Raw genomic sequence first — 44,030 nt, forward strand, 5'->3', positions numbered from 1 at the left:
AAGACCTTGGCGACGCCGGAGAGCTTGGCGGTGGCGTCGGCTGCTGCTTGCGCACCTGCGCCAGCTACCAGCACATGCACATCACCGCCAATCTGGGTTGCGGCGGTCAGGGTCTTTGCGGTCTGCTCAGATACGCTTGTGTTGTCGTGTTCTGCCAGAAGAAGAATGGCCATAATTTTATCTCCCGATTCGCTGTTAAAGCACGCCAGCTTCGTTTTTGAGCTTGTCAACCAGCTCAGCAACGGAGGCGACCTTGATGCCAGCCTTGCGGCCACTTGGCTCTTCGGTTTTCAAAACCGTCAAGCGTGGTGCGGTATCAACGCCAAAATCGGCAGGCGTTTTCTTGTCCAGCGGCTTTTTCTTGGCCTTCATGATGTTGGGCAGCGATGCATAGCGCGGCTCATTGAGACGAAGATCGGTGGTGACAATGGCCGGAAGCTTGACCGAAATGGTCTGCAAACCGCCATCCACTTCGCGGGTGACATTGGCCGAGCCATCGCCAATTTCCAGCTTGGATGCAAAGGTTGCCTGGCTCCAGCCGAGCAGGGCAGACAACATCTGGCCGGTCTGGTTGCTGTCATCATCAATGGCCTGTTTGCCAACAATCACCAAGCCGGGGGCTTCAGCGTCGACCACGCCCTTGAGGATTTTGGCAACGGCCAGCGGCTCGACAGTTGCGTCGGTTTCCACCAGAATGGCGCGATCCGCACCCATGGCCAGCGCTGTGCGCAGGGTTTCTTCGGCCTTGGCTGGTCCAATGGACACCACCACCACTTCCGATGCCTTGCCAGCCTCCTTGAGGCGCAGTGCTTCTTCAACGGAGATTTCGTCGAACGGGTTCATCGACATCTTCACATTGGCAAGCTCGACGCCAGAACCATCGGGCTTCACGCGAATTTTGACGTTGTAGTCAACAACGCGCTTTACGGGCACAAGAATCTTCATGGGGTCCTTCCTTGCTTCGGTCGGCTGTAATTAGCGCCATTTTGCGCATCTTCGATTGTCGGTTGGCGACATCGATACGCATTTTTTCCGCAATTACAACGGTGCGTTACAATCCTTTGGGTATTCTTTCCGGTATGCCATCCGGATGCTCCTCCCGGTGTCGAGGAAGATTTATCTAACTTTTACGTTCACGTCAATTATTTGCGTGTCGCTCCGTGAATTTTGCCTATCGATGTTTTCCGGGCACCCACAAAATATCGGCCTTGCCAATGTCATTGGCATAGCGCGCGGCGACAAACAGAAAATCAGAGAGGCGATTGACGTATTTTAACGCAGGAGACGCCAGAACCTCACCCGGGATCTGCATCAGATCGACCATAATGCGCTCTGCTCGCCGCGTGATGGTGCGGGCCAGATGCAGATTTGCGGCAGCCGGCGTGCCGCCGGGCAGCACGAAGGATTTTAGCGGCTCAAGATGCGCGTTCAAAGCATCAATTTCGCTTTCCAGACGGTCCACTTGCGACTGCACGATGCGCAAAGGCTCCCATTCCAGCGCCTCACCGGTATCGGGGGTGGCAAGGTCTGAGCCGAGGTCAAACAGATCATTTTGAATGCGCAGCAGCATGGCATCGAGCGGCTGTTGATCCTGCGTGTAAAGGCGGGCCATGCCAATGGCGCTGTTGGCCTCATCGATCGTGCCATAGGCCTCGACGCGAAGATCATGCTTCAGGCGGCGCGGGCCACAGACCAGTGCTGTTGTGCCATCGTCGCCTGTGCGGGTGTAGATTTTATTGAGCTTTACCATTGCACCATGCAGTTAATTGGAGATTGAAAGTGAGAAGGGGTATGCTTTAGCGGCCGCCGCCAGTGATCCAGAGCGTCAACATGATCAGCACCACGGCAATGGCTTGCAAAAGCACACGCAACTGCATCAGCTTGTTGGAGCGGTTGCCGTCGCCGCCTTTGAGCATATTGTAAAGCCCGCGCATCAAAACAAGCGCGACAAGCCCCATGACGATCACGGCGAGAATGGTGGTGAATGTTGACATGGATGTCCCCCCGACGTCCGCTGAAATACGGTTGATCTTTGTTTTTAATCCAGTGACCGCATGAGCCGATAGAAAAGATCGGATGGCATCAGTCGTTTCAAGAGCGCACCCTGCTTCGCGGGTTTTGTCACGAGATAATGTGGTCGCGGGCGCTTGGCGGTCAAGGCGTGTTGCAGCACTTTATATACAGCATCCGGTCCCAGCTTGTTGCGGTTGATCGCGCCTGTTTCCGTTAGCCTTGCCATTTGCCGCTGATAATCCTGAGCATGAACCGAATTCTCAACATCGATATTGCGCTGAACAGCCGCTAGCGAATTGGCTAGAAAACGGCTGGCAATCGGCCCCGGCTCAATCAGGCTGACAAAAATGCCGCTGCCATCCAGCTCCATGCGCAATGTGAGAGACAAGCCCTCAAGCGCATATTTTGACGCCGTGTAAGCGCCGCGCCAACGATAGGGCAAAAGCCCGAGAATGGATGAGCATTGCACGATACGGCCATGCCCTTGCGCGCGCATCACCGGCACAATTCGTCGCGTCAGATCATGCCAGCCGATCACATTGGTCTCGAATTGCTCGCGCAAGGCCGCCGTTGGCAGATCTTCCACAGCCCCTGCCTGGCCATAAGCACCATTGTTGAACAGCGCATCCAGCGTGCCGCCGGTGCGGGCCAGCACGTCCTTCACCAAGGCTTCGATGCTGGCTTCATCGCAATAATCCATGACCAGTGCTTCCAGCCCGTCATCCTCAAGCGCTTTGAGGTCTTGCGGATTGCGCACCGTTGCAAAAACCCGCCAGCCGTCTTTTTTCAAGGCGCGGGCTGCATAGGCACCAATGCCAGAGGAGCAGCCGGTGACGATAATGGTTCTTTGCTGTGTCATAAGGCAGTTTTCCTCTTCAAAACAGGATACCATGTCCCATATTCAGAAGTCACAGGCAATGTTTACACGCAATGACAGCATAAACGGGAGACGGAATGGGGATTTCTCTGGGGAGACTTTATCGCGTGATCGCCGATACGGTCTGGCATTTTTCCGAGGATGATGGTTGGGCCATGGCCAGCCATGTGGCACTTTCCATTCTTCTGGCTGTTTTTCCGTTTTTGATTTTTGGCACGGCGTTGGCGGGCCTTTTAGGTGCTGATACCTTTGCGCCCACCGCCATTCACTTTATTTTTGATACCTGGCCAGAGGAAATTGCCAAGCCGATTTCTGAGCAGATTGTGCAGGTGCTGACCATGCCGCGCGGCGGTCTTTTGACCATATCGGTGCTGGCTGCCGCCTATTTTGCGTCCAACGGCGTGGAAGCGCTGCGCACGGCGCTCAACCGTGCTTATCGTGTGAACGAGACACGCCCCTGGTATCTGACCCGTCTGCTCAGTCTTGGCTTTGTGATGATGGGGGTCATGGCTTTTGCCGTGATCAGCGTTGTGCTGATCGCGGTGCCGATTGCGCTGCGCTTTGCGGAACAAAAATTTCCACTGCTGAAAGATGTTTTGGCGTTGATTTCAAATTGGAGCGTGCTTGGCACCCTGATTTTGTTGACCATTGGTCTGACGATTTCTCATCTGTGGTTGCCCGCGGGCAAACGACGGCTCAGAGAAGTGTTGCCGGGCATTTGTCTTACACTGGTGCTTTGGCTGGGTGGTGCTTTTGCTTTTGCCACCTATCTGGCTACCTTTGCCAACTATGCCGCCACCTATGCCGGTCTTGCTTCTATCATGGTGGTACTGATTTTTCTTTATATGCTGGGCGTGTTGTTTTTGATCGGGGCAGAGTTCAACGCATCCTTGATGAAATTTAAAGGACCGCGCTTGCTGCGAAAACGTCATTTAGAGGCCCAGGAGCACGCGAATATCGGCGGGTGATGTGCCAAGTGCTCGCAGATAACCCAGCCCGGAAGCCCCCTCGCTTTTGGAAAGCTTGCGTCCATCGCTACCCAAAATCAGCCGATGGTGGGTGTAATGGGGGGCGGGCAGACCCAGCAGGCTTTGCAACAGCCGATGCACCGATGTTGCGTGATAGAGATCGCGCCCGCGCACCACATGGGTAACGCCTTGCAACGCATCATCCACCACCACGGAAAGATGATAACTGGAGGGCGCATCAGAGCGCCACAGAATCACATCACCCCAGGCGGCGGGATCAGCGGTGATGGTGGCGTTGTCCGCCCCTTCCGTCCAGTTCAGCGGGGCGTTTAGCAAAGACAGAGCCTTGCCCATATTGAGCCGCAGGCTGTGGCGCTCGCCTTGGGCAATGCGCCGCTGTGCGTCCAAAGGATCGAGACATCGCTCATCCATGGGGTAGTGCGGAGCGCCATCCGGGTCGTGCGGCCATGATTGGCCGTTGCTGCTGGCACGTTTCACTTGCGCCTTGATCTCCCCCCGGCTGAGAAAGGCGGGGTAGATCAGGCCAAGCGCTGCCAATCGATCAAGCGCTGCGCGATAGGCGTCAATATGCTCGGACTGGCGGCGAACCGGCTCTTCCCATGTCAGTCCAAGCCAGGTCAGGTCGTCAACAATGCTGCGCTCAAAGGCTGGTGTGCAGCGGCCAATATCAATATCTTCCATGCGCAACAGCAGGCGGCCGCCTGTTGCTTTTGCGCACTTGGCATTCAACAATGCAGACAGCGCATGCCCCAGATGCAAAACCCCATTGGGGCTGGGCGCAAAGCGAAAAATGGGTGTGTGATGGTCAAGATCCGGCATGGCTTCTTCTGCCATGATTTGCGGCAGGAGTAAAAGATGAAGCCTCACAGTCGCATCCAATCGGATGCGGATATTATGGATGGGTTGACGCATCTCTTGATACAAGACCCAAGGCTTGTGCCGATTGCCAAAATCGCCGGTCCTTTGCCGCTTCGCCTGTCTGAACCGGGTTTTGCCGGGCTTGCCTCCATTATCGTGTCACAAATGGTGTCGCGGGCCAGCGCCCAGGCCATCTGGGGACGCTTGACGGCGGCAATGGTCGAGCCTTCGCCGCAAGCCTATCTGGCGCTGAGCGATCGCGCTTTGGCCTTGGGCTTGTCGCGGGCCAAGCATGCCTGCCTGACGGCTTTGTCGCACGCCATCCTAGTCGGGGAGATTGATCTTTTGGCGGTGCTGGATCAGCCGGCGGACGTTGCCATTGCCGAGCTTTCCCATCTTCGCGGCATCGGGCTTTGGACATCCGAGGTTTATTTGATGTTTTGCGGCGGTCACGCAGATGTGTTTCCGGCAGGCGACGTGGCCTTGCGAACAGCGGTGGGGCAGGGGCTTGGTTTGAAGGATCGGCCCGATATTGCGACGACCCAAATGATTTCACGGGATTGGCAGCCTTATCGCTCTATAGCGGCACGGTTGTTTTGGGCCTTTTATGCCATAAATTTTTCCCGCGAGGCCTTGCCTTTGTAATCATTGTGGAGAATCATTTGCTTACTTCTATGTTGGGCTTCATAATCCTGTAACAGGCTGCCGAATATAGATTGAAGAAGATGCCTAATCGATCAGGAGAACGCCTTGACGATTGCAGTTTCACCACAGTCCTTGCCAGCGTTGGTTTTAAACGCTGACTATAGGCCACTGAGTTATTATCCCTTGTCGCTCTGGTCCTGGCAGGACGCGATCAAGGCGGTTTTTCTTGACCGTGTCAACATCATTGCTGAATATGATCATTCGGTGTGCTCGCCCAGCTTTTCCATGCGGCTGCCCAGCGTTGTCAGCCTGAAAACCTATGTGCAGCCGACGCGAAACCCAGCCTTTACCCGCTTCAATGTCTTTCTGCGCGACAAGTTTCAATGCCAATATTGTGGATCCCACGACGATCTGACCTTTGATCACGTCGTTCCACGCGCCCATGGGGGGGAAACCACGTGGATGAACGTGGTTGCCGCCTGTTCGCCGTGCAATTTGCGAAAAGGTTCCAAGCTGCCGAAACAGGCCGGGATGTTTCCAGCCCAAAAGCCCTATCAGCCGAGCGTGCAGGATCTGCATAACAATGGCAGGCTTTTTCCACCCAACTATCTGCATGAAAGCTGGGTGGATTATCTCTATTGGGACTCTGAGCTTCAGCCTTAACATTCAGGCGTTGATTCGCTTTGCACCGAAAAAGGCAATACTCGCGAGAATAAGGCTGGTGACAACATTCCAGCCAGCCAGCGAGATGCCAAAAATCCGAAGCGCTGCTTCGGTGCAGGATGGGCCTTTGAAGCTGTTGAGCTGGCCCAAAATGTCGCCTGTGCCGGTAAAGCCAGCGCCCGCAGTGGCCGAGCAAGCACTTGGGCCTTCCCAGAAATGCCACTCAACGCCTGCGTGGTAGACGCCAAGTCCTGCGCTGACAATCATGATGACGCCTAGCAGCAAAATCAGGCTTTTGGTGACGCGGGCTGGCAGATGCATGGCTGCGCAGACAAGCGTGATCACGCCAATCACCAGACCAATATAATAGGGCTTGCGTTGCAGCAAGCAAAGCTCGCAGGGAATATAGCCGCCGATATATTCAAAGGCGAGTGCCGAGCCGATCACGGCTGCCATGCCAAAAACAAGAAGGGAAGCGGTGGTGAGGCCCGTTCGAGGGGAAAGCGCTGTCGTCATCAAGATCTCCTGTCCTCAAACTGCGAGGACGTGAAAAGCGGCATACAACAGAATAAGCACAACTGCACCACCGGCGGCAATTAAACCCAGCCTCTTCTCGATAAAGTGACGGATTGGCTCGCCATAACGCTGCAACAGCCACGCCAGAAAGAAGAACCTTGCGCCGCGTGCCACAATGGCCGAGATGATAAACAGCCAGATATCGACATGCACAACACCAGACAGGATCGTGACAATCTTGATAGGCGGAAGATGGGCGAGGCCCGATGTGACGAGCAACAAGACAATCGTCTCATAGCTCACCGACTGGCGAAGCTGATCAAAGGCGTCAGCCTTGCCATAAAATTCCAATATTGGTCGCGCCACGCTCTCATAGGCGTAATAGCCCAAAACCCAACCGGCAATGCCGCCCAGAACGGATGTGATGGTGGCAATGATGGCATAACGCCAGACTTTTTCTGGCTTTGCCAAAGCCATGGGCAAAAACAGCACGTCGGCCGGAACCAGAAACACGGAGCTTTCGACAAAAGAGATAATGCCGAGCCAGACTTCTGCCGATTTGCGCGAAGCCAGCGACATGGTCCAGTCATAGAGGCGTCGCAGCATTTTTATTCCCTATGGTTTTCAACAGAAACACACCTTGTAAGCAGGCACGAAATCATGTGCCCTGTTGCAGATGCTAAGTCTTTATGGGCAAAGCCTTGTTATGTGTAAATGCGGCTGAATTAGCGTTGCGGTGTTTGTGGCAGGTTTTTCGGCAAAATTGAAAAAAAAGCAAAATTTGGGTTGACCGATACCCCGTTCTGCATGTATTCGCTCCCCATCCTTAAGGCCCCTTTGGCGGAATTGGTAGACGCGCCTGACTCAAAATCAGGTTCCGAGAGGAGTGCTGGTTCGATTCCGGCAAGGGGCACCATAGACTTTCAACCGCAGCAAAATCTTGCTCTGTTCTTACGCGGTTATTTCCCGATTTTTGCATTTCATTTGGCCATTTTAGCGGTATTTTTGCGCTTTTCACTCAAGCACGGATTTTCTGGATTCGTGGCAAAAATCATGCGGGACCTCAGTGTAAAACGGCCTCTTATGCTCCATATAGGATGTGAGAGTGGCCGAATTGACAGGGTGGAGATTGCAATGAAAAATTTCGAGAAATTTTATATTGATGGCGCATGGGTTGATCCCCTCAGCACCGCTCGTCTGTCCGTGATCAATCCTGCCACGGAAATGCCGTTTGCCACCATCGCCATGGGCTCCAAGGCCGATGCCGAGCGGGCGATTATGGCAGCAAGAGCGGCTTTCACCAGCTTTAGCGAAACCTCTTTTGCCGAGCGGCTGGACTTGATGGAGCGTATCTTGAGCATTCTCAAGCGCCGCAACGACGAGATTGGCGATATGATTTCCCGCGAAATGGGGGCACCTGTTCCCATGGCGCGCAGCCAGCAGGCCGGAATTGGCATTGCCCATTTCAGCGCCACAATCGAGGCCATGAAGAGCTTCGAGTTTGAGTATATGCAAGGCACCACCCGCATTGTTCATGAACCGATCGGCGTTGTCGGCATGATCACCCCATGGAACTGGCCGATGAACCAGATTGCTTGCAAGGTTGCGCCAGCACTGGCGACCGGCTGCACCATGGTGCTGAAACCGTCGGAAATTGCGCCGCTCAATGCCATTCTGTTTGCCGAAGTGCTGGATGAAGCGGGCGTTCCCAAGGGCGTTTTCAATCTGGTCAATGGTGATGGCCCAACGGTTGGCGCTGTGCTCGCTTCTCATCCCGAGATCGATATGGTGTCATTCACCGGCTCCACCCGTGCCGGTATTTCGGTGGCGCAAGCGGCGGCTCCCACGGTGAAGCGTGTGCATCAGGAACTGGGCGGTAAATCTCCCAATATCGTGCTGCGCAGCGCTAATCTGGAAGAGGCTGTTGCGGCCGGTGTTCGCAAATGCTGTGACAATTCCGGCCAATCGTGCAATGCGCCCACCCGCATGCTGGTGCCGATGGAAAGCATGGATGCTGCCATTGAAATCGCCGTGAAGACAGCCAACAGCATTACCGTTGGCGCACCTGATAATGAAGCAACCGTGATTGGTCCGGTGGTCAGCGAAGCCCAGTTTGATAAGATTCAAGGGTTGATCAAGGTGGGCATTGATGATGGCGCGGACTTGATTGTCGGCGGTCCCGGACGTCCTGCCCATCTCAATTCCGGCTATTACGTGCGCCCGACCGTGTTTGCCCGCGTGACCAATGACATGACCATTGCGCGCGAAGAAATCTTCGGCCCGGTGTTGTCGATTTTGGGCTATGATACTGTCGAGGATGCTGTGGCGATTGCCAATGATACGCCTTATGGTCTGGCCGCCTATATTCAGGGCGATCTGACTGACGCGCAGGCTTTGTCGCGCAAGCTGCGCGCTGGTGTTGTGCGCGTCAACGCATCAGCCTGGGATGGCTTTGCGCCGTTTGGTGGCTATAAGCAATCCGGCAATGGCCGTGAATATGGTAAGTTCGGCCTGCACGAATTTACCGAGATCAAAGGCGTTGTCGGCTATCTTGACGCCTGAAATATCTGCGTTTTTGCACCGCCACATCAGGGCATGATGTGGCGGCGCAGCATAGTCACAGGTGTATTGTGCGACTGCGAAGGCAATGCTAGTCTTATCCATCAATATGGATAGGCCCGATGTTTTTGCCCGCTGGCTCCTCCTATGAGGCGCTTTTTCAAGATTTCTGCTGGAACATACCTGATCGCTTCAACATGGGTCGGGTTGTGTCGGATGCGTGGGCGGTGCGCGCGCCTGATCGTATCTGCCTGGAGCATTTTTCCACCGATGGCCATCACCAATCCATGACCTATGGTGCCTTGGCGGCGCAGTCTTCTGCTTTTGCCCATGCCTTGTCCAAGCTTGGCATTGGTGTTGGCGATAGGGTCGCGTTGCTGTTGCCACAGGGCTTTGCCACCGTGGTCGCCCATGTGGCGATTTATAAATTGGGGGCGATTGCCGTGCCTCTGGCGCTGCTGTTTGGCGCGGATGCCTTGCAGTATCGGTTGAAAACGGCGGGTGCCGTGGCGGTTGTGACCAATGATTTCGGCCTGCTTCGCCTCAATGATCTGCGCGCCACCTTGCCGCAATTGCAGCATGTGATTTCGACGGAGACAGACGGCAGCGGTGTTTTATCCTTCACCAGCCTGTGCCAGCAGGGATCCTCTGATTTTCAAGGGGCGGAAACCGGCCCGGATGATCCGGCGCTGATGATTTTCACCTCTGGCACCACGGGTGCCGCCAAGGGTGCCTTGCATGGCCATCGCGTCTTGGCGGGTCACATTCCCGGCTTCCAACTGGCCCATGAGGGCTTGCCGCTGGCGGGCGACAAGATCTGGACGCCATCGGACTGGGCCTGGGCGGGTGGGCTTTTGAATGTGCTGATGCCCGCCCTGATGCTGGGTGTGCCGGTTGTGTCATCGCCTGCGCAAAAATTTGATCCGCATATGGCGTTTCGCATCATGGCCGAGATGAAGGTGCGCAACGCCTTTATCCCACCAACCGCCTTACGTTTGCTAAAGACAGTCGAGAACCCCCGTGCACACTATGATCTGGTGTTGCGCAGCATTGGCTCTGCGGGCGAATCGCTGGGGCGTGAGACCTATGAATGGGTCAAATCAGCGCTTGGCATCACGCCCAACGAGTTCTATGGCCAGACCGAATGCAATTTCGTGCTGTCGTCGGCCGCCAATCTCGGTGTCAGTAAAGCCGGAGCCATTGGCAAGCCGGTACCGGGGCATCGGGTGGCCATTGTGGATGCGCAAGGCCGTGAGGTGCCGGTGGGGCAGTTGGGGCAGGTGGCCATAGCGCGGCCCGATCCGGTGATGTTTTTGCACTATTGGCAAGACCCGGAGGCAAGCGCGCAAAAATTTGTTGGCGACTGGATGTTGACCGGCGATCTTGGGCACCAAGATGCTGAGGGCTATATTGCATTTTTCGGACGCGATGATGACGTCATCACCTCGTCCGGCTATCGCATTGGACCAGCCGAGATTGAGGATTGCCTGATTGCGCATCCTGCGGTGCGCCTGGCTGCGGCGATTGGCAAGCCGGATGCATTGCGCACAGAAATCGTCAAAGCCTATGTTGTGTTGGCGGATGGCTTTACCCCAAGCGACGCCTTGGCGGCGGAGATTGCCGATTGGGTCAAGCACCGCTTGTCCATGCATGAATACCCGCGCGAAGTGGCTTTTATCGATGATATGCCACTCACCACCAGTGGCAAGGTTATTCGCAGGCTGCTGCGAGAGCGTGATATGCCGCAGCAGACGGCGTTCAAGCGTCAAACACGGGCAGTTTAAGCGTCTTTTTTGCGCTTGCCCAACACCTTGTCGCGCAGAATGCGGGCGAGATTGCGGGTGTTGCGATAGAGGTGCAATTGCGCTGCGGCCTGGCGCACATCTTTGTCGCTGTTGCGTTTCAGGCCAATGACCAAAGTGCCCATGGTCTCGCGCTCTCGCCACAGCCTGCTCATGATCGGGTGATCAGCCACCGCGCAAGAATCGGTGCGCATGATATTGGCATCATCGAGGTGCCATTCTGTCAGCTCGCTGGTGAGTAGTTTGCCGGGCGAAAAGCGCGCATAGCGCTCATCATAGGCGGTCTTCCAGGTATACGCCTCGCCGTTCATGATGAAGACAATCATCGAGGCAATGGCACTGTCATCGAGATCCAGCGTGTGAATACGCACGGCATCAATGGTGGCAAGGTTGGTGATGGCCTCGCGCGCAAAGGCGGCATGAAGCCGGTCCATGACCATGGCGGTGCGCTTTCGGCCCTTCCAGCCGCTGGCTTCCAGCGCCAGAAATTCTTCCATCCGCGTTTCAATTTCCTGCGGCTGGCGGGCGATGCAATAGGCGACAGTGCCTTGTTTTTCCAGCAATCGCATTTGCCTGCGCATGTCGCGCAAATGGGATTTGCCGACAGATTGCGCCAGATAGGTCGGTCCATCTTCTAGGCTTTCCAGCATCGGGCGTTGCACCATATTGGCCACCGTCAACGGCAAGTCGCGGTTGATGGCGACAGCGCGGAGCAGTTGGGCCACGGGGCCATCCATCCGCAAATCGGGAAAGACGATTACATTCGGCAATTTTGCAACGGGGCTGCCCAGCGCCTCCAGAAGATTGTCAATGGTCTCGCTGGCGTCTTCTGCATCCACCAGGGGGGTGCCAAGGGGACCAAACGGATTGGACCAGACCCGCAAAATCGGTGGACCCATGGAAAAACCGGGCTTTTCAATGGAAAATGGCATCAACAGGCGAATACGCGAGCGGCCGCTGCGATCATCCCGGATCAGCGCTGTTCGCACCTGCCGCTCATCGAGACGCGGAATGGCCGGAGCCAAAAACCGCGCCGAGAAAAACACATTGGGCTCAAGGGCGCGATTGGTGAGAAAATCCATTTCCTCTTCGAGGTCATAGCTGGCCTGACGGGGATAGAGCCACAGTTTGCGCCCCACTCTGCCAACCGCAATCTGCCCGTCTGCGGGGGGAGCCGGTGTCGCCTTGCTCACAGTTTGCGGTCCTTGCGGAACGGTTTCTGCGTCAAGCCTGTTGTCAATTCCGTCCATGGACAATTTTATCTCAGCCACGATCATGTCCTTTGAGCCGTGAGAGCGGATCGGCGAATGCAAACAAAACGATACCCAATGCGCGCCGGACTGCGATATGCAAGAGCAGCGCTTCTACAAGTGTCGCAAGAGCGGTGGCCATGGCGGCACCAACTAACCCATAAAGTGGGATGAGAGTTACATTCAGCCCTATATTTGCAATAAGTGCAATGAGATACAGCAGCACGCACAAATTTTGTCGCCCAGCCATGGTCAGAAGCACTTCTCCGGGGCCAATCAATGCTTTTGTCAGGATGCCTGCAAACAGGATGGCCATGAGCGGATAGCCAGCCGTGAAATTGTGCCCGAACAGGCCCAGCAGCAGCTTGCCTGCTGCCAGAACAATCAGGCCAATGCACAGCGATGGCCAAAAGCACCAGCGCGCCATCTTGCCAGAAAACGCTGCCAATGGCCGGATGTCGTCGGCATTCATCAAGGCGGAAAAGCGCGGACCTGCGGCGGCTTTGACGGCAAAATAGACAAATTGCACCATGGCCATGGTTTTCGCGGCCGCAAAATAGATGCCCACCTGATCGGGCGGCAAATACAGCCCAACCACAACCACATCGGAATTGGTCAACAGAAACAGAAACCCTTCGATGAAAAAAATGGGTACGGCAACGCGAAACCACACCCAGAAATCGATTCGTCTGGGCGATTTTGGAAATTTGTTTCTCATCCGCCAACTGACCGTGAGGAACTGCCCAAGGGTGGTGATATAGGTGGCGACCAAGGCCGCCTGCATGGCTGTGGTTGCCACGCGCGGCTGGCCCAATCCGACAAAGCCCAGCATCAACCCTAAAATCAACAAGGGCCGGATGATATAGGTGGGGCTGAGGGCTACCACAGCCCAGCTATTGGCGCGGGCGGTGCCATCCAGCACGTCGCCAAGGGCAATCATCGGCAGGGCAAACAGGCCCAAAAACAGCGGCGTGATATAATAGGCAGCGATGCGCTCTCCGCCAACATGCAGCACGGTAAGCCCGACCACGGCCAGCAGACTGGCAATGCCTATGGCAACCAGCCTTGCGGTGAGGGTCAAGCCTAGGATCGGCTCTATTTCGCCACGCCCCTGATATTGCGGCAAAAAGCGAATGATGGTGGAGTGAAAGCCAAGGCAGGACAGATTGCCAAACAGAACCACCAGCACCCAGACAAAAACGAAAATGCCATATTCGAAATCGCCCATCAGGCGGGCCTGAATGATTTGCGAAAAAAAGGCTATTGCCGCACTGACTATGCGGATGGCAAACGCCACAAGCGCCATGCGCTGGGCGCGGGCCACGTCATCATCTTCAATCAGGGCATGGAACAGTTTGCGAGCAGGCCCTGCCAGCCGGGAAGGCAGATGTCTTTCCACCATCTGGACAAGAGCCATGATCAAAACGCAATACTCACAAGATGATACGGTAAAACCAATATTTAGAGCCTGTCAGGTTCAGATTGAACCTGACAGGCTCTAAATTCTTTGTTTTCGTTTGTCTTTTCGGGAAAACCGGGTTCCACTTTTCCCTGACAAACTCTAGTCTTGCCAGTTCAGGGTTAACAAAATCCTGTCGCGCATACAGAAACGGGACACATCTTGCGATGTGTCCCGACCAATTTTGGGTTTATGCAGATTAAGCGATCAGCGCGCCGTGGCAATGCTTGTATTTTTTGCCAGAGCCGCAAGGGCAAGCCTCGTTGCGGCTGACGCGGCCCCAGCTTGACGGATCATCGGGATTGCGGTTTTCCGGTGCCACATAGGCATCATTGGCCGCAAACTCATCTTGACCCGTAAATGGATCCATATGATGCGCTTCCATGGCTGGCAATGTGGGCTCGCCTTCGGCTTCACGCACGATCTCAACCCGCATCATCTGCGCCGTCACGCCTTCACGCATATTGGCGAGCAGGGCCTGAAACAGCTCAAAGGCTTCTGCCTTGTATTCCTGCAAAGGATCGCGCTGGGCGTAACCACGGAAGCCCACAACCGAGCGCAGGTGATCGAGATTGACGATATGCTCGCGCCACAGATTGTCGATGGTCTGCAGTAGCACTGACCGTTCGATATAGGCCATGATTTCAGGGCCAAAACGCTCGGTCTTTTCAGCAATCAGATCATCTGAGATCTTCTTGAGGCGCTCGACAATATCGTCTTCGGCAATGCCCTCTTCCTGTGCCCATTCAGCAATCGGAACATCAAGGTTGAGATGGGCCGTGACGGCAGCACTCAGACCTTCCACATCCCACTGCTCAGCATAGGCGCGCTCTGGAATATGGGTGCGAACAATGGTTTCAATCAGCTCGTGACGCATGTCGGCAATGGTTTCCGACAGGTCTTCCGATTCCATCATTTCAACACGTTGCTCAAAGATCACCTTGCGCTGATCGTTGAGCACGTCATCGTATTTCAACACGTTTTTACGCATGTCGAAGTTGCGGGCTTCGACCTTTTTCTGGGCGCGTTCCAAGGCCTTGTTGATCCACGGATGCACAATGGCTTCGCCTTCCTTGAGGCCCAGCTTTTGCAGCATGCTGTCCATACGGTCAGAGCCGAAGATGCGCATCAGATCGTCTTGAAGCGACAGGTAGAACTTTGATCGGCCCGGGTCGCCCTGACGGCCGGAGCGGCCGCGCAACTGGTTGTCGATACGGCGGCTTTCGTGACGCTCCGTGGCGATTACGTAAAGACCGCCCGCCGCCAGTGCCTTTTCTTTGAGCTGTTTGACCTCGGCGCGAATGGCCGCTTCCTTGGCATCGCGCTCCGGGCCTTCTTCCATGCCTTCCAGATCGCGCTCAAGGCGCATGTCGATGTTGCCGCCGAGCTGGATGTCGGTACCGCGACCCGCCATGTTGGTGGCGATGGTGACGCCGCCGGGAACGCCAGCCTGCGAAACGATATAGGCTTCCTGCTCATGGTAACGAGCGTTCAAAACGTGGAAATCGGTAAAGCCGGTCTGGCGCAGCATGGTGGCCAGCAGCTCGGATTTCTCAATCGAGGTCGTGCCGACCAGAACAGGCTGGTTGCGTTCGTGGGCTGCCCGAATGTCTTCAATGATCGCTTTGAATTTTTCTTCAAACGTCCGGTAAACTTCATCATCCTCGTCGATACGCTGGATGGGAAGATTGGTCGGAACTTCAATCACGCTCAGGCCATAGATATCCTGAAACTCTTCTGCTTCGGTTGAGGCCGTACCAGTCATGCCGGCCAGCTTTTCATACATGCGGAAATAGTTCTGGAAGGTAATGGAGGCCAGAGTCTGGTTTTCTGGCTGGATTGTGACCTTTTCCTTGGCTTCGAGGGCCTGATGCTGCCCTTCCGAATAGCGACGGCCCGGCATCATGCGGCCGGTGAATTCGTCGATGATCACAATTTCGTCATTGCGCACGATATAATCTTTATCGCGCTGGAACAGCTTGTGTGCCTTGAGCGCATTGTTGATGTGATGCACGATCGCGACGTTTTCCACGTCGTAGAGCGACACACCTTTCAAAAGGCCTGCATCCTTCAGTAGGTTTTCCAATTTCTCGGTGCCGACTTCGGAAAAATTGGCTGAACGCTGCTTTTCATCGATTTCATAATCATCCGATGTGAGCATTGGAATGAAGGCGTCAATGGTCGAATAGAGATCGGATCGGTCGTCCAGCGGTCCGGAAATGATCAATGGCGTGCGGGCTTCATCGATCAGGATGGAGTCGACTTCGTCGACGATCGCGAAATTATGGCCGCGCTGCACCATCTGGCTGCGTTCGAACTTCATATTGTCGCGCAGATAATCGAAGCCAAGCTCATTGTTGGTGGCATAAGTAATGTCGCAAGCATAGGCCGCACGGCGCTGGTCGTCGTCTAGACCATGAACAATCACACCGGTGGTCAGGCCCAGGAAGCTGTAGAGCTTGGCCATGATGGCGGCATCGCGTGAAGCGAGGTAATCGTTGACGGTTACCACATGCACGCCCTTGCCAGACAAGGCATTGAGGTAAACGGCAAGGGTTGCCACCAGCGTTTTACCTTCACCGGTTTTCATTTCGGCAATGGCATTTTCGTTGAGGATCATCGCGCCGATGAGCTGAACATCAAACGGGCGCATGCCAAGGGCGCGCCGCGATGCTTCGCGCGCAACCGCAAAGGCGGGTATCAGAATATCGTCGAGCGTTTTGCCATTTTTGAGCTGCTCGCGAAACTCGAGCGTTTTTGCGGCCAGTTCAGTGTCGCTCAACGCCTTGATGCTGTCTTCCATCGCGTTGATCGCGGCGACACGAGGCTTGTTTCCCCGGATGCGGCGTTCATTCGAGGAGCCGAAAATTTTGCGGGCTATTCCACCAAGACTGACCATGTCTGTGGTCCTTTCTGAATTCCGTCACGAGGTTCTCGCGTCACTTATCGCTGCCTTGCGAAAAGAATGACGTGCCACGCCCGGAAACTGCTCTGGACGTGGAGTTGCGTGACAGATAAGAGGGGGGTCGAATTATGTCAACGGCACAGCATGCACCACAAGCGCCACAATCTGGTGCTTTCTGTTGTTTTGAGCTGATTGGCAGTCTCAGTCGGCGTCTTTTTTACCTGAAGGGTTCTTTCATGCTGCGTTCTCATAAACTCGTTTTGGCTGCTTGTGCCGCTGTGGTGGCTTTGTCCACGCAGGCTTTTGCCGATGACGCTGTCGTCGCCAAGGTGGGTAAGCTCGAAATTCACCAGTCCGAACTGGATTTGGCCATGGCCAATCTGGATCCGCAATTTGCGCAGATGCCAGAAGAACAGAAAAAAGTGGCGGCCTTGTCTGGTGCCATTGATGTCAAGCTTCTGGCTGGCAACGCCATCAAGGATGGCATGAAGGATGATCCGGCCTACAAGCAGCGCATGGCATTTATTGCTGACCGCGAATTGCACAATGCCTACTTCAAAAAATACGTGGTGGATGCCACCACAGAAGCTGAAGTGAAGGCACGCTATGAAAAAGAAATTGCCGCTCTGCCCAAGCAGCAGGAAATCCACGCGCGTCACATTTTGGTGAAGACCGAAGACGAAGCCAAGGATATCATCAAGCAGCTCGATGCTGGCAAGGATTTTGCTGAACTGGCCAAGGAACATTCGACCGATCCGAACAAGTCGGAAGGTGGCGACCTGGGCTATTTCACCAAGGGTCGTATGGTGCCTGAATTTGAAGAAGCCGCATTTGCGCTGAAGCCCGGCACCTACACCAAGACACCGGTGAAGACCCAGTTCGGCTACCACGTCATCAAGGTTGAAGACATCCGCGATGCGGCTCCGCCGAAGTTTGAAGACGTTGAGCAGCAGGTTCGCCAGCTGGTGATGCGCGACAAGTATCTTGCTCTGCTGGAAAAGGCCAAGGCATCGGAAAAAGTTGATATTCTCGATGCGGACCTGAAGAAGGGCTATGAGGACATCAGCAAGGCGCAGGCTGGCGACGCAGCAGCACCCGCTGATGCAGCACCTGCTGATGCAAAGCCAGCTGACGCAGCACCGAAGAAGTAAGCTTTCCGTTCTTCAAACAAAGGGTCTGCCGTTTACGGCGGGCCTATTTCCATTTTATCTCCGGGGGCTTTCCATTCATGTCTGCGACCGTTTCTCCTCTTGCGCCCAAAAGCTATGCTGAAATGCCTGCTGTTCGGGGCGTGTCCATGGCCACTGCCGCCGCCGGCATCAAATATAAAAACCGCACCGATGTTTTGTTGATGGTCTTTGATCGTCCAGCCAGTGTTGCCGGTGTGTTTACCCGATCCAAATGCCCTTCTGCACCGGTGGATTTCTGCCGACAGAATCTCAGCCATGGCGTTGCCCGTGGCGTTGTGGTCAATTCCGGCAACGCCAATGCCTTTACCGGTGTAAAGGGCAAAGCTGCGACCGAGTTGACCGCGAAATCTGCAGCAGTAGCGCTGGGCTGTGGTGAAAATGAAATTTATCTGGCCTCAACCGGTGTAATCGGCGAGCCGCTGGATGCGACGAAATTCTCAGGCGTGCTGGATCAGATGGCCAAGGACGCCACGGGCGATTTCTGGCTGGAAGCCGCCAAGGCGATCATGACCACCGATACCTATCCGAAGGTTGCAACCCGCACCGCCGAGATCGGTGGCGTGCGCGTGACCATCAATGGCATTGCCAAGGGTGCCGGCATGATCGCGCCGGACATGGCCACCATGCTGTCCTTCGTGGTGACAGATGCCGATATTGCCCCGCATGCGTTGCAATCCTTGTTGTCGGCAGGCGTTGGCCCAAGCTTTAACTCGGTGACCGTGGATAGCGACACATCCACGTCTGACACCTTGATGTTGTTTGCCACGGGTGCCGCAGCCGGTGATGGTCAGGCCAAGGTCGAGAGCGCCGATGACGCGCGTCTTGAGAGTTTTCGCGCGGCCCTGAATGATCTTCTCAAGGATCTTGCCTTGCAGGTTGTTCGCGATGGTGAAGGGGCGCGCAAAATGTTGGAAATCACCGTCAAGGGTGCGCAAACCAACGCGGCTGCCAAGGTGATCGCCCTGTCGATTGCCAATTCGCCTTTGGTGAAAACGGCTGTGGCTGGTGAAGACGCCAATTGGGGCCGCATTGTCATGGCTGTGGGCAAGGCTGGAGAAGTGGCCGACCGCGACCGTCTGGCGATCTGGTTTGGCGATGTGCGCGTGGCCGTTAATGGCGAGCGTGACCCGGATTATTCCGAGGCTGCGGCCACGGCTGTGATGCAAGGGCAAGACATTCCGGTCACGGTGGATCTGGGACTAGGGTCTGGCACGGCAACGGTCTATACCTGTGATTTGACCAAGGAATACGTGGCCATTAACGGAGACTATCGGAGCTGATGGCGGAGGCTGATCAATCCATTGCACAGCCCAGCCTGCCGCAGGTGCGCAGGCTGGAGGCGGTGAGCTTTCGGGCATGGCCTGCCGCATCGGTGCATTATGACGGCAGCTGGCAGGTTCGCCTGACCGGCGGCCATCCATCGAAACGGGTCAATTGCGTTGTGGCGCTGGATCGTTCGGACACGCGCGACATTCGTTTGCGACTGGAGAAAGCCCAGCGCAAATTTCTGTCCTATGGTCGCGAGATGGTGTTTCGCGAAACGCCGCTGGCTCCGCCGCAGGTGGTGGATGTGTTGCGTGAAGACGCCTGGCATCGGTTTGATGAAAGCATTGTGATGGTGCTGGATCTGGCCAATCTGGGTGAGCATGACGTGATGGATCATCTGCCCAGCCAGGACATTGGCCGCTTCGTTGATGCCAGCCTGACGCTGCAAAATGAAGACCCGGCATTGAAGCCCGCCCTTGCCGAGCTTATCACCAATATCAAGCCGCCATCCGGGCTGTTTCTGGTCGAGGTTCCCGGTAACGGGCCTGTTGCTGGCGTTATCTGTGTGCATGACAATGATTTGACCGGCCTGTTGCAGCTCGCTGTCAGCGAGAGCCATAGAGGCCAAGGCGTAGGGTTTGAGCTGTCCTACGCCGCTTTGCGCTGGGCCAGATTGCGCGGCGCGAAAATGGCGTGGTTGCAGGTGCAGGCCGATAATGGTGCGGCTCTGGCGCTCTATCGCAAGCTTGGATTTCAAGAGGCCTATCGCTATTGCTATTGGCGTCCAGAGGGCGTGCCATGACCCAGCCGGATCGACCCATTCTTCTGGTGGCGGCCTGCGCCTTGCTAGATAGTGATGGCCGCATCTTGCTGGCCCAGCGGCCGGAAGGCAAATCGCTGGCTGGCCTGTGGGAATTTCCCGGCGGCAAGGTTGAGAAAGGCGAAACACCGGAAGAAACACTGGTGCGTGAGTTGGTCGAGGAAATTGGCATTGTCACCAAAGTCGCGTGTCTTGCCCCCCTGACCTTTGCCAGCCACACCTATGAGACCTTTCATCTGTTGATGCCGCTCTACGTCTGCCGCCGCTATGAAGGCATTGCCCGTGGATGTGAAGGACAGGCGATAAAATGGGTCAAACCCATGGATTTGCGTAGCCACCCCATGCCGCCCGCCGACGAGCCTCTGATCCCGTTTTTGCAAGACCTTTTGTAAAATTGTGGATGAACGGTTAAAACCCGTGTTAATTTGGGGCTATTTTGTGTCTTGTGGGTGAAGTTTAACAGAGTGTTAAGCTTCACGGCGGCATTCTAGCGATATAGGCTTGGTCAGCTTCAGTTATTGAACTGATTCGCCGCTGGATGATTTTTGAAATCGGCGTGGATTTCAGCAATCGGGCAGCAGATGAAAAGCGATGCAGCGTCGTTTGTGGGTTTGATAAAACCAACGGCGCTGTCGCGTGTTGAAATTTGAAACTGTTATCTCGTGGTGTTCCATGGCTCGTGAGCCGGGCCATGCGCAAGAGGGCATGTTGGGGTTTGGTATGACAAATAAGGATTTTGGAAAGGACGTTCGGCAGTCGCGACGTGCGGCTTCCAGATCTGGTCGGATCGGGGTGGTGAATGTCGCCCTGCTTTTCGCCGTGGCAGCGGTTGCTGTGACACTGGTGGTAACTCCTATGGTGTCAGATCCTACAAGTTCAGCACAGATGGCATTGAAGCCCGGCTCTGTTGATACCATGAGCACAGGCTCCATCACCTCATCCGGTGAGCCTGGCAAGCGTTACACAATCCGCCGCAGCGTGTTGCAAGAGACGCCCGGTGCCGTGTGCATTGTCGGTGCCAGTGCGGGCGATGGCGGCTGTTGAATTTATCGTGAGCTGATAAAAAAACACGATTGCATTCTTTTTATGGCATAAACTCCCCTGTAACCCTCTGTGCGTTACAGTTCGTCTCATGTTGTGCAAAGCAATAGTTGATACGATGTTGCGCAGAGCAACAGTTGGTCGGGGGAAGCATGTTGTTCAAGCACCAGTTACGGCATTACCGTCTTGCAATAACACTGCGCGGTTTCATCTCGAGCCAGACCGGCGCAACGGCCGTGGAATATAGCCTGATAGCCGCCCTTATTGCGGTGTCGCTCTATCTGGCGCTGGGCGAATATTATAAAGCTCTGAACAATTTGTTTGACTATATTATCACCACCATGAGCAATGCGCTTGCCTGACGCGCAGGGCCTGTCCATTCGCAAGCGGCTGCTCCCCGTCAAATGCGATATGCTTTAGCTTTTGTCCTCAAGCGAATCCATGGTGTCTTTGAGCGCGTCGGCAAGGCTGATGCGGGCCGAGCCGCGCTTGAGTGGCTTGGGCTGGTTTTCGTGGGGTGCCCAGCCTGACATGTAGATGATCGAGAAGGTGGCACGGATGCGGCCATCGGGATCGCTGTAGCGCTCGGCATAAAGCTCTGCGGCCCGCATGAAAAAGGCACGATTGAGGGGCTTGCGGCTGCGGGCCTGCAGCGGATTGGCCATGCCCATGGCTTTCAAATCGCGCATCAGCGGAAAAATCGAATCATAACGGACTGTGTAATCTTCCATGTCGACCACGGGCAGGGCAAAACCTGCGCGTTGCAACAGGCTGCCCATGTCGCGCACATCGGCAAAGGGCATGACACGCGGGCTGGCACCGCCGCTCATTTCCACCTCTGTTGCCAGCAATACATCGCGCAATTCGGCCAGCGTGCCAGCACCCGGAAGAGCGGCCAGCAGCAGGCCATCGGGCTTGAGCGCGCGCCGCATCTGAATGAGAAGTCCCGGCATGTCATTGGTCAGATGCAAAACCAGCGGCGAGAGCAAAAGATTGACGGATTGCTCTTCAAGCGGCAGGTGCTCAATCGGCGCATGAATGATTTCTTCGCCGGGCTTGGCAAAGGCATCGCTGGTTTCCACTCGGCGCAGCGCAGAAATGCGGCCCGTTTCAAAACAGGCCAAGGCCGCGCGGCCGTCCACGCCATGCAACTCGACTGCCTGATCAAACTGTCGCTCGACAACGGCAACACGCTCCGCCAGCTCAGTCGCAACAATATCCAGCAGGAAACCGGCATCTGGTGTGGCGCGCTGCGCTGCCCGCGCGCGGTTTCCGCTGATCAGCGCTTGATCAAAAAGATGCTCCATGGCCGTGTCCTTTTTCGTCTGCAACAGGCTATAGGCCAGCCGTTCGCAGAAAGAAAGTTGGTTGCGCAAAATCCGTGGTCTTGCTCTAAAGAGATCCATGAAGATTGAATGGCGCAATCCAGCGAGATGGGCAGGCCTTTGCCAGGGCGGATGGCACCATGCGCGCAAGTTTGCCCATGGTGTGCGTGACATTGTCTATCCGCCGGGCTGCGCCACCTGCGGATTGCCGATTGCGGAGGGGGGAGCGCTTTGCTCAAGCTGCTGGCGCAGCGTGCGCTTTATCGAGCGCCCTTTTTGCGAAGTTCTGGGCCTACCGTTCAACTATGATCCGGGTGCGGGCATGATCAGCGCTCAGGCCATTGCCGATCCGCCTCCGTTTGATCGCTTGCGGGCCGTGGCTGCCCATGATGGCGCGGTGCGCGATCTGGTTCATCGGCTGAAATACGGTGATCGCACCGATCTGGCACCGATGATGGCGCACTGGATGCTGCGCGCCGGTCGGGATGCGCTGGCGGAGGCCGATGCGATTGTGCCGGTGCCGCTGCATCGCTGGCGGCTGTTTTCGCGCCAGTATAATCAATCGGCAGAATTGGGCCGGGCTTTGGCGCGCCTTTCCGGCAAGCCCATGGTGTCTGGCGCATTGATGCGGGTAAAGCGCACGCAAAAGCAGGTGGGGCTGACAGCCAAAGGGCGGGCCGACAATGTGCGCGGCGCTTTCAAGGTGCTGGAGCGCAGGCGCTCCGAGGTGCTGGGCCGCCGTCTGGTGCTGATAGATGATGTTTACACCACGGGTGCCACCGTGAAGGCCGCAACACGGGCGCTCAAGCGGGCGGGTGCCACTGATGTCACGGTTTTGACCTTTGCAATGGCGATTGCTGGTACTATATCAACATGAGAAATCGATCTTCTTACACATATGAGCCGGAGACGACATGGCGTCCGTGACAATTTATACGCGACAGGGATGTGGCTATTGCAGCCGCGCCAAATCGCTTTTGACATCCAAGGGTGTGGACTTCACCGAAATTGACGCGACGGGCAATCCGGCTTTGCGCCAAGAAATGATGGACAAATCCGGCGGCACCACCTTTCCGCAGATTTTTATCAACGGCCAGCATATTGGCGGCTGTGATGATCTGTATGCTCTGGACCGGGCTGAGAAGCTTGATCCGATGTTGGCAAATTAAGGATTGGTCATGACCATCAAAGTTGCAGCGCTGCAAATGTGCTCCGGCATGGACCCGGAAAAGAATGCCGCGACCATGGTCAAGCTTGCAAGGCAGGCAGCGGCAGACGGTGCGACTTACGTGCAGACACCGGAAATGACCGGGGCTTTGATGCGTGATCGCGACGCCCTGCGCGCCATGCTGCGCGACGAAGACACAGACCTGATTGCGGCAACTGCCGCTGATCTGGCCAAAGAGCTGAACATTCACGTCCATGTTGGCTCCACCGCCATTGCCCGCCCGGATGGCAAAATTGCCAATCGTGGCTTTGTGTTTGGGCCGAATGGCAAACGAATCTGCACCTATGACAAGATCCACATGTTTGACGTGGATCTCGACAATGGCGAGAGCTGGCGTGAAAGCGCTGCCTATGAGCCGGGCAAGGATGCCCGCGTTGTTGACCTGCCCTTTGGTAAGCTGGGCTTTGCCATTTGCTACGATGTGCGCTTTCCATCGCTGTTTCGCACCGAGGCCATGGCAGGCGCTGAGATCCTGACTGTGCCTGCCGCCTTTACCCGCCAGACCGGCGAAGCCCATTGGCACGTTCTGCTGCGGGCGCGAGCCATTGAAAATGGTGCCTTTGTGATTGCGGCGGCACAAGCCGGTCTGCATGAAGACGGTCGCGAAACCTATGGCCACTCGTTGATCATTGACCCCTGGGGCCGGGTTTTGGCAGAAGGAGCGGGCGAGGGCGAGGCTGTGGTGATGGCTGAAATTGATCTCGATGTGGTGAAAGCATCACGGGCAAAAATTCCCAATCTGAAGAATGGCCGTGATTTCAATCTCGATATTCTGCCTGCACTTGCCAAAGGGGGGATGACGGTTTGATCCGCTATTCGCTGATTTGCGATCATGGTCATGAATTTGAAGGCTGGTTTTCTGAAAGTGCCGATTTTGACCGGCAAAAGGAAAGCGGCTTTCTGACCTGTCCGGTCTGTGCGTCGGCTTCGATTTCCAAAACCCTGATGGCTCCGTCTGTGGCAACCGCCAGAAAGAAGGAAGAAGGCCAGAAGCTGGTGTTTGATCAGGTGCAGAAAGAAGCGTTTATCAAGCTCAAAGAAGCCGTTGCTGCCGTGAAAGCCAATAGTGAAGATGTTGGTGAACGCTTTCCTGAGGAAGCCCGCAAGATCCACTATGGCGAAAGCGAAGCCCGTGGCATCATCGGCAATGCCTCACCAGATGAAGTGCATGCCTTGATTGATGAGGGCATTGACGTGGCCCCGCTGCCGGTTCTGCCGGATGATGTGAATTGATCGATGAGCGCCGGGTATCAGCCCTTGAAGCCGCCTTCATCCAGATAGGACTGTTCTGCTCGTGTGGTCGTGCGCCCCAGCGCGATGTTGCGGTGGGGAAAGCGGCCAAACCGTCTGATGATGTCCCGATGCAAGATCGCAAATTTCAGCGTTTCTTCGTCGCCGGTTGCGTCAAAAAGGGCTTGGAAAAGCCGCATGGAGGTCTCTTGATCGGCAAGAGCTTCCGAGTGCTCATAGGGCAGATAGAAAAACAACCTCAGGCTTGTCTCACACTGCTGATCAAAGCCTTCAGCAATGCCGTCTTCAGCGATACGGCGCGCCAGGCTGTCGGTGGCATAGCTGTGGGCGCTGTTGCGAAAGATATTGCGCGGCACCTGATCGAGCAAAATCAGCAGAGCCAGCGTGCCTTGCGCACTCGCCCGCCAATCATTCAATTCGCCTCGCGCGGCCGCAAAATGCAGCCGCCCAAGCATTTTTTCGACCTTCGCATCAAAGGCATCGTCCTTGCTGAACCATTTTTCTGGCCCGGCGTCCTGCCAGAAGGCAATGATATCTTGCGCTCTCATGCGTTTTGGCTGTTGGGACGGCGTGTCAGCATCATGTAATTGACATCCGTGTCAGACGAGAGGTTCCACTGGTTCAGGAAGGGGTTGAAAAACACCCCGACTTTTTCCGAGACTTCCATACCGGCCCCGAGAATTGGCTTTTCCAGCTCTTCCGGGCGCACCAGCTTTTCATATTGATGGGTGCCGCGCGGTAGCCAGCGCAGAATATATTCGCAGGCACCAATGGCAAGCGCGCGGGCCTTGAGGGTGCGGTTGATGGTTGAGATCAACATCAGCCCGCCGGGGCGCACCATGGAGGCACAGGTCGAGATGAAATAGTCGACATCGGCAACGTGCTCCACCACTTCCATGTTGAGCACCACATCAAATGTTTCGCCATTGGCAGTCAGTTCTTCTGCGGTGATGGCGCGATAATCGACAGCAACGCCGGTTTGGGCCGCATGGGTGCTGGCAATGCCAATGTTTTTGGGCGATGCATCGGCACCCAGCACCTCGGCACCCATGCGAGCGATCGGCTCGGACAAAAGCCCGCCGCCGCAGCCGATATCCAGCACGCGCAGACCGGCCAAAGGCTGGTGGGCGCGCGGGTCACGGCCGTAATGTTCCGAAACCTTGTCGCGGATATAGGCAAGCCGCACAGGGTTGATCTTATGCAAGGGTTTGAATTTGCCGGTTGGGTCCCACCATTCGGCGGCCATTGCGGAAAAGCGGTCAACTTCTGCCTGATCAATTGTGGTTTTGGCGGCGTCACTCATCGCAGGTCTCCTGAATTTCTACAGCGCCGTGCGCCATATATGTGCACCAAGGTTCACTGTAGCTCTATAAGTATTGCATGATTCTCTAAATCGATTCCGGTTTGGAGAATGATGCAGTAGACCGTGAGGTCGGACGAAGCAGGGCTAAAGTCAAGGGTTTGACATTGCGATCACGTTTTTTCTCGGCAGATGCTTCCATCTGTCCCACCTGAGGCACCGTAAAAGCGGCGTAAACCTGCCAGCAGCCACAAAAAAGCCTGTCGATGTTGTTTCAGTATTTCATATAATGCAAAAGCTGAACCGCCGGGAACAACTATCCGTCACGGACGTTTACAAGCGATTGTCATAAAAAGACAAGAAAAGCCAAGGTCAGGGACGGCCACGGAGCACATGGAATGAAACGAGTTTACCTATCTGCATTTGCGGGGTTGATGGCTGTTGCAGCGCCGGCAATGGCCGAGGCGGCACAAGCGATCTCAACCGCAAATGTGAATTTGCGCGCTGGCCCCAGCACGCAATATCCGCCGGTTCTGGTGGTGCCAGCCGGAAACAGGGTTGAAATTTTTGGTTGCCTGTCATCGGCCAATTGGTGCGATGTGGGCTATGCGGGCTATCGCGGCTGGATTTCCGGCAGCTATCTCCAGACCCAATATTCCAGCCGCCGGATTTATGTTGATCCGGATTATTATGGTCGCCTGGGCATTCCGACCGTGACTTTCCGTGTCGATCAATATTGGGATCGCAATTATCGCGGTCGCGATTTCTACCGTGACCGGGATCGTTGGCGCCGTGCCCCGCCACCACCGCCGGTCTGGCACCGCGACGGTCCACCGCCAAGGTTCTCAGATGATCGCGGCCCAGACATGGATCGACGCGATATGGATCGGCCGGACATGGGTAGGAGAGACATGGATCGGCGCGACCAGGAGAGGTGGCGCATGGACCGGCGTGACGGCATGGAACGGCCGAACGATCGCTTTGATAGACGTCCTGATGATGGTCGCCCCGGTGGCCCACCACCTCCGCCACCGCCACCAGACCGCAATGATGGTGACCGAAGAGGCCCCCGCGATATGAACCGTCCGGGTCCTGACGGTGGTCGTCCTATTCCGACCTGTGGCCCAGGCGACGTCTCGTGCATCGAGCGATAAAGCATGTCGCGTTTTATTGTTCTCAATAAAACGATAACGTCCATGCGACACAATAAGAGATAAAGCCTGTCGCAGTGAATCCATTCACTGCGACAGGCTTTAGGATCTATGACGGGAAATAGAATTCCGTTTTCCCTTAACAATGAAATAGAAAAGGGCCGCTTTAAAGCGGCCCTTTTGCTGTATGGATCGACATCTTTCGTCAGATCAGTCGAGCTTCTTGGTCTTCAATCGGTCCAGCAAAATCTTTGAAAGCGCATCGTAATCGCCGTCGAAGTGATGGCCACCATCCAGCTTGACGATGTCAACCTTGGTTGGATCAAGGGTGTGGCAACCGTCATCGTCAATGTCCTCAATGCCGTAGATGCATTGCACCAGACCTGCGGGCATTTTCGCCACCTGCTTGGTCGGGTCACCGCCCTTGCCTGCGCCCTTTGCACCCAGCCAGCCGGTGACCGAGATCTCAAAATCCGAGGCATGCGACATGGACAGAAGCGAAACCAGACTGATCTTGGCCTTCACATTGGCGGGCAGCAAGTTGTAGACGGGGGGGGTAATGTCTGCACCAAATGAAAAGCCGACCAGCATGACGTGCTTGACTTTCCACCGCTTGGTGAAGGTGTTGATAACACGAACCAGGTCGTCGGCGGTTTCCTGCGGTTTGCGCTCTGACCAGAAATAGCGCAACGAGTCGATGCCCACGACCGGCAGGCCTTCATCCTGAAAATTGGTGCCGATCTCGCTGTCAATATCGCGCCAGCCACCATCGCCGGAATAAATGATGGCCAGCGTGTCGAATTTTGGCTTGTCGACGGGCAACAGTGTGAGCGGCAGACCCAGTGGCTCTGCCTCTTTGGCCGTTGCGGCAATCATGTCGTCAATGCCATTTGACAGACTTGTGTAAGCATCTTTCTGGGTATCGCTGACATCAATATCGGGATGGTCTTTCAACAGTTCAGCCACATGGGCGCGCCCGGCTGGATCCGCTGTGGTGGAAAAGCGAACCGTGGCTGGATCAGGCAGATCGCCATCGGTCAGGCCATAGACAATACCGCCATCTTTGACCACCTTGTTGGCGGGTGTGCAAAACTGCTCTGGCAAGGGAATGACGTCGCCGGGATCAACCGCCAGCGTTTCACCAATGGTGGCATTGGGCGTTTGCGCCAAAATGGCCAATGCCAGGGTGCCTCCTTCGCCAACGCCCGCAACAAGCGGCAGGACATAGTCGTTTGAGCCCGTCTGGCGCTGGATCTGATGCGACAGGTCTTCAATATCCGAAACGGTGTAGATGCAATTGTCCTCGTCGGTGGAGGCTTTGTAATCCGCTTCCAGCGATTTCAGATATTTGGGCGTATCAATGCCGACAACGATAGAGCCATTGCTGCGCAAACGCTCGCCTTCCGCCTTCATCTTGTCGCTCCAGCCATCCTTGTCGGATAACAAGAACACAATGGATTTTGGCTTGCCATCCGGCATGGCAATCACCGGATCGGGGATTGTGCCGGTTTCATATTTTGCCTGTTGTGCTTGTGCTGTTTGCAGCAAGGCCACGGTTGCCAGACCGAAGGCGAGAAGTGTTGTTGTTATTCTCATTTCTTTACCACGCCTTTCAGGCCGCCACCAATCAGAAGAGTTGCATCCAAAAGGGCAATCACCGGGCTTAACCCGCCGGATACGGCGAGATAGCGTGGTTGCCACTCCGGGTGAAACTTGGATTTGAACGCACGAAGCCCCTTGAAATTATAGAAGCGCTCTCCATGCTCGTAAAATGTGTTGGCAATACGATCCCAGACCGGGGCAACATCGCGGCGCGAAAGGCCGGACAGCGGTGCCATGCCGAGATTGAAATGCCGGTAGCCCTCGCCACGCAGATGGGTGAGCAGGCTGACAAACAGATAGTCCATGGACCCTTTGGGAGCCTCGGGCGAAAATCGCATCAGGTCAATGGAGGCGTCGGCCTTGGTATCTGTCACCATGATATTGGCAAAGGCGACAATTCTGCCTTCAAACCGCAACACAATGACAGGCTGGCTGAGGATATAATTATCGGTGAAGGCACCGAGCGAAAAGCCTTTTTCCTTGGCACGGTGCTGGGCAAGCCAGCCGTTTGAGACGTCGCGCAAATCCTCCAGAATGGCAGGCACGCCTTCTGTCGGGATGATTTCAAAGCTGAGGCCATCGCGTTCAGCCTTGGTGGCGGATTGCCGCAAATTGGCCCATTTGCCACCCTTGAGGTCAAATCGGGAGAGGTCCACTTCGGCAAGTTCGCCCAGCTTGAAGGCTTGCAGCCCTGCATCGGCAATGGCGGGCAAAAGGGCAGGCGAGGCTTGGTAGAAAACCGCACGGCAACCTGCCGTTCGCGCTTCTTCCACAAATTGCCAGACCAGTTCATCGCGGGCTTTCTTGGGGCCAACCGGGTCCAGAAACGCGATCCAGGAGCGGCCCTGCTTGCCATACATCAAAAATGCCTTGCCATCGGGCGAAAACATGATGGCCTTATCGCCGGTGCGTACCAGATTGCTATCGGCCACGTCATGGCTGTTGACGATCACGGCGGCCTTGTCAATCTCTTCGCGGCTGGAGGGGGTAACCGCCGGGGCTGCCGGTCGCAGCATGCTGAAAACGGCGAGCGCTGAGGAGAAAATTGTCAAGCCAAGCATGGCGCGCAAGGAGCGCGGCGCTTCTTCCGAGAACTCGAATTCCCACCACAGCGAGCGGCTGTAATCGACATCACGATAGACGAAAAACAGGATGAAGAAGGCGCAGATACAAATCAGCGCAATGGCCATCAACCAGGGTGAGGTCAGCACCTGACGAAACAGCGAGGCTGGACGCACAAACAGGCGCTTGCTGCCAAACAGGCCAATCAGCAGCACGGCCAGCGCCGACGCCTCAAAAACAGCAAACGCCTTGAGGAGAGACAGGATCAGGCCAATGGATGCACCGACCACCGCCGCCCACCATGCGCCATCGAGCCGCTGCACTAGGCCGCGTGCCGCAATCACCAGAAACAGGCCGATAATGCTTGATAGGAAATGCGCACTCTCCATGATCGAGAGCGGCACGATGCCTTCGAGCATTTCCAGATTGCGCTCCGGTGTGGGCGTCACGCTGGAAAAAATCAGCATTGCCCCGAGAATGAAGGTCAGGGCACCCAGCAATGCCGGTGAAATGCGGGCGGCGGTGCGCCCAACGCCCGCCAGCGCCGGTGTTTTGGAAAAATGCCTCAGCTCGGTGATGGTCACCAGAATAATGGCAAGGATCAGCGGCAGCACATAATAAATCAGGCGATAGACCACCAGCGATGCCAACACGGCGTCAATATTGGTGGTTGGGCCAAGGGCTGCAATGATAATGGTTTCAAACACGCCGATGCCGCCGGGCACATGGCTGGCCACGCCAATGCCGATGGCAATGGAATAAATCGCAAAAAACGCAGGCCAGGAAATGGCCGCCTGTGTGGGCAAAAGCGCGTAAACAACCGAGCAGGAAAAAGCCAAATCGGCAACAGTGATGATGAACTGGCGCGACAGCGTTGGCGTGTCAGCAAGGCTCAGCGTCACACCTGCAAAGGTGAGGCTGCGGCGTTGGCCGATGATGATCAGAACGGCAAAGCCTACCAGAATGGCAATCGCAATGGTGCGCAGCCAAAACGGGGTGATGTCCAGAAGCGGTGCGATTTCCGATGACATCGGAATGAGCGACAGCGCTGTGATGACGGCAAGGCCGAGCATGAAAGACAGGGACACAAAGGCGACAATGCGCCCGATTTCGTCAGGGGCGAGGCCTGCGCGCGAATAGGCGCGGTAGCGAATGGCACCACCAGACAACATGCCAAAGCCTGCAGCATTGCCAACGGCATAGGCGCTGAAGGCGGTGAGGGCCACTTCTGCCGCCGGGCGCTTGCGACCAATGAACTCCAGAGCGTTCCAGTCATAGATACAGAGCGTGCCAAAGCTCAAGGCTGTAAACAGGATCGCCAGCGCGATCTGATCGTAGCCGGTATGCGCCACAGCAGCCACGACATCATCATAGCTGACTTCTTCGGTCAGCCGGTAGATGGCATAGGCAACCGCTGCAAAAACGATCAGGGTAAAAATCGCAGCCAAAGGCCGCCCCAGGTTTGACAGTGCAGCGCGCCACCCCGAAGTGGATGGCCCTTCGGCGCTCTCCTCGGTTTCGGCGTTTATCTTGGCTGCCATGCAACTCTCCCACTCTTCGGCCTGTTCATTCCATTTGCTTTCGAGAAGCGTTTTTTTATGCGCTCGTCAAGGCAAAGTATTATGTCCTATGCCATCTTGCTGAATTGTAGCTGAAGGCCTTACAGTAAAAAGATGACAAAAGCGTTTGTGTTGTCCTGTCTGTCGGGCTTTGTGAACTTGTCGTTGCGTCGCAACGCCGAATTGGATAAAAGCCCGCCAGCCGTCTTATAAAAACGGCAGAAAAATGATTTAGCCGAAATTTGCGGCGTATTGATGAGGTCGAGACGGTCAAGGCCATGGCACGCATTGTGATGAAATTCGGCGGGACATCCGTCGCCAATCTGGAACGCATTCACAACGTGGCACGACATGTGAAACGTGAAGTTGATGCCGGTCATGAAGTTGCTGTGGTGGTTTCGGCCATGTCCGGCAAGACCAATGAACTGGTGGATTGGGTGCAGAACATGCCCAAGGTGGCAGGTGCTGATTCGCCCTTCTACGACGCACGCGAATATGATGCCATTGTTGCATCCGGTGAGCAGGTTACCTCTGGTCTTTTGGCCATTGCGCTGCAATCGCTCGGCATCAACGCCCGCTCTTGGCAGGGATGGCAGATTGCCATCAAGACCGACAATGCCCATGGCGCGGCCCGCATCCAAGAAATTGACGGCTCCGACATCGTGCGCCGCATGGGCGAGGGGCAGGTGGCCGTTGTGGCTGGTTTTCAGGGCATTGGCCCGGATAATCGCATTGCCACCCTTGGCCGCGGCGGCTCTGATACGTCCGCGGTTGCCATTGCCGCAGCCGTCAAGGCCGATCGTTGCGACATTTATACCGATGTGGATGGCGTCTACACCACGGACCCGCGCATCGAGCCAAAGGCACGCCGCCTGAAAAAGGTGGCCTTTGAAGAAATGCTGGAAATGGCATCGCTTGGTGCCAAGGTGTTGCAGGTCCGCTCGGTGGAGCTGGCCATGGTCCATAAAGTGCGCATGTTTGTGCGCTCAAGCTTTGAAGATCCCGATGCGCCGGGCATGGGCGATCTGCTGAACCCGCCCGGAACGTTGATTTGCGATGAGGAAGAGATCGTGGAACAGGAAGTTGTAACCGGCATTGCCTATGCCAAGGATGAAGCCCAGATTTCGCTGCGTCGTTTGGCCGACCGTCCGGGTGTTTCGGCCGCCATTTTTGGCCCGATGGCCGAATCACATATCAATGTCGACATGATCGTTCAGAATATTTCTGAAGACGGCTCCAAGACCGATATGACCTTTACCGTGCCCTCTGGCGATATCGACAAGGCGCTTGCCGTGCTTGGCGATAACAAGGAAAAAATCGGCTTTGACGTTATTCAGAGCGAAAAAGGTCTGGTGAAAGTGTCGGTTATCGGCATCGGCATGCGCAGTCATGCGGGTGTTGCCGCAACAGCCTTCAAGGCGCTGGCGGAAAAAGGCATCAACATCAAGGCGATCACCACCTCCGAGATCAAGATTTCCATTCTGATCGATGGCCCCTATGCCGAGTTGGCGGTTCGCACTTTGCATTCCTGCTACGGTCTCGATAAGAGTTGATCATCGGGCAAGAATTTGCCACCTATACTGATCATGACCGCCGGCATTGCGTCGGCGGATTGTTTATATCGGGAGCACACACGCGATGAGAGACCTTTCTGCAGGTCCACGCGTCCTTCTCAAACGGCTTCGCGAAATTATGGCGGAGCCTCTTGAGCCACAGGAACGTCTTGACCGTATCGTTCGCCAGATTGCGAGCAACATGGTCGCCGAGGTGTGTTCCGTTTATGTGTTGCGATCGGATGGCGTGCTGGAATTGTACGCCACCGAAGGCCTTAACCCTGATGCGGTGCATCTGGCCCAGTTGAAAATGGGGCAAGGTCTGGTCGGCACCATTGCAGCTTCCGCCCAACCGCTCAATCTGTCTGATGCACAGGCACACCCTGCATTTCGCTATCTGCCTGAAACCGGTGAAGAAGTTTATAATTCGTTCCTCGGCGTGCCTATTTTGCGCGCTGGCCGCAGTCTTGGCGTTCTTGTTGTGCAGAATAAAGCGCAACGGAATTATCGGGAAGACGAGCTTGAAGCGCTGGAAACAACAGCCATGGTGTTGGCTGAAATGATTGCCACGGGCGATTTGAAAAAAATCACCAGACCCGGTCTGGAACTGGACCTGACGCGATCGGTCACCATTGATGGTGATAGCTATAGCGAAGGCATTGGCCTTGGCCATGTTGTGCTGCATGAGCCGCGCATTGTCGTGACCAATCTGCTCAACGAAGACACGGATACCGAAATTCAGCGCATGGCCGAAGCGCTGGGCTCGCTGCGAATCTCCATTGATGACATGTTGTCACGCCGCGAAATTGCCATGGAAGGTGAGCACCGCGAGGTGCTGGAAACCTATCGCATGTTTGCCCATGATCAGGGCTGGGTGCGGCGCATGGAAGAGGCGATTCGCAATGGTTTGACGGCGGAAGCCGCCGTTGAAAAAGTGCAAAGCGATACCAAGGCGCGGATGATGCGCCTGACAGACCCTTACATCCGTGAACGGATGCATGATTTTGACGATCTGGCCAATCGCCTGTTGCGCCAGCTGACCGGTTTTTCCGGGCGAGGTTCCGAATCCTTTCCGCCCGATGCGGTGATTTTTGCCCGCGCCATGGGTGCCGCCGAATTGCTGGATTATCCGCGTCAGAACATTCGCGGTCTGGTGCTGGAAGAAGGTGCCGTCACCAGCCATGTGGTGATCGTGGCACGCGCCATGGGCATTGCCGTGGTGGGTCAGGCCGCTGGCGTGGTTGCTCTGGCCGAAAATGGCGATGCCGTGATCATTGATGGCGATGATGGTCAGGTGCATTTGCGCCCCATGGCCGATCTGGTGGTTGCCTATGAAGAAAAGGTCAAGCTGCGGGCGCGCAGACAAGAACAGTTCCGGGCGCTGCGCGATGTCGAGCCGCTCAGCAAGGATGGCCAGCGCATCAAGCTGCAGATGAATGCCGGCTTGATGGTCGATTTGCCGCAATTGGTAGAATCGGGCGCGGAGGGCATTGGTCTGTTTCGCACCGAATTGCAGTTTATGATTGCCTCGACCATGCCCAAGGCCGAGGAGCAGGAAGGCCTGTATCGCAATGTGCTGAAACAGGCCAAGGGTGCGCCTGTTACCTTCCGCACGCTCGATATTGGTGGCGATAAGGTTTTGCCCTATTTCCGCAATCATGAAGAGGAAAACCCGGCGCTTGGCTGGCGGGCAATTCGTTTGTCGCTGGACCGTCCCGGCCTGTTGCGCACCCAGATGCGGGCGCTTTTAAAGGCGGCGGCTGGCGGCGAATTGAAAATGATGCTGCCGATGATCACCGAAGTGGCGGAAATTCGCCTGGCAAGAGAGCTGCTGCAAAAGGAAGTGCAGCATCTTTCCAAATTCGGCCACGGCTTGCCGCGCCGCCTGCAATTCGGGGTGATGCTCGAAGTGCCCGCTTTGATGTGGCAGTTGGACGAGCTGATGCAGCAGGTGGATTTTGTGTCTGTCGGCTCCAATGACCTGTTCCAGTTTTCCATGGCGGTGGATCGCGGCAATGCGCGGGTTTCTGATCGGTTTGATATTCTGGGTCGGCCCTTCCTGCGCATCTTGCGCGATATTGTTCGGGCTGCCGACCGTCATGATACGCCGGTGACGTTGTGCGGTGAAATGGCGGGCAAGCCTTTGTCGTCCATGGCGCTGTTTGGCCTCGGCTATCGCTCGGTTTCCATGTCGCCCACGGCGATTGGCCCGGTGAAGGCCATGCTGTTGCAACTGGATGTGGGCGCATTGTCGACACAGCTGAATGCCTTGCTGGATGAGGTCAATCCGAGCGAATCGACCCGCAGCTTTTTGATGCGGTTTGCCGAAGAAAACGGCGTGCCGATCTGAGCGAAGGATGTGAAAACCTGATGCACTCTATGCCGGTGGCATCAGGCAGAATTTTTGTTTCGACATGATGGCGTTGCAAACCGTGACATGCGCGGTTTGCGCATCATGCTTTAGAATTGGGGTGAAGGGTGGCGAAGCTTCCTGTTGATAAAATGCGTGAACTTGAGCGCCGATTTGGTGAGATCGAGGCCCGCATGTCTGCGGGGCCTGCGGCGGATGTTTACGTGAAGCTGGCCTCGGAATATTCCGAATTGCAGCCGGTGGTCAAAGCCATTCGCGAACATGGGCAGGCTGAGCGCGAAGCTGATGATCTCAAAGCGCTGCTCAATGACAAGACGACCGACCGCGACATGCGCGATCTGGCCGAAATGGAATTGCCGGAGGTGGAAGAACGGCTGGAGGCTTTGGAGAAAGAAATCCAGATTCAGCTGCTGCCCAAGGATGCCGCCGACGAAAAAAGCGCCATTCTGGAAATTCGCGCAGGCACTGGCGGCTCGGAAGCAGCCCTCTTTGCCGGTGATTTGTTTCGCATGTATGAGCGCTTTGCCAGCGGCAAAGGCTGGAAGGTCGAGGTTCTATCGGCAAGTGAGGGTGATGCGGGCGGCTTCAAGGAAATTATTGCCACCGTGTCTGGCCGTGGGGTGTTTTCCAAGTTGAAATTCGAATCGGGTGTGCATCGCGTTCAGCGCGTGCCGGATACCGAAACGCAAGGCCGGATTCACACCTCGGCAGCAACGGTTGCGGTTTTGCCGGAAGCAGAAGACATCGATATTGAAGTGCGCCCCGAAGATATTCGTATCGATACCATGCGCTCGTCCGGTGCTGGCGGCCAGCACGTCAACACCACCGATTCGGCGGTGCGCATTACCCATCTGCCCACCGGTCTTGTGGTGACCAGTTCTGAAAAGTCGCAGCATCAAAACCGCGCCAAGGCCATGCAGGTGTTGCGGTCGCGGCTTTTCGACATGGAACGCCAGCGCGCCGATAATGAGCGCTCTGCCGATCGCAAAAGTCAGGTCGGCTCCGGTGACCGCTCTGAGCGCATTCGCACCTATAATTTCCCGCAAGGTCGAGTCACGGATCATCGTATCAATCTGACGCTCTACAAGCTCGACCGCATGATGATGGGCGAAATTGATGAAGTCGTCGATGCGCTGATCAATGATTATCAAGCGGGCCAGCTGGCCCAGCTTGGTGAAAATGTCGGATGAGTGCGCCTTTGACGTTGCGCGAGGTAATTTTGGCGGCAAGACGGCGCTTTTCTGAGGCGCAGATTGACAATGCGGCAACGGATGCACGGGTGCTGATTGCCGGATTGCTGGGCCTGTCGATGACTGATCTTGTCGTCGATGATGGGCGAATTGTCACCGAGGAAGAGGGTGCGTTGATTGAGGCTGCGGTGCAGCGACGCCTCAATCATGAGCCGGTTCATCGCATTTTGGGCAAGCGCGAATTTTACGGCCTGGATCTTGCCCTTTCGCCTGCAACATTGGAGCCGCGCCCGGATACGGAAATTCTGGTGGAGGGGCTTTTGCCCTATCTGCAGGCGATGGTAGAGGCCAAAGGCACTGCGCGTTTTTTGGATATGGGCACCGGCACGGGGGCGATTGCGCTTGCCCTTTTGGGCGAATGTCCCGGCACGGCAGCTTTAGCCACCGATATTTCCAGTGAAGCTCTTAAGACTGCGGAGAATAACGCTGCGCTGCACGGACTGGACGGGCGGTTTCACACGCTGCGCAGCGACTGGTTTGACGAGGTGCAGGCAAAATTTGACATGATCGTGTCAAATCCACCCTATATTACCAGTCAGGTTGTCAGTGAACTGGAGCCGGAGGTCAGGCTGTTTGACCCCCTTGCGGCCCTGGACGGTGGTGCCGACGGTTTGGACGCGTATCGCGTGATTGCAAAGGGTGCCGGCGCGCATCTGGAGCCTGACGGCATCGTTGGGCTGGAGATTGGCTTTGATCAAAAAGACAGCGTCACCGCACTGTTTTTAAGCAACGGGTTTTTGTTGCTTGAGGCGAAATGCGACCATGGTGGCCAGGATCGTGTGTTGATATTCCGTCTCAAACCATCGATCGCGCACAGATAAGAACAGGCTTATTGCCCTTTGAAAAGAGGGAGTTATACTCGGTTTTTGCGGTGCAACAGTCACACCTTCAAGGAAGTTTATTTTCGGCAAAGAAAAGGCTTGGTTTTCGCAAAGAAGCGAGATAGGTTGCGGGCACACACTGGGCAGCAGGAAACGAACTAAGATTCGTTTGGGTCTGGGTCGACTTCAAACATTATTCTCCTTGGAGACGTTTGCAGCGCGAAGTGATCTCGGTGCGTGGATCAGATAATTTAATGTTCACCAGCGGCAGAATGGTGCGATGGCGCAATAGGCACCGTGGCACGTGCAGCCTGAGCTCGGATTATACACGAGCAGGCCGTGTCGCCCTCATATCAGCAAGACAGAAATCAGGTGAGTAATCGATGAGGCCAGGACAGCAGAACAAGCGCAGTCGGGGGCGTAGCAGTGGCGGCGGTGGCAGCAACGGCAACAATAATAATTTTAATCGTAAAGGCGGAAACCCGCTGACACGCAGCTATGACAGCTCTGGTCCGGATGTTAAAATTCGTGGTACCGCGCAGCATATTGCTGAGAAATACATGACCCTTGCCCGTGATGCGCAAAGCTCCGGTGACCGGGTTATGGCTGAAAATTATTTGCAGCACGCAGAACATTATAATCGCATTATTGCATCGGCACAGGCCCAGATGCAGGAGCGCGTTCAGCGCGATGACCGCGATTACAATGATCGCGAAATGGTTGATACGGATAACGACAGCGACAATGATAGCGACGGCGATGATCAGGACATGATCATGGAGCGCGGCCCGCACAACGCGCCAGAGCAGCAACCTCGCCAGCAACGTCCGCAGCATCAGCCACGGCCGCAGCATCCGTCGCGCCAAAGACCCCAAGTTCAGGCCCATGGCGATGCTCAACCTCAGTTGGAGCGCCAGCCCCAGCCGGAGCGCCAATCTCAGCCGGAACGCCAATCTCAGCCGGAACGTCAGTCCCAGCCTGAGCGTCAACCACGGCCTCAGCGTCAGCCTGACGTGGAAATTGCCGGTAGCGGTCCACAGCCGATTATTGAAAATACGCCGGTTGAAGCAACTGTTGCCGCCGAAGAAGTGGCGCAGCAGGCGGAAGCTGGCAAGAAGGAACGCGCCGCACCGCGCCGTCGCGCAGCTGCTGCTCGCCCGCGTCGTCCGCGCCGCACAGATGGCGACACCTCGGCAGATGCTGGCGATGCCGGTTCTGATGCGGGTGAAGCGCCAACATTGGCAACAGTGACCTCTGAATAAGCCCGCTTTCTGGCAGGCATGATGATTTTAAACGGCGCGGCCTGTCTATCGACACGCCGCGCCGCTTGTTTTTTGGCCTCTTTGCTGCACGATGCGCCTCTCAAACCAGCGGCAAAGCCGGTTAATTGGCGACAATTGCGCTTGGTCAATCGGCCACGTAAATTTTGCGCTAGAGTGCTCTTTAAAGGGGAAAACCCACTCCCCATATCAAGGCCAATGGATTGAAGAAAAGCCATTCTATTGGTTTCGATCTAAGGACCTGCCTTGATAAGGGGGTCTATCCTCAACAACCGGACTGTGCCGCTTCGGGCGGTCTGGAAAACGGAGAGCGACGATGAACATTGAAAAATATTCCGAGCGCGTGCGCGGCTTTTTGCAGTCCGCCCAAACCAATGCCCTCTCTGAGGGACATCAGCAATTTACCCCGGAACATGTGCTGAAAGTGCTGCTGGATGACGAGCAGGGCATGGCCTCGTCTCTGATCACGCGGGCTGGCGGCGATGCGAAAGAAGTGCGTCTGGCCAATGATGTGGCTCTTGGCAAATTACCAAAAGTTTCTGGTGGCAACGGACAGGTCTATCTGTCTCAGCCGCTGGCCAAAGTGTTCACCACGGCGGAAGACGCCGCCAAAAAGGCTGGCGACAGCTTTGTCACCGTTGAGCGCTTGCTGCTGGCTTTGGCCATAGAGACATCTGCATCCACCTCCGCCAGCCTGAAAAAGGGCGGTGTGACCGCCAATGCGCTGAACCAGGTGATCAACGATGTTCGCAAAGGCCGCACGGCTGACAGTGCCAACGCCGAACAGGGCTTTGATGCGCTGAAGAAATACGCGCGCGATTTGACCGAAGAGGCCCGCGAAGGCCGCCTCGACCCGGTGATTGGCCGCGATGATGAAATTCGTCGCACCATTCAGGTACTTTCGCGCCGCACCAAGAACAATCCCGTGCTGATTGGTGAGCCGGGCGTGGGTAAAACCGCGATTGCCGAAGGCTTGGCACTGCGCATTGTCAACGGCGACGTGCCGGAAAGCCTGAAAGACAAAAGATTGATGGCGCTCGATATGGGTGCGTTGATTGCCGGTGCCAAATATCGCGGTGAATTTGAAGAGCGCTTGAAGGCGGTTTTGAACGAAGTTCAGTCCGAAAACGGCGACATCATTCTGTTTATCGATGAAATGCACACACTTGTAGGTGCCGGCAAAGCCGATGGCGCAATGGATGCGTCCAATTTGCTCAAGCCCGCCCTTGCCCGTGGTGAGTTGCATTGCGTTGGTGCGACGACGCTGGATGAATACCGCAAGCACGTGGAAAAAGATCCAGCCCTTGCCCGGCGGTTTCAGCCGGTGATGGTGGACGAGCCAACGGTGGAAGACACCATCTCGATCCTGCGCGGATTGAAGGAAAAATACGAGCAGCACCACAAGGTCCGCATCTCGGATTCGGCTCTGGTGGCGGCAGCAACCCTTTCAAACCGCTATATCACCGACCGCTTCTTGCCCGATAAGGCCATCGACCTGATGGACGAGGCCGCATCGCGCCTGAGAATGCAGGTGGATTCCAAGCCGGAAGAGCTGGATGAACTGGATCGCCGCATCATGCAGCTGAAGATCGAGCGCGAAGCCCTGAAAAGGGAAACGGACGCCTCCTCGATTGATCGTTTGGCCAAGCTGGAAACCGAGCTTGCCTCGATTGAAGAAGAAGCGGATGCGCTGACGGCCCGCTGGCAGTCGGAAAAGCAAAAGCTTGGCCTTGCTGCTGATCTGAAACGTCAATTGGATGAAGCCCGCAATGAACTGGCGATTGCCCAGCGTCAAGGCGAGTTTCAGCGCGCCGGTGAGTTGGCTTACGGCTTTATTCCGGATCTGGAAAAGAAGCTTGTTGAGGCGGAAGCGCAGGACAGTTCCGGCCATGCCAGCATGGTGCAGGAAGTGGTGACGCCAGACAACATCGCTCATATCGTGTCCCGCTGGACCGGCATTCCTGTCGATCGGATGTTGGAGGGCGAGCGCGACAAGCTGTTGCGGATGGAAGACGAGTTGGCCAAATCGGTGGTCGGGCAGGGTGATGCCGTGCAGGCGGTATCGCGTGCGGTGCGCCGCGCCCGTGCTGGCCTTCAAGATCCAAACCGGCCGATTGGCTCGTTCATTTTCTTGGGGCCAACCGGCGTGGGCAAAACCGAGCTGACCAAGTCCTTGGCACGCTTCTTGTTTGACGACGAGAGCGCCATGGTGCGGCTGGACATGTCGGAATATATGGAGAAGCACTCCGTTGCGCGGCTGATCGGGGCACCTCCAGGCTATGTCGGCTACGAGGAAGGTGGCGCGCTGACGGAATCTGTGCGGCGCAAGCCTTATCAGGTCATCCTGTTCGACGAGATCGAAAAGGCCCATCCCGATGTGTTCAACGTGTTGTTGCAGGTGCTGGATGATGGTCGCCTGACCGATGGCCAGGGCCGTACGGTGGACTTCAAGAACACAATCATCATCATGACCTCCAACCTGGGCGCAGATTATCTGACCAGTGTGGGCGAAAATGACGATATCGAGAGTGTCCGCGAACAGGTGATGGATGTCGTGAAAGCGTCGTTCCGGCCTGAGTTCCTCAACCGTGTGGACGAGATCATCCTGTTCCATCGCCTGCGCCGCAGCGAGATGGGCACGATTGTCGACATTCAGATGCGCAGGCTTGTCACGCTTCTGTCTGAGCGCAAGATCACCATTGATCTGGAACCCGATGCCCGCAATTGGCTGGCCGATAAAGGCTATGATCCGATTTACGGTGCGCGGCCATTGAAGCGCGTGATTCAGAAATATCTGCAAGACCCTCTGGCCGAGCAGATTTTGGCAGGCCATGTGCTGGATGGAGCTGCGGTCAAAATCACAGCAGGTTCTGACCGGCTGTTGATTTCAGCGGCGAAACCATTGGAGCAGGCTGCATAAGCCTGCGCTAACCCAAGACATGAAAACGGCGGCCCTAGGCCGCCGTTTTTTATGATAGTTCAATTGTTTGCGGCAAGCTGCCGATTTTTTTCGTCACTCGACAGCAAATCATCGATGCGTTTGCGCTCAGCCTCAAAGCTGGCGAGCAACTTGCCATCAAGAGATTTTCCATCTGGCAGACGCACTTTCATGGGGTCTACCTTGGTGCCATTGACGATAATTTCGTAATGAAGGTGTGGCCCGGTCGATTCGCCGGTGGTGCCAACCCAGCCAATGACCTGACCTTGTTTGATCTTGGCACCCGCAACAACGCCTTTGGCAATCGCGCTTTGGTGATTGTAGGAGCTCTCGTAGCCATTGGGGTGACGGATAATGGTTTGATTGCCATAGCCGCCGGAATCCCAGCCAGCTTTCTCCACGACACCACTGCCAGCTGCAACAATTGGCGATCCTGACGGCGCGCCCCAATCGACACCGGTGTGCATTCGTGCAAAGCCAAGAATGGGGTGACGGCGCATGCCGAACCCGGAGCGGAACACACCATTTGGCACGGGATTGCGCAGCAGGAACTGGCGATTGGTTTTGCCGTTTTGGTCGTAATAGTCCACGGAGCCGTCCGTGGGATCTTGAAAACGGTAGAGTGCAGTTGTCGTTTCGCCAAACCGGGCGCGAAGGAACAGCAATTCGGAGTCTGCGCTCGCTTTGCCGCTTTCATCGGCGGCAGAATAAAACGCCTCAATACCGTCACTGGGCTTGAGGGGGGACTGCAAATCAAACCCGCTGGCAAGCAGCCGCACAACTTGCGCCGTCAAACTTTTGCCCATGCCATTGGAGAGTGCTGCGCGGTAAATGCCATCATAAATGCTTGGTGTATCGCGGCCACTGGTGATGGCCGGACTGTTTTCATCAAATGCGGTGGCGACGGCATCCAGCATGGGCGGGGCATCTCCCTCCACCAGTTGCCCCTTGTCATCCACCGCCATGGTAACAAGGTGCTTACCATCGCGATAAGCACTGAAGCGCACAACGCGCGCCTGTTCACCGCGCTGAATAATGCCGATTCGCAAGACATCGCCTGCTTTGAGATTGGGGGAGTCGAGTTTTTCACTCAAACTGTCGGCAATCGCCTGTGCCTTGGCCGAAGGATAGCCGGAACTTGTCAATGCGGCGTTGATTGATTGCTCGCGACGGATCGGAATAATGTCGTCGGCATATTGTTCCGTTTCAGGCGTCACAGGGTCGGGAGCTGCAACGGAGAGGTTTTGCTCGACAACGCGCGCCTCCAACCCCGGGTTCATATCCAGATCGCCTTCGGTATCGGCAAAACGCTGAGGATCAACATAATAAAGGGCCGAAACTTGGGATGTTCCTTCTGTGAGCAAGGAACCATTGGAGCGGACGTTTTCTTCGACCTCATCCGAACTCATGCCGGGTGCCAACTTGAATCCCAACTGCGACGTTGGAAAAGGAACCGTTTTTAAACTGACCTCAGAATCCACGTTTGACCCATAGATCGTGCCAGTCCGCGGGGTAACGGTCGCATCATCACTGCCAAAAATCGTCAGGGGATCGAAAGGAGGATAGCTTTCCTGCGTGGGTAAGCCTGAGGATATCAACATGCGGAGATGCGTGAACGGCTGACGCTTGATAACGTCCTTGTCACCCACCCGGCTCATGGTTGACACATTCAACACAGAACGACTGGCGGCCTTCGAGGATATGACGTTGTTAATCAGCCGACCACCGCGCTGAACACCTTGTGAACTATCGGTATCGCGCAACTTCATATCACTCAGCGCGTAGGCCTCGGCGGGTATGGCCAATTGCTGACGACCATCAAGAGCAGCAAAAAGCGCAACCCCCATCAACACAGACGAGGTGATGCCGGTCAGAAATGTTCCGGTAAGCCAGCGGAGCGAGATTTCACGACGATCAGGAACACGCCAGCCATCTGCCAAAAGAGGCGGCTCTGTTCCAAGAAGGCGGGTAAGGTTGTTGTCAGACGTCATATCAGCCGTACCAACTCCGTCTGTACCCGTCGCAATGCTGTTGTTGCGGCCCTATTCCGATCTGAGAGGTCATTTTTACCATATATAAACATCTGCCCGCTTGCGCGCCATCTGTCAAACCCGCATTGAATTGGAAACGGAATTATCCGGCAAATGCCAACTCGGATATCCTCTCTGTCAGATCTCCCAGAGCATGCGAATATGAACATTCGGTGGCAGGAGAACGCTAAATCCTCTTAATTAGGCAGTGCGCGCGACATTTTTTAAGCAGCCTGGATAGGATTTGTGCAAATCAGAACGCGTTTATTCGCTGAATGGCTGGACATTTCATCCATCTTCACGAAAATGAATTCTAATTTTCTCGAATAAAATCGGTAAGTTATCTAAAATATGATAATTTTATAACGGTGAGCGTTGACTTGTTGGTTTTGTGGGCTTAGAAACCGCCTCACAGCAGACGGGGCGGCGGCGCGAGAGCGGCGAGCGGCTTTGTTG

Annotated in this window: 39 protein-coding genes and 1 tRNA gene (1 of these 40 only partly in view); 23 read left to right on the top strand and 17 right to left on the bottom strand. The window is 55.7% G+C overall.

Annotation, left to right across the window (positions count from 1 at the left end):
- The 5 genes from BJF95_RS21805 to BJF95_RS21825 form a co-directional block, all read right to left on the bottom strand.
- On the bottom strand, window positions 1-173 hold the 5' portion of the coding sequence (locus tag BJF95_RS21805) for an electron transfer flavoprotein subunit alpha/FixB family protein (RefSeq protein WP_075641567.1). Its footprint begins 757 nt before the window's first position; 173 of the gene's 930 nt are visible here — the first part of the coding sequence; it begins with the start codon at window positions 171-173; its stop codon lies beyond the left edge, outside the window.
- A gap of 22 nt (window positions 174-195) precedes the next feature.
- A complete protein-coding gene (locus tag BJF95_RS21810; protein ID WP_075641568.1) occupies window positions 196-945 on the bottom strand; it encodes an electron transfer flavoprotein subunit beta/FixA family protein in 750 nt (249 codons plus the stop codon).
- Between the two features lie 226 nt (window positions 946-1,171).
- Complete coding sequence (locus tag BJF95_RS21815; RefSeq protein ID WP_075641569.1) at window positions 1,172-1,750, bottom strand: cob(I)yrinic acid a,c-diamide adenosyltransferase; 579 nt, start codon at window positions 1,748-1,750, stop codon at window positions 1,172-1,174.
- Window positions 1,751-1,796: 46 nt separating this feature from the next.
- The gene (locus tag BJF95_RS21820) at window positions 1,797-1,994 is read right to left on the bottom strand and encodes a twin transmembrane helix small protein (RefSeq protein WP_075641570.1); all 198 of its coding nucleotides are present in this window, start codon (window positions 1,992-1,994) and stop codon (window positions 1,797-1,799) included.
- Window positions 1,995-2,038: 44 nt separating this feature from the next.
- The gene (locus tag BJF95_RS21825; RefSeq protein WP_075641571.1) at window positions 2,039-2,872 is read right to left on the bottom strand and encodes an SDR family oxidoreductase; all 834 of its coding nucleotides are present in this window, start codon (window positions 2,870-2,872) and stop codon (window positions 2,039-2,041) included.
- 95 nt (window positions 2,873-2,967) lie between these two features.
- Here BJF95_RS21825 and BJF95_RS21830 point away from each other — a divergent pair, with 95 nt between their 5' ends.
- A complete protein-coding gene (locus tag BJF95_RS21830) occupies window positions 2,968-3,858 on the top strand; it encodes a YihY/virulence factor BrkB family protein (protein ID WP_075641572.1) in 891 nt (296 codons plus the stop codon).
- On the opposite strand, the gene gluQRS is transcribed toward BJF95_RS21830, so the two are convergent.
- Window positions 3,823-4,698: a tRNA glutamyl-Q(34) synthetase GluQRS gene (gluQRS, locus tag BJF95_RS21835; RefSeq protein ID WP_425348723.1), complete on the bottom strand. Its 876-nt coding sequence runs from the start codon at window positions 4,696-4,698 to the stop codon at window positions 3,823-3,825. The two genes, BJF95_RS21830 and gluQRS, sit on opposite strands and share 36 nt — an antisense overlap.
- Window positions 4,699-4,734: 36 nt before the next feature.
- On the opposite strand from gluQRS, the gene BJF95_RS21840 reads away from it, so the two are divergent.
- Window positions 4,735-5,382, top strand: coding sequence for a DNA-3-methyladenine glycosylase family protein (locus tag BJF95_RS21840; protein WP_075641574.1), 648 nt, complete (start codon window positions 4,735-4,737; stop codon window positions 5,380-5,382).
- 105 nt (window positions 5,383-5,487) lie between these two features.
- Window positions 5,488-6,045, top strand: coding sequence for an HNH endonuclease (locus tag BJF95_RS21845; RefSeq protein ID WP_075641575.1), 558 nt, complete (start codon window positions 5,488-5,490; stop codon window positions 6,043-6,045).
- Between the two features lie 3 nt (window positions 6,046-6,048).
- Here BJF95_RS21845 and BJF95_RS21850 read toward each other — a convergent pair whose 3' ends face one another.
- Window positions 6,049-6,561 (bottom strand): disulfide bond formation protein B, encoded by a 513-nt coding sequence (locus tag BJF95_RS21850; protein ID WP_075641576.1) that lies wholly within the window; start codon window positions 6,559-6,561, stop codon window positions 6,049-6,051.
- Between the two features lie 15 nt (window positions 6,562-6,576).
- The gene (locus BJF95_RS21855; RefSeq protein ID WP_075641577.1) at window positions 6,577-7,167 is read right to left on the bottom strand and encodes a YqaA family protein; all 591 of its coding nucleotides are present in this window, start codon (window positions 7,165-7,167) and stop codon (window positions 6,577-6,579) included.
- Window positions 7,168-7,392: 225 nt separating this feature from the next.
- On the opposite strand from BJF95_RS21855, the gene BJF95_RS21860 reads away from it, so the two are divergent.
- The 3 genes from BJF95_RS21860 (at window position 7,393) to BJF95_RS21870 (ending at window position 10,904) form a co-directional block, all read left to right on the top strand.
- Window positions 7,393-7,477, top strand: a tRNA-Leu gene (locus BJF95_RS21860).
- 218 nt (window positions 7,478-7,695) lie between these two features.
- A complete protein-coding gene (locus BJF95_RS21865) occupies window positions 7,696-9,123 on the top strand; it encodes an aldehyde dehydrogenase family protein (RefSeq protein WP_075641578.1) in 1,428 nt (475 codons plus the stop codon).
- Between the two features lie 119 nt (window positions 9,124-9,242).
- Window positions 9,243-10,904 (top strand): AMP-binding protein, encoded by a 1,662-nt coding sequence (locus BJF95_RS21870; protein WP_075641579.1) that lies wholly within the window; start codon window positions 9,243-9,245, stop codon window positions 10,902-10,904.
- Here BJF95_RS21870 and BJF95_RS21875 read toward each other — a convergent pair.
- The 3 genes from BJF95_RS21875 to secA form a co-directional block, all read right to left on the bottom strand.
- Entirely contained in the window at window positions 10,901-12,199 is a 1,299-nt protein-coding gene (locus BJF95_RS21875; protein ID WP_425348717.1) for a GNAT family N-acetyltransferase, read from the bottom strand. The genes BJF95_RS21870 and BJF95_RS21875 overlap by 4 nt on opposite strands.
- Complete coding sequence (locus tag BJF95_RS21880) at window positions 12,186-13,589, bottom strand: oligosaccharide flippase family protein (RefSeq protein WP_075641580.1); 1,404 nt, start codon at window positions 13,587-13,589, stop codon at window positions 12,186-12,188. Before BJF95_RS21880 ends, BJF95_RS21875 begins: the two co-directional genes overlap by 14 nt.
- A gap of 241 nt (window positions 13,590-13,830) precedes the next feature.
- A complete protein-coding gene (gene secA / locus BJF95_RS21885; RefSeq protein WP_075641581.1) occupies window positions 13,831-16,530 on the bottom strand; it encodes a preprotein translocase subunit SecA in 2,700 nt (899 codons plus the stop codon).
- Between the two features lie 242 nt (window positions 16,531-16,772).
- Here secA and BJF95_RS21890 point away from each other — a divergent pair, with 242 nt between their 5' ends.
- From BJF95_RS21890 to BJF95_RS21915, 6 genes are all read left to right on the top strand, one after another.
- Window positions 16,773-17,687, top strand: coding sequence for a peptidylprolyl isomerase (locus BJF95_RS21890; protein WP_075641651.1), 915 nt, complete (start codon window positions 16,773-16,775; stop codon window positions 17,685-17,687).
- Window positions 17,688-17,764: 77 nt separating this feature from the next.
- Window positions 17,765-19,006 carry a bifunctional glutamate N-acetyltransferase/amino-acid acetyltransferase ArgJ gene (gene argJ / locus BJF95_RS21895; protein WP_075641582.1) on the top strand — a complete coding sequence of 414 codons (1,242 nt, stop codon included), beginning with the start codon at window positions 17,765-17,767 and terminating at the stop codon, window positions 19,004-19,006.
- Window positions 19,006-19,794 (top strand): GNAT family N-acetyltransferase, encoded by a 789-nt coding sequence (locus BJF95_RS21900; protein WP_075641583.1) that lies wholly within the window; start codon window positions 19,006-19,008, stop codon window positions 19,792-19,794. Before argJ ends, BJF95_RS21900 begins: the two co-directional genes overlap by 1 nt.
- Window positions 19,791-20,204, top strand: a complete 414-nt coding sequence (gene mutT / locus BJF95_RS21905) for an 8-oxo-dGTP diphosphatase MutT (protein WP_075641584.1) — start codon at window positions 19,791-19,793, stop codon at window positions 20,202-20,204. The genes BJF95_RS21900 and mutT overlap by 4 nt, the downstream gene beginning before the upstream one ends.
- 328 nt (window positions 20,205-20,532) lie before the next feature.
- Complete coding sequence (locus BJF95_RS21910; RefSeq protein ID WP_075641652.1) at window positions 20,533-20,856, top strand: hypothetical protein; 324 nt, start codon at window positions 20,533-20,535, stop codon at window positions 20,854-20,856.
- Between the two features lie 149 nt (window positions 20,857-21,005).
- Window positions 21,006-21,215, top strand: coding sequence for a Flp family type IVb pilin (locus tag BJF95_RS21915; RefSeq protein ID WP_075641585.1), 210 nt, complete (start codon window positions 21,006-21,008; stop codon window positions 21,213-21,215).
- A 54-nt stretch (window positions 21,216-21,269) separates the two neighbouring features.
- Here BJF95_RS21915 and BJF95_RS21920 read toward each other — a convergent pair whose 3' ends face one another.
- Window positions 21,270-22,160 (bottom strand): methyltransferase domain-containing protein, encoded by an 891-nt coding sequence (locus tag BJF95_RS21920; protein WP_075641653.1) that lies wholly within the window; start codon window positions 22,158-22,160, stop codon window positions 21,270-21,272.
- Between the two features lie 97 nt (window positions 22,161-22,257).
- Here BJF95_RS21920 and BJF95_RS21925 point away from each other — a divergent pair, with 97 nt between their 5' ends.
- From BJF95_RS21925 to BJF95_RS21940, 4 genes are read left to right on the top strand one after another with little or no spacing between them, the layout of a single operon-like run.
- On the top strand, window positions 22,258-23,055 hold the full coding sequence (locus BJF95_RS21925) for a ComF family protein (RefSeq protein ID WP_139317591.1): 798 nt from the start codon (window positions 22,258-22,260) through the stop codon (window positions 23,053-23,055).
- Between the two features lie 37 nt (window positions 23,056-23,092).
- Window positions 23,093-23,347, top strand: a complete 255-nt coding sequence (gene grxC / locus BJF95_RS21930; protein ID WP_075641586.1) for a glutaredoxin 3 — start codon at window positions 23,093-23,095, stop codon at window positions 23,345-23,347.
- Window positions 23,348-23,356: 9 nt separating this feature from the next.
- Window positions 23,357-24,214: a carbon-nitrogen hydrolase family protein gene (locus BJF95_RS21935; RefSeq protein WP_075641587.1), complete on the top strand. Its 858-nt coding sequence runs from the start codon at window positions 23,357-23,359 to the stop codon at window positions 24,212-24,214.
- On the top strand, window positions 24,211-24,639 hold the full coding sequence (locus BJF95_RS21940) for a DUF1178 family protein (RefSeq protein ID WP_075641588.1): 429 nt from the start codon (window positions 24,211-24,213) through the stop codon (window positions 24,637-24,639). The genes BJF95_RS21935 and BJF95_RS21940 overlap by 4 nt, the downstream gene beginning before the upstream one ends.
- Before the next feature lie 17 nt (window positions 24,640-24,656).
- Here BJF95_RS21940 and BJF95_RS21945 read toward each other — a convergent pair whose 3' ends face one another.
- The gene (locus BJF95_RS21945; RefSeq protein ID WP_075641589.1) at window positions 24,657-25,205 is read right to left on the bottom strand and encodes a DUF924 family protein; all 549 of its coding nucleotides are present in this window, start codon (window positions 25,203-25,205) and stop codon (window positions 24,657-24,659) included.
- On the bottom strand, window positions 25,202-25,960 hold the full coding sequence (ubiG, locus tag BJF95_RS21950; RefSeq protein ID WP_075641590.1) for a bifunctional 2-polyprenyl-6-hydroxyphenol methylase/3-demethylubiquinol 3-O-methyltransferase UbiG: 759 nt from the start codon (window positions 25,958-25,960) through the stop codon (window positions 25,202-25,204). The genes BJF95_RS21945 and ubiG overlap by 4 nt, the downstream gene beginning before the upstream one ends.
- A 395-nt stretch (window positions 25,961-26,355) precedes the next feature.
- Here ubiG and BJF95_RS21955 point away from each other — a divergent pair, with 395 nt between their 5' ends.
- Window positions 26,356-27,111 carry an SH3 domain-containing protein gene (locus tag BJF95_RS21955; RefSeq protein WP_075641591.1) on the top strand — a complete coding sequence of 252 codons (756 nt, stop codon included), beginning with the start codon at window positions 26,356-26,358 and terminating at the stop codon, window positions 27,109-27,111.
- A 207-nt stretch (window positions 27,112-27,318) separates the two neighbouring features.
- Here BJF95_RS21955 and BJF95_RS21960 read toward each other — a convergent pair whose 3' ends face one another.
- On the bottom strand, window positions 27,319-28,704 hold the full coding sequence (locus BJF95_RS21960; RefSeq protein WP_075641592.1) for a virulence factor family protein: 1,386 nt from the start codon (window positions 28,702-28,704) through the stop codon (window positions 27,319-27,321).
- Entirely contained in the window at window positions 28,701-31,313 is a 2,613-nt protein-coding gene (gene mprF, locus BJF95_RS21965; RefSeq protein ID WP_075641593.1) for a bifunctional lysylphosphatidylglycerol flippase/synthetase MprF, read from the bottom strand. The genes BJF95_RS21960 and mprF overlap by 4 nt, the downstream gene beginning before the upstream one ends.
- Before the next feature lie 296 nt (window positions 31,314-31,609).
- On the opposite strand from mprF, the gene BJF95_RS21970 reads away from it, so the two are divergent.
- From BJF95_RS21970 to clpB, 6 genes are all read left to right on the top strand, one after another.
- Window positions 31,610-32,884 (top strand): aspartate kinase, encoded by a 1,275-nt coding sequence (locus BJF95_RS21970; protein ID WP_075641655.1) that lies wholly within the window; start codon window positions 31,610-31,612, stop codon window positions 32,882-32,884.
- A gap of 85 nt (window positions 32,885-32,969) precedes the next feature.
- Window positions 32,970-35,234 carry a phosphoenolpyruvate--protein phosphotransferase gene (gene ptsP / locus BJF95_RS21975; protein WP_075641594.1) on the top strand — a complete coding sequence of 755 codons (2,265 nt, stop codon included), beginning with the start codon at window positions 32,970-32,972 and terminating at the stop codon, window positions 35,232-35,234.
- A gap of 128 nt (window positions 35,235-35,362) precedes the next feature.
- The gene (gene prfA, locus BJF95_RS21980) at window positions 35,363-36,445 is read left to right on the top strand and encodes a peptide chain release factor 1 (protein WP_075641595.1); all 1,083 of its coding nucleotides are present in this window, start codon (window positions 35,363-35,365) and stop codon (window positions 36,443-36,445) included.
- Complete coding sequence (gene prmC / locus BJF95_RS21985; RefSeq protein WP_075641596.1) at window positions 36,442-37,326, top strand: peptide chain release factor N(5)-glutamine methyltransferase; 885 nt, start codon at window positions 36,442-36,444, stop codon at window positions 37,324-37,326. Before prfA ends, prmC begins: the two co-directional genes overlap by 4 nt.
- Window positions 37,327-37,709: 383 nt before the next feature.
- The gene (locus BJF95_RS21990) at window positions 37,710-38,588 is read left to right on the top strand and encodes a DUF4167 domain-containing protein (protein ID WP_075641597.1); all 879 of its coding nucleotides are present in this window, start codon (window positions 37,710-37,712) and stop codon (window positions 38,586-38,588) included.
- Window positions 38,589-38,922: 334 nt separating this feature from the next.
- Complete coding sequence (gene clpB, locus BJF95_RS21995) at window positions 38,923-41,526, top strand: ATP-dependent chaperone ClpB (protein ID WP_075641598.1); 2,604 nt, start codon at window positions 38,923-38,925, stop codon at window positions 41,524-41,526.
- Window positions 41,527-41,585: 59 nt separating this feature from the next.
- Here the strand turns inward: clpB and BJF95_RS22000 are convergent, their stop codons facing one another.
- Window positions 41,586-43,535 carry a M23 family metallopeptidase gene (locus BJF95_RS22000; protein WP_075641599.1) on the bottom strand — a complete coding sequence of 650 codons (1,950 nt, stop codon included), beginning with the start codon at window positions 43,533-43,535 and terminating at the stop codon, window positions 41,586-41,588.
- Between the last annotated feature and the right edge of the window lie 495 nt (window positions 43,536-44,030).

It is taken from the genome of Rhizobium oryziradicis (assembly GCF_001939045.1).
Taxonomy (GTDB): Bacteria; Pseudomonadota; Alphaproteobacteria; order Rhizobiales; family Rhizobiaceae; genus Allorhizobium; species Allorhizobium oryziradicis.

Excerpts from the sequence above, each read along its gene's own strand:
- BJF95_RS21810 (WP_075641568.1), bottom strand. The coding sequence starts at position 945 with ATGAAGATTCTTGTGCCCGTAAAGCGCGTTGTTGACTACAACGTCAAA.
- BJF95_RS21815 (WP_075641569.1), bottom strand. The coding sequence starts at position 1,750 with ATGGTAAAGCTCAATAAAATCTACACCCGCACAGGCGACGATGGCACA.
- BJF95_RS21820 (WP_075641570.1), bottom strand. The coding sequence starts at position 1,994 with ATGTCAACATTCACCACCATTCTCGCCGTGATCGTCATGGGGCTTGTC.
- BJF95_RS21825 (WP_075641571.1), bottom strand. The coding sequence starts at position 2,872 with ATGACACAGCAAAGAACCATTATCGTCACCGGCTGCTCCTCTGGCATT.
- BJF95_RS21830 (WP_075641572.1), top strand. The coding sequence starts at position 2,968 with ATGGGGATTTCTCTGGGGAGACTTTATCGCGTGATCGCCGATACGGTC.
- gluQRS (WP_425348723.1), bottom strand. The coding sequence starts at position 4,698 with ATGCCGGATCTTGACCATCACACACCCATTTTTCGCTTTGCGCCCAGC.
- BJF95_RS21840 (WP_075641574.1), top strand. The coding sequence starts at position 4,735 with ATGAAGCCTCACAGTCGCATCCAATCGGATGCGGATATTATGGATGGG.
- BJF95_RS21850 (WP_075641576.1), bottom strand. The coding sequence starts at position 6,561 with ATGACGACAGCGCTTTCCCCTCGAACGGGCCTCACCACCGCTTCCCTT.
- BJF95_RS21855 (WP_075641577.1), bottom strand. The coding sequence starts at position 7,167 with ATGCTGCGACGCCTCTATGACTGGACCATGTCGCTGGCTTCGCGCAAA.
- BJF95_RS21865 (WP_075641578.1), top strand. The coding sequence starts at position 7,696 with ATGAAAAATTTCGAGAAATTTTATATTGATGGCGCATGGGTTGATCCC.
- BJF95_RS21870 (WP_075641579.1), top strand. The coding sequence starts at position 9,243 with ATGTTTTTGCCCGCTGGCTCCTCCTATGAGGCGCTTTTTCAAGATTTC.
- BJF95_RS21875 (WP_425348717.1), bottom strand. The coding sequence starts at position 12,199 with ATGATCGTGGCTGAGATAAAATTGTCCATGGACGGAATTGACAACAGG.
- BJF95_RS21880 (WP_075641580.1), bottom strand. The coding sequence starts at position 13,589 with ATGGCTCTTGTCCAGATGGTGGAAAGACATCTGCCTTCCCGGCTGGCA.
- secA (WP_075641581.1), bottom strand. The coding sequence starts at position 16,530 with ATGGTCAGTCTTGGTGGAATAGCCCGCAAAATTTTCGGCTCCTCGAAT.
- BJF95_RS21890 (WP_075641651.1), top strand. The coding sequence starts at position 16,773 with ATGCTGCGTTCTCATAAACTCGTTTTGGCTGCTTGTGCCGCTGTGGTG.
- argJ (WP_075641582.1), top strand. The coding sequence starts at position 17,765 with ATGTCTGCGACCGTTTCTCCTCTTGCGCCCAAAAGCTATGCTGAAATG.
- BJF95_RS21900 (WP_075641583.1), top strand. The coding sequence starts at position 19,006 with ATGGCGGAGGCTGATCAATCCATTGCACAGCCCAGCCTGCCGCAGGTG.
- mutT (WP_075641584.1), top strand. The coding sequence starts at position 19,791 with ATGACCCAGCCGGATCGACCCATTCTTCTGGTGGCGGCCTGCGCCTTG.
- BJF95_RS21910 (WP_075641652.1), top strand. The coding sequence starts at position 20,533 with ATGACAAATAAGGATTTTGGAAAGGACGTTCGGCAGTCGCGACGTGCG.
- BJF95_RS21915 (WP_075641585.1), top strand. The coding sequence starts at position 21,006 with ATGTTGTTCAAGCACCAGTTACGGCATTACCGTCTTGCAATAACACTG.
- BJF95_RS21920 (WP_075641653.1), bottom strand. The coding sequence starts at position 22,160 with ATGGAGCATCTTTTTGATCAAGCGCTGATCAGCGGAAACCGCGCGCGG.
- BJF95_RS21925 (WP_139317591.1), top strand. The coding sequence starts at position 22,258 with ATGAAGATTGAATGGCGCAATCCAGCGAGATGGGCAGGCCTTTGCCAG.
- grxC (WP_075641586.1), top strand. The coding sequence starts at position 23,093 with ATGGCGTCCGTGACAATTTATACGCGACAGGGATGTGGCTATTGCAGC.
- BJF95_RS21935 (WP_075641587.1), top strand. The coding sequence starts at position 23,357 with ATGACCATCAAAGTTGCAGCGCTGCAAATGTGCTCCGGCATGGACCCG.
- BJF95_RS21945 (WP_075641589.1), bottom strand. The coding sequence starts at position 25,205 with ATGAGAGCGCAAGATATCATTGCCTTCTGGCAGGACGCCGGGCCAGAA.
- ubiG (WP_075641590.1), bottom strand. The coding sequence starts at position 25,960 with ATGAGTGACGCCGCCAAAACCACAATTGATCAGGCAGAAGTTGACCGC.
- BJF95_RS21955 (WP_075641591.1), top strand. The coding sequence starts at position 26,356 with ATGAAACGAGTTTACCTATCTGCATTTGCGGGGTTGATGGCTGTTGCA.
- BJF95_RS21960 (WP_075641592.1), bottom strand. The coding sequence starts at position 28,704 with ATGAGAATAACAACAACACTTCTCGCCTTCGGTCTGGCAACCGTGGCC.
- mprF (WP_075641593.1), bottom strand. The coding sequence starts at position 31,313 with ATGGCAGCCAAGATAAACGCCGAAACCGAGGAGAGCGCCGAAGGGCCA.
- BJF95_RS21970 (WP_075641655.1), top strand. The coding sequence starts at position 31,610 with ATGGCACGCATTGTGATGAAATTCGGCGGGACATCCGTCGCCAATCTG.
- ptsP (WP_075641594.1), top strand. The coding sequence starts at position 32,970 with ATGAGAGACCTTTCTGCAGGTCCACGCGTCCTTCTCAAACGGCTTCGC.
- prmC (WP_075641596.1), top strand. The coding sequence starts at position 36,442 with ATGAGTGCGCCTTTGACGTTGCGCGAGGTAATTTTGGCGGCAAGACGG.
- BJF95_RS21990 (WP_075641597.1), top strand. The coding sequence starts at position 37,710 with ATGAGGCCAGGACAGCAGAACAAGCGCAGTCGGGGGCGTAGCAGTGGC.
- clpB (WP_075641598.1), top strand. The coding sequence starts at position 38,923 with ATGAACATTGAAAAATATTCCGAGCGCGTGCGCGGCTTTTTGCAGTCC.
- BJF95_RS22000 (WP_075641599.1), bottom strand. The coding sequence starts at position 43,535 with ATGACGTCTGACAACAACCTTACCCGCCTTCTTGGAACAGAGCCGCCT.